Below are 57671 nucleotides of genomic sequence, written 5' to 3'. Positions count from 1 at the left end.
GGAAGCCCCAGTTACTGCTAGCACATCAGGCGGTACTAACTCATCCATTGAAAGGGTGAAGGCGATAATTTGCAAGTCATCCCGCAACCATGAAGGAAACAACGGCCTCATGGGACGGTCTATCAAACGGCTAGTCAGAATTGTTTTTTCTGGCGGACGACCTTCTCTGCGCATGATTCCTCCAGGAATCCTACCTGCGGCATACAGTCTCTCTTCATAATCCACCGTCAGGGGCAGAAAATCAATTCCTTCTCTGCCCTTTGACCGCGTAGCCGTAACTAAAACAGATGTATCCCCTGATTCTATTAAAACCGACCCACCAGCCTGGGGAGCTAGTAAGCCTACTTTCAGTCGAATATCCCTACCGTCGAAGGATATTGACTTATCAACTTCTGCCATTCAGTTTTTTTTCCTTGTCTTTCGCTTTTCGCTTTCTGTGGCAATCCTAACATTTATGCTTTCAGACTGACTTCTGGTACACACAATGATAAATAAGTTCTTACATCCAAAGCCCGATAGAAAATTAGTACTTCTACTATCTGCCCCTCTGCTAGCTTCAAGGCACACGAAACCAATAAGACCAAATTTCCAGGACTCTCAAAGTGTTACTAAAGGTATATCGCTGTGAAAGACCCAGTTGAACATTACCCCTTCCTCTCTTCTATGCACCTTCCAAAACCCTGAGCGCCTAACCGAGGTTGTACAATAAAACCAGGGTTGCAAATATGGCTCATACCAGGGAAGTTAGGCTTTATATAAAATGCCTCTAGTACCTCTTTTGGCTTATGTATACCATCTTCAGCAGATGTTCTGACCACCAAGGTGCGACAGAGGTTTATTTTGGGGTTAAGTGTTACGAGATTTAGTCATGATCTCACCACCTCCTGTTCTTGAGGTTGCATCTAATTTATTTCCATTAGTAATTTTTTTATAACCTTGATCAAAAGGTAAGTTAAATAACAAATAATATGATATTTTATTTCTTCTTTTTCCAATATCTAAATACTCATCTTTACCCAGATTACAGAACAGTAATTTCGGCTATATCAAAAACCTAAAAATATTTTATTGATTAACTTCAATAATCAGATACTTAGTAAATAAGTTAGTTAAATAATAATTTGAGTAGTTAGCAGATGGCAATTTTACACGGTAATTGGTTACTGAAAAACCACAATAGTTGTTTATTCATTTGGGGTGAAACATGGCGTTCATCACAAGTAAAATTTGAGTATGGTACATCCCCAGATATACCACCGCATCCATTGGCCATGACAGCAGTTGAGTTGAGTGAGTGGCTGAATTCTCAAAATAGCCAAATTGCTAATTTAATGCAGCAAAACCAAGTTGCTGTTACAGCCACTGGGAGAAGTCGTAAAAGTAAAATTGCGACTAAAACCACCTTAGCAACACACTCTCAAATCATTAATTTACCAACTCATCTGTTAGAAAATAATCAGCAAGAAATAGAATTTATTGCGCCGTTACATTCGGCCAAATTAGTATCTGAAAATAACTCACCTAAATATCTCCAACCGTGGCGAGTCGAAGGCTTTTGTCTTAACCCTAGTGAAGCCATTAAATTTCTCTCTAATATTCCCTTAAATGCTACGAGGGAAGAAAATAATTTATTTGCTGGAGACTTACATTTTTGGTCACAGGTTGCCCGTTGGAGTTTAGATTTAATTTCTCGATGTAAATTTTTGCCTACTATCCAACGCAAATCTGATAGTTCTATTGTTGCTAGGTGGCAAGTACTATTAGAAAGTGCTGTGGATGGCACACGATTAGAAAAATTTTCAGCAAAAATGCCTTTGGCTTGTCGTACTTATCAGCAGGGTGTAGGGAGTGCAGAGGAATCTGACCCATCCATAATGTATGTAGATTTTCCCTCTGAACCCCAGGAATTATTATTAAGCTTTCTCAACAGCACCATAGATGCCCAAATACGAGGAATGCTAGCTTCTCAACCGTTATTAGAAACGAGAATGATGGCTACTCTACCATCAGCAGTGCGACAGTGGTTACAAGGTTTAATGACTGCATCTCACACAGTTAATGCAGATGTAATGGAAGTAGAAAGACTGGAAGCGGCGCTGAAATCTTGGACTATGCCGTTGCAATATCAACTGGTAGGAAAACCCTTATTTCGTGCCTGTTTCCAACTAATTCCGCCTGCATCTGGGTCAACAGATTGGATTTTGACATATTTTCTCCAAGGTTTCGATGATCCTGATTTTTTAGTGGATGCAGCAACTATTTGGAATCACCCAGTTGAACAATTAGTTTATCAAAATCGCACCATTGATCAACCCCAGGAAACTTTATTACGGGGATTGGGTTTAGCTTCCCGCTTGTATCCAGCGATTACGCCCAGTTTAGAAACAGAATATCCCCAATCTTGTCACCTCAACCCATTACAAGCTTATGAATTTATTAAGTCTGTGGCTTGGCGATTTGAAGATAGTGGTTTGGGGGTAATTCTACCTCCTAGTTTGGCTAACCGGGAAGGATGGGCGAATCGTTTGGGTTTGAAAATCAGTGCTGAAACCCAAAAACAACAGCAGGGACGGTTGGGTTTACAAAGTTTACTGAATTTTCAATGGAAATTGGCTATTGGTGGACAGACGATTTCTAAAACTGAATTTAATAAATTGGTGGCTTTAAATAGCCCATTGGTAGAAATTAAGGGCGAGTGGGTGGAATTGCGCCCCCAAGATATTAAAACTGCACAGACATTTTTTGCTAGTCGTAAAGACGAAATGGCGCTGTCTTTGGAAGATGCTTTACGTCTGAGTTCTGGAGATACCCAAGCGATTGAAAAGTTACCTGTGGTTAGCTTTGAAGCCTCTGGGAATTTACAAGAATTAATTGGGGCGCTAACGAATAATCAAACTATCACACCTCTCCCAATACCTGCCAATTTTAAAGGAAAGTTGCGACCATATCAAGAAAGAGGTGCGGCTTGGCTGGCTTTCTTACAACGTTGGGGGTTAGGTGCTTGTTTGGCTGATGATATGGGACTGGGGAAAACAATTCAGCTTATTGCTTTTCTCTTACATTTGAAGGAACAGGATGCACTAGAAAATCCTACGTTGCTGGTTTGTCCAACTTCTATTTTAGGTAACTGGGAACGGGAAATTAAAAAATTTGCGCCTATCCTTAAAGTTTTACAGCATCACGGCGATAAACGTTTTAAAGGTAAGGCTTTTCTAGAAGCAGTTGAAAAACGCGATGTCATTATTACTAGTTATTCACTGATTCCCCGTGATATTAAAACTTTGCAGAAAATTGATTGGCAGGTAATTGTATTAGATGAAGCTCAAAATATCAAAAATCCTGAAGCTAAACAATCTCAGGCAGTACGGGATTTGAAAACGACATTTCGTATAGCCCTAACTGGTACGCCGGTAGAAAATAAACTACAGGAGTTATGGTCTATTTTAGATTTTCTTAATCCCGGTTATTTGGGGAATCGTCAATTTTTCCAGAGACGTTTTGCTATGCCAATTCAAAAGTATGGTGACACAGCATCTTTAAATCAGTTGCGGGGTTTAGTGCAACCATTTATTCTGCGTCGTCTGAAAACGGATCGTGATATTATTCAAGATTTACCAGAAAAGCAGGAAATGACGGTTTTTTGTGGACTGACTGCTGAACAGGGTGAACTTTATCAACAAGTTGTGGAAGCATCTTTAGCTGAAATTGATTCTGCTTCAGGTGTGCAACGTCGGGGGATGATTTTAGCTTTACTGATTAAACTTAAACAAATCTGTAATCACCCAGCCCAATATTTGAAATTAGCCACTTTGCAAGAATATAGTTCTGCTAAACTGCAACGACTAGATGAAATGTTAAATGTGGTTTTAGAGTCAGGAGATCGAGCTTTAATTTTTACGCAATTTGCTGAATGGGGAAAGTTATTAAAAGCTCATTTACAGCAAACACTAGGGAAAGAAATATTCTTTTTATATGGTGGTAGCAGTAAAAAGCAACGAGAGGAAATGATTGACCGTTTCCAACATGACCCCCAAGGACCACCGATTATGATTCTTTCTTTAAAAGCCGGTGGGGTAGGATTGAATTTAACTAGGGCTAATCATGTATTTCACTTTGACAGATGGTGGAATCCAGCAGTAGAAAATCAAGCTACAGATAGAGTTTTTCGCATTGGTCAAACCCGAAATGTGCAGGTACACAAATTTGTTTGCACTGGCACATTAGAAGAAAAAATCAATGACATGATTGAAAGTAAAAAACAATTAGCAGAACAAGTGGTTGGTGCTGGTGAGGAGTGGCTAACTGAAATGGATACTGACCAATTGCGTGATTTACTCATACTTGATCGCGGTTCTATAATTGAAGAAGATGAAGTTTAAAGAAAAATAAAATAGTATAAGAATTCCACCCGCCTTTCAGCTAGTAGGGGGTTATGATATAGCTTATATGATTAGGAAAAGCTACATGAACATAGCACCAGCAATTAAAACTTTTTTCTAATTTTCTTTAGTTAAGTAAAAAGATGATAAACAAGATAGACCATGACCGTTTATTCAAAGAACTAATATCAAACTTTTTTATAGAATTTATAGAATTATTCTTTCCCAAAGTTATCGAATATATAGACACCACATCTACTACATTTTTAGACAAGGAAATATTTACAGATGTCACCGCAGGAGACAAATATGAAACAGACCTAATAGTTAAAGTTAAATTTTTAGGTCAACCTTCTTACTTTGTGATTCATATTGAAGCTGAGTCAGGTGCAAGACCGAAATTTAATCAAAGAATGTTTCGTTATTTTGCGAGATTAGATGAAAAACTGGACTTACCAATATATCCGATAGTTATATTTTCTTACGACTCACCGAAAACCGTAGCAGTGAATAACTATCAAATCAACTTTCCTGATTTTGAAGTGCTAAAATTTAATTATCAAGTAGTGCAACTGAATCAACTCAACTGGCGAGATTTTTTAACTCGTTCAAATCCAGTTGCATCGGCTTTGATGTCAAAAATGAATATAGCACCAGAAGATAGGCCAAAAGTAAAGGCGGAATGTTTAAGGTTATTAGTTACCTTAAAATTAAATCCAGCCAAAATGCAATTGATATCAGGGTTCATTGACACCTATTTGAGATTGAATAAAATAGAAGAAGAGAAATTTAAGGTAGAAATAGGCACATTAATCAAAGAAGAGAAGGAGGAAGTTATGCAAATTGTCACTAGTTGGATGGAAGAAGGAATTGAGACAGGCATTGAAAGAGGTATTGAAAGAGAAAAAAAATTAATTCTCCGGCAAATTAATAAAAAAATTGGACAAATTTCTAGAGAATTAGAAACCGAAATTAGGAGTTTAAATATAGAAGTCATCGAGGCTTTAGGAGAGGCAATATTTGATTTAAATACTGTAGAAGATTTGGAAAATTGGTTAAATAATTTAGAACAATTTATGGACTAAAATCATTATTTTTGCATTTAATTATGAATAACGAAACTCTGCAAGCTAGCCGGGAATGGTGGTCACAAAAGTGGCTGGAGTTACTTGATTCTTATCGGTTTAAAAAGCGTTTGGAACGGGCGAGGAATTATTCTCGTCAGGGAAATGTTTTGAATATCGAGTTTAAAGGGGCAAAGGTATTAGCTAAAGTCCAAGGTAGTGAACCTGAACCTTATAAAGTTTCTCTTTCTATTGACCATTTCAGTGGGGAGGAATGGGATTTTGTGATTGAAACTATGTCCCAAAGAGCAATTTTTGCAGCCAAGCTGTTGGCGGGGGAAATGCCTCAAAATATTGAGGAGGTGTTTACAGCTAATGGTTTGTCTTTGTTTCCTTTTACACTGTCTGATGTTCACAGTAAATGCTCTTGTCCTGATAAAGCTAATCCTTGTAAACATATTGGTGCTGTATATTATCAGTTGGGCGATCGCTTTAGTGAAGATCCCTTTGTGTTGTTTCAATTACGGGGACGCACGAAAGAGCAAATTATCAGTGATTTACGTCAACTACGCGGTGCTAAGGTAGATGTTACAGCACCTCCCACAGCTGAGACTCAACAGGCGACTCAGCCATCATTGTCTGTGAATCTGGGTTCTTTCTGGGAATATCAGGAACCTCTAGAGTCTTCTTTGGTAGTAATTACGCCTTCGGGTAGCGAAACGGTCTTAGATGTTTTAGGCGCGATTCCTTTAGGGAAAACGGAAGACAGTGGCGTAAGTGTAACTGCTGGTGATCTGGTGACGAAATATTTAAATACTGTTTATCAACAGGTGAGTCAGCAAGCTATGTTAGCAGCTATGAATATGGAAGGAGGCTGATATTACTGTCTGGGTCTTTTGTGTGAAAACAGCTTTTTCTCTATTTTCTACTGAGTAAAGTTACTTTGGTGAGATTGTTGCAGACTCCAAATTATTTTACACTGGCTAGATAGGTTTTAAATCTCTATAGCCCCTAGTGATGGATAACGATTCTGAATATATCAGGGAAACGGAAGCTACTCGTGTACGTGTACTAAGTGAAGCACTACCTTACATTCAACAGTTTGTGGGTCGCACGGTTGTGGTCAAGTATGGTGGTGCGGCGATGAAAGATAGCACCCTCAAAGATAAGGTAATGCGGGATATTGTCTTTTTATCTTGCGTTGGCTTGCGTCCAATTCTGGTACATGGTGGTGGACCAGAAATTAATAGTTGGTTAAATAAACTGGGTATTGAAGCACAATTTAAGAATGGTCTGCGGGTAACAGATGCACCGACTATGGATGTGGTGGAAATGGTTTTGGTGGGTCGGGTAAATAAGGAAATTGTTTCCCTAATTAACCAGGCTGGGGGTTTGGCTGTGGGACTGTGTGGTAAGGATGGTAATTTAATTACAGCCCGTCCCCAGGATCAAGAGGGTATCGGTTTTGTGGGTGAGGTGAGTACTGTAAATATTAAAATTTTGGAAACTCTCTCTAGTAATGGCTATATTCCGGTAGTTTCTAGCGTGGCTACAGATGAGAAGGGACAAGCTTATAATATTAACGCAGATACGGTGGCGGGGGAAATTGCGGCGGCTTTGGGTGCAGAAAAGTTAATTTTACTGACTGATACGCCGGGTATTCTCAAGGATTATCATGAACCATCGACTTTGATTCCGAAGGTAGATATTCGCCAAGCCCGCGAGTTAATCGCTGATGGTACAGTGAGTGGTGGAATGATTCCCAAGGTGAATTGTTGTGTGCGATCGCTGGCCCAAGGGGTAAGTGCAGCACATATTATTGATGGTCGGATACCTCATGCCTTACTGTTAGAAATCTTTACTGATGGTGGTATTGGTAGTATGATTATTGGTTCTCAATTTAGCTAATTTTTGGTGTTTCCTAAGTACGGGCTAATAAGGGGGCGGCTGCTAGTAAAGTTTGCGTGTAGGGGTGTTGGGGATCGCTGAAAATCTGTTTTGTTGTTCCTAGTTCGACAATTTTTCCACTGTGCATGACGGCTATGCGATCGCACAAGAACCGCGCTAACCACAAATCATGGGTAATGAATAAATAAGTTAACTTAAACTCGGCTTTTAGTTCTAACATTAAATCCAGAACTTGTGTCTGTACACTAGCATCCAACATACTTACAGGTTCATCACAGATTAACAGTTGAGGACGAGTAATTAAAGCCCTGGCGATCGCCACTCGTTGTTGTTGTCCCCCAGATAAATCAGATGGATAACGTTGATAATAAAGTTCTGGGGGTGTTAATCCTACTTTTTCTAACATCCATAAAACTTCTGATTTGGCTTTTTTTGCATCAGCTAACTTATGGATAAATAAAGGATCAGCTATGTTTTGTCCCACGGTCATTACCGGATTCAGACAAGCATGAGGATCTTGAAAAATCATTTGTATTTGTCGCCGAGAAGCCCGAATTTCCTGGCGCGATAAAGTTGTGAAATCCTGTCCCAAAAATTCTACTTTGCCCCCAGTAGGACGAATCAGTTGTAATATTGTCCTGGAAAGGGTACTCTTACCACAACCTGACTCTCCCACTAATCCTAAAATCTCTCCGTCATAAATTTCTAAGTTAATTCCATCGACGGCTTTAATTGTTTCCCCTGATTTTTTCCAGATTTTTTCAATGAAATTTGGTTCTATTTTGTAGTGCTGCTGTAGTTCTGTAATCCGTAATATTGGTGATGGGGAAATTTGTTCCTTGGTGCTGTCATCTACTGCTTGAATATGTAAAGCTGCTGCTAATAGCGATCGCGTGTATTCATGTTGGGGTTGTTTAAATACGGTTTCAGTAGCACCCATTTCTACCATTTTGCCTTGATACATCACACCGATGCGATCGCAATACTCGCCCACCATCGCTAAATCATGAGAAATTAACAGCAACGCCATATTTTCCTCACGACATAGGCGGGTTAATTCTTGTAAAATCTCCGCCGAAACTGTGACATCTAAACTAGTGGTGGGTTCATCAGCCACAATTAACTTAGGGTTGAGAAGTAAAGCCAACGCAATGGCTACCCGTTGACGCATTCCACCGCTAAACTCATGGGGATATTGACCCCAACGACTGGCGGGAATCTTGACTTTTTCTAAAGTGGCGATCGCTATTTCCTTCGCTTCCTTAGTGGATAACTGTGGTGAATGGGCTTGCAGAGTTTCAATACAATGCTTCCCAATGGTCATTAAAGGATCAAGGCGTGTCATGGGATCTTGAAAAATTAGTGCGATCGCCTCCCCCCGAAATTTCCGCAACTCATCAGGTATTAAATCAAACACTAATTTTTTCTGGAACCACACCCGCCCCTCAACGCGACTATCAAGGGGTAACAAGCGCATTACAGCCCTTCCCAGAGTCGATTTACCACAACCAGACTCACCCACCAAACCCATTGTTTCCCCAGCTTGCAAAGTCAAAGATACATCATCCACAGCCCAGGTCTCTGATTCTTCCTGACTCTGAGGATAAGCTACACGGAGATTCTCAATGGACAATAAAGCTTCACTCATATATTAATTTTTAGCCTTGAAAAGATAATAAGTTTAAATTCCCGCCAGTCTATCAGATTAGCTGAAGAATGGGGATTTTATTAAACAGAACTCACGCAAAAACTTTGATTAATTTGTGTATTTTGCGTAAGTCCGGAATTTTAAGAATTGTCTCCCAAAGCCTTTCTGATTGTTTCAGTATCTAATTCTAATAATTCTGCTATCTCCTGAATGCTAAGTCCTCGTTGTACAAGCTTGGGCAAAATATTTAATTTGGCTTTTAGTTCGCCTTTTAATTCGCCTTCTTCTTTTGCTTCTTGATAAACTCTAGTTTCTTTCAGCAAATTTAAATTCAGCATCGTTTCTATTTCCTCGCGGCTTAAACCCGCCCTTACTCACTCCCCATTTTGCAACTTGTTACTAAAATAACTGTCAATTGCCAGAAAAACATGAGATGATGTCAGAAACAGAGCAAAACGCCCAGAATGGTTATGTTTCCTCCTCCGATGGTGGTTGCAGAATAGCTGTGCAGTATTGAATAAGAGTAGTTAGGCGATCGCTGATCGTTTTCAGCCTCTCCTCAGCAGTAGATACTTGCCGCGATCCTTGGAAAAACATGACATCAATTTCTAACAAACGCAGCTGCTTACTGATTTCAGTCCGATAAGATAATACCCGTGAATCCCCATCCGGTAAAGGGATAATCTCCTGGCGAAACAGTTGCTGCAAAGAAGTTACACCCTTTCGCAGTTCAGGTGCATTGACTGGAGTAGCTGTAGTATAAAAGCGTACTTGTTCTAGCAAATTTGCTAGTGTCTGATATTTCTCAAGATTTAGAGACATTCAGTGCTAGTTAAGATAGTATTAGTGTCAAGAAAATTCTCTTATAGGATAAACTTTTTTAACTTATTATTAAAAACTATTAACCTCAAATACGCTTTGAGGCCTTATTTGCCATAAATCTATTTTCTCACATAAGATTTGTGAATCGCTGTATGGATAATTACCCAAGTTAACTCGAAAATCATACTCATTTTGGCAACTAGCATTTTTTCTCAACGGTGCTATCCATTGCCTTTAAACGTTTCCGACCTATCTACCCACCACCATTAAACCTAATTATTATGAGCAGCATACTTGTAAATTCCACAACCGAACTTGCCCTTCCGGAATGGCTTCATAAATGTTTATGGGAGTCTTCAACATTTAAGGGCGAAGGTGAAGAAGAGCGAAGGTATAGTGATGCAGTCTTAATTGGTAAAGCATTTGAATTTGCTTATCAACTGCATGAAGGACAGTACCGCAAATCGGGAGAACTGTATATCAGTCATCCGGTTGCTGTCGCTGGATTGCTCCGAGATTTAGGGGGCAGTCCTGCTATGATAGCAGCTGGATTTCTTCATGATGTAGTTGAAGATACAGATGTCACCAGCGACGACATAGAAACCCACTTTGGCGCAGAAGTCCGCCAGTTGGTGGAAGGTGTCACCAAGCTTTCTAAAATAAATTTCACTAGTAAAACCGAAAGCCAAGCAGAAAACTTTCGGCGGATGTTTTTGGCTATGGCGCAGGATATCCGGGTAATTGTGGTGAAACTGGCAGATCGTTTGCATAATATGCGAACTTTACAGTATATGTCAGAGTCCAGCCGCCGCCGCAGCGCTCAAGAAACCAGAGATATTTTTGCCCCCTTAGCAAATCGCCTGGGAATGTGGCGCATCAAATGGGAACTGGAAGATTTGTCTTTTAAATACCTGGAACCAGAAGCTTTCCGGCAAATGCAGGAGTATGTTTCTGAAAAACGGACAGCGCGGGAAGAAAAACTGGCCAAAACTACAGATATGTTGCGGGAGCGTTTGCAGCAAGCTGGTATTCACTGTCATGATATCAGTGGTCGTCCCAAGCACCTTTATAGCATTTATCAAAAAATGCAAAGGCAGCAAAAAGAATTCCATGAAATTTACGATTTGGCAGCTTTGCGGATTATCGTCGAGACTAATGAGGAATGTTATCGGGCTTTGGCAGTAGTTCATGATGCTTTTCGCCCCATTCCCTCTAGATTTAAAGATTATATTGGATTGCCAAAGCCTAACCGTTACCAGTCGTTGCATACTGGAGTGATTGGGCTGACTGGCCGTCCGTTGGAGATCCAAATTCGCACCGTAGAAATGCATCATGTCGCCGAATATGGGATTGCAGCCCATTGGAAGTATAAAGAAACTGGTGGTTCTACTAGCCAATTGACCAATGCAGACGAAAAGTTTACTTGGTTAAGGCATCTGCTGGAATGGCAAAGTGATCTCAAGGATGCTCAAGAGTATCTTGATAGTGTCAAAGACAATTTATTTGAAGATGATGTCTATGTCTTCACCCCAAAGGGGGATGTTGTACCTTTAAGTCCCGGTGCTACCTGTATAGATTTTGCTTATCATATTCATACAGAAGTAGGAAACCACTGTGCAGGGGCGCGAGTGAATGGTCGGATGGTTCCTTTATCCACTGGGTTACAAAACGGCGCAATTGTGGAAATTATTACCCAAAAGAACAGCCATCCCAGTTTAGATTGGTTGAACTTTGCCAGTAGTTCTGCTGCTAAGTATCGTATTAAACAATGGTACAAGCGATCGCGCCGGGATGAAAATGTGGCTCGTGGGCGGGAGTTATTAGAAAAAGAACTGGGTAAAACCGGTTTTGATAGTTTACTCAAATCAGACGCAATGCAAACTGTAGCGGAAAAGTGTAACTATCACAGTGCAGAAGATTTACTCGCGGGCTTAGGTTATGGTGAAGTTACTCTCAACCTAGTGCTAAATCGCTGGCGAGAAGTAGCTAAAGGACAACAACCTGGGAATGTGATTCCTTTATTCCCCGGAAAAGAATTACCAACTACATCAAAAACTGTCCGCGATTTCCCTCCTCCCAGCACACGTCCTTGTGATTCACCCATTATTGGGGTAGAAGGATTGGTATATCACATAGCTGGCTGTTGTACCGCCATACCAGGGGAACCAATTATTGGTGTAGTCACACGGGGTAGGGGAATTTCTATCCATCGTCAAGGGTGCAATAATCTGGAAATTGTGGAGTATGAACGCTTAGTACCGGTGAGTTGGAACTTAGCTACCGAACACATCAGCCGTCCCCAAACTTACCCTGTGAATGTGCAAATCGAAGCCCTTGACCGTGTGGGAGTCTTGAAGGATATCTTATCCCGGTTGAGTGACCAGGGAATTAATGTGCGTCATGCACAGGTAAAAACTTCTCTTGGTCAACCAGCGTTGATTGATTTAGGAATAGATATACGCGATCGCCTGCAACTAGAGCAAGTATTTATTCAAATTAAAAAAATGACCGACATTTTAAACATCCGTCGTCTCGGTCAAATAGACGAATAATAGGGAGTAGGGAGTGGGGAGTGGGGAATGGGGAATAGGGAGTAGGGAGTAGGGAGTAGGGAATGGGGAGTAGGGACGGGTTTTTATTATCCGTTTATGTCCTAATCTCCTTGGCTGCTGTATATCTTTAACCAGGATTACCAACATTAATAGACTGCAACATTTTTTCCCGCTTCTTACGAGCAATTTCTTGTAAATCAACAGTTCTATCAGTTTCATCCACAATTTCACCAGTAATTACTTCCAACACATCTTCCAAAGTCACAACACCAGCTACACCACCATATTCATCCACCACCACAGCCAAATGTTCCCGCGCCGCAATAAAATTTTTCATCAATTTATCAGCTCGAATTAACTCAGGAACAAAGTGGACTTTCCTCGCTAAAGTAGCAATCTTTTCCTGATTATTACCTTCCACCATTGCTGTGAGTAAATTCTGCTTTAAAGCAAATCCAATTATTTCATCAATAGATTCATCAATTACAATAATCCGGGTATGTTGTGAGCCAATAATATCTTTTTTAGCTTCCTCAAGGGTAAGATTACCCCGTAAATGTGTCAAAATAATTCGCGGTGTCATTAAATCTGCGGCTGTCACATCATTTAATCTAAACACGCGTTGAATCATTTCTGCTTCATCACTTTGAATAATCCCTTCCTGTTGACCAATATTCGCTAGTAACTTAATTTCAGCTTCATTAGTTGTAGGACGTTTTTTGGTTTTAAAAAAGCGTGCAGTCAGATTTTCAATAATCCAAACCAACGGTGTAAAAACTATAGAAAGACCAGTTACAGGTAAGGCTGTGAGCAGGGAAATTTGCTCAGAATAACGCTCTCCAATTGTCTTTGGAATAATTTCTGCAAAGATGATAATCAAAAAAGTAAACATTCCGGAAAATATCCCCAACAAAGTATCTCCTAATACTTGACTAGCAATACTACCTGTGAGGATACTCCCAACAATATTAAAAATATTATTCAGAATTACAATGGTTGCAATCGGTCGATTCATATTTTCCCGAATCGCCAAAAGTGCAACAGCTGAACGTTTATTGGATTGTGCTAATTGTCTGACTCTGAGGCGAGAAACAGAAAACAGTGCTGTTTCTGTACCAGAACAAATTGCTGAACCTAAAATAACAACAAATACAATGATTACAAGCTGCAACATATAGTGTCCCAAGTATGGGAATAAAATTCGGAGGCTAGTGTTACCAAGGGGAACTCATAGATGAGAAAATAATTCTATTATCGGCTATTTTGTGCTGACTTATGGTGGTTTTTGGTCGCCGATTTGCTGCATTTGTAAATTAGTGATAGCTGACTATATGATTGCCTTATTCTAGCAATATCCGGTACAGACGCGCCCAAGCTATGCTTGAAGAGTACATTTATATGATCTCTGCCAATTCTTATGCAACAAATATTCCCTGGAGAAGTATTCGCTAATACTGCGGATTTTGACAATGGTATTCGCCAACTGTTACCCCGATATGATGAAATGTTGGAGGTAATTACCCAGTGTCTCCCGGTCACAAGTCGCCGCATTTTAGAACTGGGTTGCGGTACAGGGGAACTGACTGTAAAAATCTGCCAACGCTGTCCTGATGCGGAAATCATTGCCCTAGATTACTCACCGCGAATGTTAGAATTTGCTGGTGCTAAAATCGCAGATGCTGGATATAAACAACGTTGGACTGGGATAGAAGCTGACTTTGGCGAATGGGCAGAAAATCCTCATCAGTTCGATATTGGTGGTGAATTTGATGCTTGTGTGTCGTCTTTGGCAATTCACCATCTTGATGATCAAATGAAGCTGAAGTTATTCCAGCGTGTTGCGGCGAGTCTGATTCCAGGGGGTTATTTTGGTAATGCCGACCCCATATTAGCAGAATCACCCACATTAGCAGCAGTTTATCAAGCAGCACGAGAACAATGGTTGGCTGAACAGGGAAATGATTTAACTGAGGTACGGGCTAAACGAGGTAGTAGTACTCAACAAGGATATTCTCACCAAGACCAATTGGCTACTTTAGATACTCAATTGCAAATGCTGAAGACATCTGGATTTAAGACTGTCGCCGTACCTTGGAAATATTACGGTTTAGCTGTGTTTGCTAGTTGGAAGTAAAGGCTGGGTTTTGGGGGAAGCGTGATTACTGGGCGGATAAACTATCCCATGCGGTTCCTTTATAGCCATAATCAAAAATTTCTGGATGCAAAATTTCTGCTAGGATTTCTAGAGAGTCTGCCAGTCTTGGCCCTGGGCGATTGAAGTAAGCATTACCATCGGTAATATAAACTCTACCGCTCTGGGTGGCGTGAAGTTTTTGCCAATCTGGGCGCTGAGTTAAAAGTTGTGCTTCTTGACGAGTGCGATCGAGGTCAAAGCCACAGGGCATAAAAATAATAATATCTGGATTGCTGTTTAATAGTGTTTCCCAGGAGATGGTGGTGGAAGGCTGACCCGTGAAGCTAAACTGTGATTCACCTCTGGCTAGGTTAACTAGTTCGGGTATCCAATTAGCCGCAGTCATTAACGGATCTATCCACTCAATACAGGCTACGGTGGGTATTTCTGTTAAGGATAATCCTTGGAGTTTTCGCTGACAAATTTTGACGCGAGCTTCTAAATTTTCTAGGATATGAACTGAGTCTACGGCGAAGATATTACCGATTCGCTGAATATCTTGCCACACATCTTTGAGGGTATTAGGTTTTAAGGAAATAATTTTCGGTGAGCTGTGAAGGAGAGTCGCAACGGCTTTTTCTACGTCTTTGAGACTGACTGCACAGACATCACATTGGTCTTGAGTAATTATATGGGTGGGTTGTAATTTTTCTAAAATATCGGTTTTGATTTCATAGATACTTAAAGCAGATTGCAACAATTTGTTGACATCATCATGAATTTTGCTGCTGGGTTGGTTGGAGTTTATGCGTGGTTGGGTACAAATGGGGAGATTTTGGATTTCTGGGGGGTAGTCACATTCATGCGATCGCCCGACAATGGCATTAGTCAACCCTAGTGCGGCTACAATCTCGGTTCCACTGGGAATTAAAGAAACAATCCTCACGTTGTTATTTGTCATTTAACTACTCCATAACATCTGCTATGCTTTCAATTCTGACAAATTTTAGGCGTTAGGGTATCTTTCTCTAGGTTAATACTGGGTGGCGGTGCTTGTGATTAATAAATCAATGCTCTATGGAATCATTTTGATATGACTCTAATACGCCGCTACGAATCATCATTTTTGGCCAAATTACGAGAAAAAATCCCATCCATGTCAACACAGGAATAGCAACAATCACCGTGAGCCAAATAGTTTTAAATATCACCCAACTACTAGTAATTAGTGTGATCCCTGTGAGGAGTATAGACCAGGGTTGACACCACCAAGGTTTGTAGTTCCAAGGGCTGAGAGGTTTTTGGTCGGACATGGGTAGTTAAGCTAATTTTTACAGGGATGGCGATCGCCTAAAATTCATATTTATCTTTCTGGCGACATTTCCACGATCTCACGGACTACAGCCGCTAATTTTTCGGCACTATCAGGAACTGCGATCGCCTTGGCATTTTCAGCCATTTTCGCTAATTCTGTGGGTGATTTTAATAAATTCAACACCTGAGTTTTTAATATTTCTGTGGTTAACTCAGATTGCTTAAAAGTTAAGGCTGCACCAGCTTGAGTAAATATATCCGCATTATAGGTTTGATGATCTTCGGCTGCAAAGGGATAAGGAATCAAAATAGCTGGTGTTCCGCATATCCCTAATTCTGTCAAACTACCCGCACCCGCACGACTAATGGCTAAGTTGGCGCGTCTTAACAAAGCTGCCATATTGTCGTAAAACGGTAATGATATATATTGTGAATGGTGGAGGCTGTCTGCTTCTGGATCACGATCGCCCGTTAAATGTACCACATAAGCACCGGCATCAAACCAAGCAGGAGCTGACTGGCGAACTAACTTATTTACCGCTACCGCACCCTGACTTCCACCAAAAACTACAATTAAAGGCACACCATCAGGAATAGGTAAATCCAATGATGTATTCAGTCCTTGATCGAGGAATTGAGTCCGTACCGGAGTACCCACATAGGTATTTTTCCCACGTGGTAAATACTTACTAGCTTCAGCAAATCCTAACGCCACTACACTGCACCAAGGGCCAAAAAACCGGGTGACTTTACCTGGTAAAGCGTTAGATTCATGAAAAATTATAGGTAAACCCAGGGAACGCGCCGCTATCACACTCGGTCCAGCAATATAACCGCCAGTGGTGACTAAACCTTGAAAATCTCCTGCTTTGAGAATGCGTCTAACTTCCACAATCCCCGCCATCAGCCGCAGTAAAATCCGGACTGTGGATAATCCCAATCCTTGCTGAAACCCTTCAACTGCAATAGTATTCAAAGGATACTGTGTAGGAACAAGTTGAGTTTCTAAACGATTCGGGACACCCAACCATTGAATTTCATAATCTGGCAATTTTTCCGCCAGGGCGATCGCCGGAAACAAGTGTCCACCAGTCCCACTAGCAGCTATTAATAATTTTATCGGTGTGTTTGCCATCAAAACTCTACCGTTTAGCGGTTAGCCTATCTAAGATAAAACAATTTCCTGAAGTTCTCTAATTAAATCAGTAAACTCTTCCCAAATGAAAAACATTACTCCTTTGTTATTGAAACACCAACAGAAATTACCTCATGGTCTGTGGTTAATTTTATCTCTACTGATCTTGGGTGTAACTAATAATTGGCAAACCGCCCAAGCCCAGATACCAGAATCAGCACAACCAGTTCCTGCTGCTATTCAAAACCCGCCGATACCCTCAATACGCAATGAAATAGCTCAGACTATACCCAAGCAGGTAGTTATCCCTAGCAACTCATCCAGTTCCTTAAAAAATCTTTTAACACAAATGGATGCAGCAGCTAGTCAAGGCAATATCAAAGCAGTGATGCAATTATACAGCCCTAACTTCACCAGTGGGGATGGATTAAATTTCCAATCTCTAGAAAAATCCTTGCTAGCACTGTGGAAACAATATCCACAATTGCGATATAGTACACAGTTGCAAAGTTGGAAAACTCAAGGCAACAGCATGATTGCCGAAACGGTGACTAATATTACTGGCTTACCTTCTGCTAACAGTAACGATTTGGCTCTCAATGCCACAATTACATCCCGCCAAACAATTACAGGGGGAAAAATCGTCAGTCAAGAAATTCTAGCAGAAAATACCCGCCTCACCTCTGGTAATCAGCCACCCCAAGTTGAGATTAATTTACCGCAACAAGTCAAAGTAGGACAAATGTATTATTTTGATGCCATTGTCCAGGAACCAGTGGGGGATGATTTTCTGCTGGGGAGTGCATTAGAAGAACCAGTTCAAGCTAGTAAATATCTTAAACCTACCTCTGTAGATTTAGAATTGCTCACAACTGGCGGACTTTTTAAAGTGGGACGCGCCCCCTCTACCCCTGGGAACCATTGGGTTTCTGCTGTAATTCTTCGCGGTAATGGAGTAACTATGGTGACTCAGCGTCTGCGGGTTGTGAAGTAGGGATTGCACTTTGACACTCACTGTCTGGGGATGGGGGAGTGTGTCAAAGTGTTATTGACGATTCATTCGGAACTGACCATGATTTCTCTGAAAAATAAAATTATTCTGATTACTGGTGCGAGTAGTGGTATTGGTACTGCTTGTGCCAAAATCTTTGCTGGTGTGGGTGCAAAGTTAATTTTAGCGGCGCGACGGGGGGAACGCTTGCAGGAACTAGGGGATACACTGAATCAGGAGTTTGGGGTAGAGACTTATTTATTACAGTTAGATGTGCGCGATCGCCAAGCAGTTGCATCTGCTATTTCTAACTTACCCCCTGCATGGTGTGATATTGACATTCTGATTAATAATGCTGGTTTGAGTCGCGGTTTAGATAAACTTCATGAAGGTGACTTTCAAAACTGGGAGGAAATGATTGATACCAATATCAAGGGATTGCTTTATCTCACCCGTTATGTGGTTCCGGGTATGGTGAAACGCGATCGCGGCCATATTGTCAATTTAGGTTCCATCGCCGGACATCAAACCTATCCCGGTGGTAACGTCTACTGTGCCACTAAAGCTGCTGTCAAAGCAATTTCTGAAGGTTTGAAACAAGACTTATTAGGAACTCCGATCAGAGTGACATCAGTTGATCCGGGGCTGGTAGAAACCGAATTTAGTAACGTCCGCTTCCACGGTGATCATACCCGCGCTGACAAAGTATATCAAGGACTTACCCCACTGACAGCCGATGATGTTGCCGATGTGATATTTTTCTGCGTCACGCGATCGCCCCACGTCAATATTAACGAAATCATCTTAATGCCAGTTGATCAAGCCAGCGCCACCCTAGTCCATCGACAAACTACAAATAATTAAATCAATGGAAAAATGTGTGTGCTGATACAATATTTTTCCTACAACCATTATAGGCTAATTAAACCCTTTACTTATACCCTTATGGCGGATATATCCGCTCAATAAGCACCAGAGCGATAGGGAATCGTTTCAGCAAGTTTAATCAACTTGTGAGAATGTATAACTAATTTCCTCCGCCCTGGTGATTTACTTAATTTTAACTACTTAAAATCACCCTCAAAATCAAACAGATTAATAATTACTGCTTATAGCTTTTCATCTTTATTACTACTATTAGAATTTTCGGAAAATCCTCTGATAGTGTCTTCCAATTCCGATGATAAACCTAGCGGTAAATTTCCAGAACGCACGTGTAAATCCATCTGAGGAAAAGGGATTTGGATATCATATTTCCGAAACAACTCTTCCAGACGGAAGTACAAATTACTTTTAATTAAATATTGTTTACTAGGCGTAGAAGTCCAAACCAGCAAGACAAAATCTAGGGAACTATCCCCAAAACCGACAAAAAATATAGTCGGTGCTGGAAGTGATAAAATTCCCGGCTGGTCTTCAGGAGCTTCTAACAGTGCTTTCTTAACTAGATTAATATCAGAACCATAAGCAACACCAACCGGGATTCGTAACCGTGAAACTGGGTTTTTATAACTCCAATTAATCACCTTATCTTCTAAAAAGCGCGAATTGGGGACAATAATAGAAATCTCGTCTAGAGTGCGTAATAAAGTACTACGACCACCAATCCGCTCCACCGTCCCTTCTATCTCACCAACTTGAATAAAATCGCCGATTTGAATTGGACGCTCAAACAACAAAATTACACCACTACCAAAGTTTTTAGCGATATCTTGAAAACCAAAACCAATCCCCACCCCCAAAGCACTCGCTAAAATTGTCAGAGAACTTAAATCTAGTCCCCACACCTGTAATAATACAATCGTCCCCAAAATAATAATTGTATATTTCGTGATAATTGCAATAGCCTCTTGAGCGCTTCTATCTATTCCTGTAAATTGTAAAATGCGCGTTCTCAAAAGGTTAGTTGCTGCACCTGCTACAATCATTAATCCTAATAGTAAGGCTACTAAAATTAGTAAATGAATGATTGAATATTTACCTTGACCTAAAGTTAATATGGGAGATGTCAAAGTTTGAATTAATTGATTAGCCAGACGGTAGCTCCAAATCCGACTAACAGGTAATAAGTTAGTAATATAGAGAGTAACGCTCACCCAAAGCCATATCCGCGCCGCCAGCAGACTAAAATTAAATAATAAATTCAAAGCTGTAGAAGAACTAGAATCCACTCCCACCTCTTCAGGAGATGGCGGTAAACGTTGAATCACTTCCTGGCGAGAACGTTTCCATAGCCAGCCTAAAAATTTGTGACAGAAAAATGCAATTATCAAAATACCAATACCCAAAAGCAGAGCATTGCGGATAAACTCAGCACTGCGTTCTCTCTGAGCTTGCTGTAATACGTCATCCAGTTGCATCATCCAAGCTGCGGCTTGTTCTTCCACAGTGTTATCATCGACCACATCTGCTTGGGTAACAGTTAGCAAATATTGTTGATTTACTATAATTGTTGGCGACTTATTGCGTTCCTCAATTGCTACTTGTACTGGTTTCTGGGATAAAACAATTTTACGTAACCGCAAGTTAATCCATTCTGCTCGTTCTTCAGCTGTGAATTGTTCCGTTTTACCAACTTCAAAAACTAAACGACCATCAATACTCACAGGTGCTGGCTCTGTAGCTAAAGCAGGTATAACTATCAAAAATAGGGTGAGAATAGCAGGAATGAGAATTTTGATAATCCATGAATGAATAAGATTCGATGGATTTCTAATAGCTTTTCGAGTCATAGAATTTATTAGCTAATTACGGAGGCTTGAGTTACTAGCCTAAGTGATGAAAAGTCTGAACTCACAAAAATTGATTAAGGATTTTACGGCAATCCCAAACTAGGCATTAATATGACCATTCTTGAATATTTATAGCATTTCTGGAGAAATTACCCTGATTGCCCCAGGAAACATCCTATACGGTCTAGAAATACCGAAGCCAGTCTAGTCTTAGGTAGGTGAAGAAGTTATAGCACTTTGCAACTACATAAATTACACATCTTAACATTATAAATCTTATTGGCTAGGCAGTATATAGTTACAGTAGCCAAGTATTGAAGACACCTTTTAGGGTCAACAGCCTTCACATCTGATATCATTTACCCTGATTATGAGAGTCCTGTAGTAAATAAAAGCATAAAATTAAATGTTTAATCGTTGGAAAATTGGTATTAAAATTGCGGTATGTTTTGCTGTAAGCTTAGTAATTTTAGCCACCATTGGTTTTATCTGCTATCACAGCACTAATGAACTGATTGCAACTTCGCTGAAAGAAAAGCATACCTATCAGGTATTAAGTCAATTGGAAGAACTTGACTCGCAAATGATCTATGCGGAAAATGGACAACGGGGTTATGTAATTACTGGAGAACAGCGCTATCTTCACCCTTATACTAATGCTGTGGAGGTATTAAATCACACTTTTCAAAAACTGGATATATTAACAACAGATAATATTGAGCAACAGCGCCGACTTGATCGATTGCGTCCACTCATCAATCAGAAGATGACTGTAATGCAAAATGTCATGAATATCCGAGATGATCAAGGCTTGGAATCGGCTAAAAAGGTGATTCTCACAGATGAGGGTAAGGATTTAATGGATGAAATCCAAATCATTCTGGATGAGATAAAAAATGCAGAAAGTTTACTATTACAACAGCGTTCTCATAAAGCAGAACTAGCGTCTCAAAGAACTATTAATAGTATTACTTATAGTATTCCTCTAGTTTCTATGATTTTAGCGGTAATTGGATTTTTCTTGACTAGAAATATCTCATTACCATTAACACAACTTTCAGAGACGGCGGAAAATATTGCAGAGGGTAATTTATCTGTCAGTTTACCAAATAGCGATCGCCTAGATGAAATTGGTATTCTGACGCGGACTTTTAATCAAATGATTACCAATTTGCAAAACATCACTCAAAAAAATAATGAGCAGAATTGGTTCAATTCTAATTTAGCTAATTTTACCCAAATGCTCCAAGGTCAGAGCAGTCTATCTACTGTATCTCGGATGATTCTATCGAATCTAACACCATTAATGAATGCACAACAAAGCGTTTTTTATTTAATGGCTGAATCTGAGGATAAACCTATATTAAAGCTATTAAGTAGTTATGCTTATCAAGAACGTAAACACTTAGCTAATGAATTTCATTTGGGTCAAGGTTTAGTAGGTCAATGCGCCTTAGAAAAACAACGCATTCTGTTAACTGAGGTTCCTAATGACTACATCCGCATTCATTCGGGACTAGGTGCAGCTTTACCATTAAATATTATCGTATTACCGGTTTTATTTGAATCAGATGTGATTGCTGTTATTGAACTAGCTTCTTTGCAGCGATTTAGTAATCTGCATTTAAAATTTTTAGAGCAATTAACTGAAATTATTGGTGTATTCATCAATAATATTGCTGCTAATACCCAAACTCAACATTTACTCCAGGAGTCCCAAACTTTAACACAGGAATTACAACTTCAACAAGACAAACTTAAAGAAACTAATCACAGTTTAGAACAGCAAACAAAAGAATTAGAAAAATCACAATCACTGTTGAAGCAGCAACAGGAAGAATTGAAGCAGTCTAATGAAGAATTACAGCAACTAAATGAGGAATTAGAAGAAAAGGCAGAATTATTAGAGATTCAAAATAAAGCAGTCGCGCGGAAAAATCAGGAAGTTGAAAGAGCGAGAAAGTCTGTGGAAGAAAAAGCCGAACAGTTAGCTTTATCTTCTCAATATAAGTCAGAATTTCTGGCTAATATGTCTCATGAATTACGCACACCCTTAAATAGTTTGCTGATTTTAGCTAAATTATTGTCAGATAATTCGGAAGGTCATTTAACAGAAAAGCAAGTAGAGTATAGCCAGACAATCTACTCTGCGGGAACAGATTTACTGGAATTAATTAATGATATTTTAGATTTAGCTAAAATCGAATCAGGAAACTTTTCTCTAAATATCGAGGAAATTAGCTTCGAAGATTTGCAGACATCTATTAATCGCAGTTTTATTCAACTTGCTCAGGATAAAGGTATCACTTTCGCTGTAGAATTGGCTGATAATTTGCCAAATATAATTTATAACGATCCTAAACGCCTACAACAAATTCTAAAAAATCTGTTGGCTAATGCTTTGAAGTTTACGGAAACAGGGGGTGTGAAGTTACAAATCGGGATGAGTAATAAAACTGAAATTCCGATGATTACTTTTACTGTTAGTGATACAGGTATTGGTATTCCGATAGAGAAACAGAAAATTATTTTTGAAGCTTTTCAGCAAGCAGATGGTACAACTAGCCGTAAGTATGGGGGAACTGGTTTAGGTTTATCAATTAGTCGTGAACTGGCGCAATTATTGGGAGGAAAAATTGAATTATATAGTCAAATAGGAGAGGGAAGCACTTTCATTCTCTATTTACCTCTAAGTTACGCAGGTAATCCAGAAAGAGTCGCCACTGAATCACAGATTAAGGAGGAAGTTTTAACTCCATCAGCAAAACTGATGACTATTAAACCTGATGAAATTATAGATGACCGTAACAATATTCAACCAGGCGATCGCATTTTGTTGATTGTGGAAGATGATCATAAATTTGCGCGGATATTCTTGGAAATAGCACGTCAACAAGGTTTTAAGGTGATTGTAGCTGTAGAGAGTAAGGTCGGTTTGGCTTTAGCGCAGCAATTTAAACCCGATGCGATTTCTCTAGATATCCAAATGCCAGATATGGATGGTTGGACAATGTTAGACTGTCTGAAGCGCAATCCGGAAACTAGACATATTCCTGTACACATTCTGTCTGCGGATGAGAGAAAGCAACGTGGTTTACAGCTAGGCGCAATTACTTATCTGCAAAAACCCATATCTCCAGAAGATTTAAATCAAGCATTAACGGAGATTAAAGGTTTTATTGACCGGACAGTGAGAAATCTTTTAATTATAGAAGATGACCCAGTACAAGCTCAAAGTATTATAGAATTAATTGGTAATGGTGACGTTCATAGTACAGCAGTGAGTACGGGAGCGGAAGCTCTGAATATTTTACAATCACAGCGATTTGATTGTATGGTTCTGGATTTAGGTCTACCAGACATGAGTGGTTTAGAATTGATTGCTAAAATTAAGGAAAAATCGAGTCTTTTAAAACTGCCAATTATTGTATATACAGGTAAAGAATTAACTCGAAAAGAGGATACTCAATTACGAAGATTAGCAGAAACAATTATCATTAAAAATGTGCGATCGCCTGAACGGTTACTAGATGAAACCGCTTTATTTTTGCATCGAGTCCAGGCAAATTTACCGCAACAAAAACGTCAGATGTTAGAGCAATTACGGCAAACAGATCCGGTATTAGCTCATCGCAAAATTCTGATTATAGATGATGACTTACGGAATATATTTGCAATTACCAGCTTTTTAGAAAGCTATCAAATGGAAGTCTTTTTTGCTGAAAATGGTAGAGATGGGATAGAAATTCTCCAAGATAATCCTGATATTAATGCAACTTTAATTGATATTATGATGCCAGAAATGGATGGCTATGAAACCACTATAGCCATTCGCCAACAACAGCAATTTCGTTCACTACCAATCATTGCTTTAACAGCTAAAGCTATGCCTGGCGATCGCCAAAAGTGTATTGAAGCAGGAGCTTCCGACTATATCACCAAACCTGTGGATACAGAGCAACTACTTTCCTTACTGCGAGTTTGGTTATATCAGTAATCTCACATGAATTTACCTAAATCTAGTTTAGAAGACATCGAAATTAAATTGCTCTTAGAAGGAATATATCAATACTACGGTTACGACTACCGTAATTATGCTCTATCTTCTCTAAAGCGGCGCATTCATCACTTTATGCGTTCTGAGGGTTTAAATAATATTTCCGCATTACAAGAAAAATTATTTCATGAAAGCACTTGTATAGGCAGATTTGTGTTAAGTGTAACTGTCAACGTGACATCAATGTTTCGTGATCCTAGCTTTTATCTAGCTTTTAGAACTCAGGTAATTCCATTATTACGAACCTATCCTTTTATTCGCATTTGGCACGCTGGATGTTCTACAGGAGAAGAAGTTTACTCAATGGCAATTTTGTTACAAGAAGAAGAACTTTATCACCGTTGCCGAATATATGCCACTGATACTAATGAAAATGTCCTGAATACAGCTAAAAATGGGATTTATCCCTTAAAAAAAATGCAGGAGTATACCCAACTTTACCTGCAAACAGGGGGTAAACGTTGTTTTTCAGAATATTACACCGCAGCTTATGACAGTGCTATATTTCGCGCCTCGCTAAGAGATAATGTGATTTTTGCCCAGCATAATTTGGCTACTGACAGTTCTTTTAATGAATTTAATGTTATCCTCTGCCGTAATGTTTTAATATACTTTAATAAAATTCTCCAAAAGCAAGTAAATAAACTACTTTATAATAGTCTTTGTACATTTGGGATTTTGGGTTTAGGTCGCCAAGAATCTCTCAAGTTCACTTCCTATGAAGAATACTATCAAGAGCTAACCAGAGGAGAAAAACTTTACCGGAGGCTTAACTAGTGTCTGTTGAATTTATAGTTATTGGAACTTCATTAGGAGGATTATCTGCGCTGCAAATACTTTTAGGTAATTTACCTGCTAATTTTAACTTACCAATTGCAATTGTTCAGCACCGACATAAAAACTCTGGCAGTATATTACCGACATTATTACAAGCACAGTCAGTATTACCAATTCAAGAGGTTGAAGACAAAGATGAAATACTGCCCGGAAAAGTTTATTTAGCCCCAGCAGATTATCATTTATTGATTGAACCGGGTTATTTTGCTCTGTCCACAGATGAACCTGTTTCTTATGCTAGACCATCTATTGATGTGCTGTTTGAATCGGCGGCTGATATCTATGCTGAAGGACTAATTGGTGTTATATTAACAGGGGCAAATCAAGATGGTACAGCAGGTCTTAAAAAAGTGAAAGCACAAGGAGGAATGACAATTGTTCAGGAACCAAACACCGCCGAAAGTGCAATTATGCCAGCTTCAGCAATTTCTGCTGTCAAGGTAGATAGCATTTTGCCCCTGGCGGAAATTCCTAACTTATTAGTTAAACTGTCTCAAGGAAAAGTTGTGCAGTAAAACTCTGATTTTCTTTTGTGGTAATTAGTTCACAAGTCTGCTTGTTAAGAGGATTTAAACCAAGCATTTAACTATATCAAATCATGCAGCTAGATTCTCAAGTAAATATTCTTTTGGTGGATGATAAAGTAGAAAATTTAGTGGCGTTAGAGGCTATTTTGGGAGAATTAGGACAAAACCTAGTTAAAGCTAGTTCTGGAGAAGAAGCCTTAAGATGTCTGCTAAATCAAGATTTTGCGGTGATTTTACTGGATGTCCAAATGCCAGGGATGGATGGCTTTGAAACTGCTACTCTAATTCGCTCTCGCGGGCGATCGCGTCATAGTCCTATTATCTTTTTAACAGCTTTTAATAGCAGCGATCAAATGTTGTTTAAAGGTTATGCAACTGGTGCTGTGGATTATCTACTGAAACCCATAGATACAGATGTATTGCTTTCTAAAGTTAGAGTATTTGTAGAACTTTTTCAAAAAACACAAGCTATTGAGCAACAAGCGGCACAACTCACAGCTATTAATGCGGAATTAAGTCAAAGTGAAGAAAGGTTTCGTTCTCTGAGTACTTGCTCCCCTATTGGTATTTTTGAAATTGATTCTCAAGGAGTCTATAAATATACCAATCCTTGCTATCAAGAAATTTGTGGTTATGATTTAGCAGAGAGTTTAGAGAAAACATGGTTAGAATGTGTGCATCCAGAAAAACGAGAACAGGCGATCGCCAGTTGGTCAGAATATATAAATGAAGGTGAGGAATATTCCGCAGAATTTCAGTTTCATAAATCTAATGGTAGTAAACCTTGGGTTAAAGTTCGCTCTTCACCGATGTTTTCTGGTCAAGGCAAATTGTTAGGTTATGTTGGAACTTTAGAAGATATTACCGAACAGAAGCAAGCCGAAGCCGTCCGCGCACAAATCATTCGAGAACAAACAGCTAGACAGGAAGCAGAAACTACAAATCGCATGAAAGATGAGTTTCTGGCTGTGCTTTCCCATGAACTCCGCACACCTTTAACTTCTATGTTGGGTTGGTCAAAGATTCTTCGTACTAAGAAACTAGACGAGAAAGCCACAGATCGCGCCTTAGATGCCATTGAACGTAATGCTACTTCTCAAATGAATTTGATTGAAGATATATTAGATGTATCACGGATTATACGCGGTGAGTTACGTTTGCATTTAACTGTGGTGAATTTAATTTCTGTGATTGAGGTGGCTTTAGAGTCGGTACAACCTTTAGCTGAAAGTAAAAATATTCAATTAAATTCTCTTCTCGATACTTCTATCAACTCAATTTGCGGAGATCCAGCTAGGTTGCAGCAAATCGTCTGGAATTTACTCACCAACGCTATTAAATTTACTCCTGAAGGCGGTCAGGTAGAAATCCGCGCTCATACTATTAAATCAGAGTTAGAGGATGAGTTGTTTACTCGTGGAGAAGTCAAACTTTCCTCTAGTTCTGCTCCTCTGCGGTTCTCGAAATCTTCTTATGCTCAAATTCAAGTCATTGATACCGGTATTGGTATTGAAGCAGAATTTTTGCCAGAAGTCTTTGAACGTTTTCGGCAAGCTGATAGCACTACAACGCGATCGCATGGTGGATTAGGATTAGGATTAGCCATTGTCCGTCATCTGGTAGAACTACACGGCGGCATAATTTCCGTAGCCAGTTTGGGGATAGGACAGGGAACAACTTTTACTGTCAAAATACCTTTGATGCAAGACCACTCCAATATTAAAAATAATTCATAAATATGTCTATAAAATATCCCTACCTAATAAGTATTCACCATTGATAGGTATGGTATCACTTCTTTTTTATATAATAATTTCATCATTGCATTATTTGTTGAAATGCCATATATTTTGTTTATTCGATCTGCTCGAATAAGTGAATTAAATCAGGAGGCAATTATGTCATCTGTTACAAACGTCACAGAGGCTACATTTAAAAAAGAAGTCTTAGAAAGTGAAATTCCCGTATTAGTTGATTTTTGGGCCCCCTGGTGTGGTCCTTGCCGCATGGTAACTCCAGTTGTAGATGCAGTCGCCGGTGAATATGCAGGACAGCTAAAAGTAGTAAAATTAAACACAGATCAAAACCCCACTGTCGCCAGCCATTATGGAATCCGCAGCATTCCCACACTGATGATTTTTAAAGGTGGCAGACAAGTTGATATAGTTGTAGGTGCAGTATTAAAAAGTACCTTGTCTGAGACTTTAGGACAGCATATTCCATAATTATAAATAAGGGTTGCTGACTGATACCAAATGAAAATGAAGCTGCATAGGATAATTTAACGCAGATAAACGGAGATGAAAACGAATATTAATGGATTTCATGATTCTGTGCAGCCTTACATGAAATTGGTATCACTTACTAATATATTGAGAACTGAAACGAAACATCAAGTTTAGTAAATCTAGAGTTGTATATTTCCAAGTTAGTGATACATTAAATGTCAGGACGCGAGATAAAAAAATAACCCCAATGGGTAAATGACTGCGTTTCCCCTGTCATCAACCCAAGCAATTATCAGCATATCAATAATTAAGTGGCAAGAAACCTGATTTTCTGGTCTAAGCCAAATCCTGACGCGGAAATAGTGGGATTGCTGATGTTGTAAGATGCTCTGTAAACCCTAGTTTAAGTTTAACAATTGCAAAACTGTGAATTTAGAGAAACCTGGTCAACCCGTACCAGGTTTTTCATTGTTTAATTCAGGTTTTAAGTAATTGACAACACCCAATCGCGGAAAAGCTGATTTATCTGTTCTGGTACTTCATCATGAGGACAATGACCAGCAACTAGAAAATATTCGGTGAGTTCGGGATAATATTGACGAAACTTCTGAGAACGTTCTCTAGCATTCATCCAAGGATCAGCTTCTCCCCATAGCAGCAATAGAGAACAAGTTAACTGCTTTAATAAAATATCAACTTTTTCTCCTTGGGGAGTGCTAAAAACTGAAATAAATACATCTAAAGCGCCATGATCATCAGCAGGACGAGCAATTTCGTCTATTAATTGCTCTGTGATGGCAGTTTTATCAAGATAAACTTTTTCTAGGGTTTGACGAATTACCCACCGTTGACGGATATATTGAAATAAGAAAAATTGTGCGAATGGTTGTTGCAAAATCCACTTCACCGAGTCACCTAAGAGTTTTTGTAAGGTCGAGGGTTTTTTAGGGGTTTGAATTTGTGCTTCTGAGGTTGATTGGTTTTGGCTAAAGGGTCCAGCACTGTTGAGTAAAACTAAACCAGCCGCAGCATCAGGAATTTGTGCAGCTACACATAAACAAGCATAACCACCGAGGGAGTTACCTGCTAAAACGGTTTTTTGACCAATAACTTCACTGATAAAATCAGCTAGTTGGTCACGCCACAAATCACCGCTATACTCCAATTTGGGTTTTGCTGAACGACCAAATCCTAAAAGATCGATGGCAAATACTTCAAAATCTTGGGACAATCCTGTGATATTCTTGCGCCAGTGGTCTGTGGATGCACCAAACCCATGCACTAATAGCAGGGGTGGACGTTGCGGTTGTTTTTCACCTGCATGGACATAATATATGTTGTTACCTCGCCACTGCCAATATTGTCCCGGAATTGGAGTTGTGCTGATTTGCATAATATAAAGAAATGTTAAGTGACTTCTAATAATTATTACTCATAACTAAGGGAGGTGTGGGAAGTGTGGGGAGTGTGGGGAGTGTGGGGAGTGTGGGGAGTGTGGGGAGTGTGGGGAGTGTGGGGAGTGTGGGGAGTGTGGGAAGTAGTAATTTTCAAATGACTAATGACTAATGACTAATAACTAATGACTAAATTATTAATTACAGGTAAAACTCAACTTTTGGGCGTAATCGGTCATCCGGTGGAACATTCCTTATCTCCGGTGATGCACAATGCGGCGTTGGCTGAATTAGGATTAGATTATATTTATCTACCTTTTCCGATTCAACCACAGAATTTAGAGGTGGCGATCGCAGGTTTGGCGGCGATGGGAGTTGTGGGTTTTAGCGTCACGATTCCTCACAAACAAGCAATTATGCCGTTGTTATCAGATATTATCCCCACTGCTAGGGCTATAGGTGCTGTTAACACCGTGAGTTGGCAAAATCATCAATGGGTAGGAACAAACACGGATATAGAAGGTTTTATTGCTCCCTTGCAGACAACATATCAGCAAGACTGGAATCAGAAGGTAGCGGTGATTTTAGGTAATGGTGGCGCAGCTAGGGCGGTTGTGGCGGGTTGTGATCAATTGGGGTTTGCTAAAATTCATGTTGTGGGGCGCAATATCCAAAAGTTAGAGGAGTTCCGCCAGAGTTGGGGAAATTCACCCTTAGCTGAAAAGTTGCAAGTGCAGACATGGGATGATGTCGCACAACTGATTCCCCAAGCTGATTTGTTAGTCAATACTACCCCTGTGGGTATGTATCCCCTGGTGGATAATTCGCCAGTGAAGTTAGCAGATATGCAGAAAATCTCCCCAGGTGCGATCGCCTACGATTTAATATATACTCCTAACCCTACCCAATTTCTCCAACAAGCTAAACAAGAAGGCGCTATTGCTATTGATGGCTTAGAAATGTTAGTTCAACAAGGAGTAGCAGCATTAAAAATCTGGCTACAGTTGGAAGCTATCCCTGTAGATGTGATGCGTCAAGCATTGCGAAATCATTTGGGATTATAGCTGACGGGGGGACAACTTTCAACCTGATTTAAGGCTTGATTTGCGGTTCTAATTTTAACGGTAACTGCACGGTGAAAGTAGTTAATCCTTCCGTGCTAGTAACTATAATTTTACCTTCGAGATACTGCACTATCTTTTTCACAAGTGCTAAACCCAATCCAGTACCTTCATTCTCCCAGTGATCGCCTTGAGTAATTCGGTAAAATGGATCAAAAATCAAAGCTTGTTCTTCTGTAGGGATGTTTACTCCAGAATTGCTGACGATAATTTCAAACAAGGGAATTTCAGAATCTGTATCAGTCACCAGTTGAGCATTGACTATTATCTTTTCTGCGTCAGGTGTATATTGACAAGCATTCCTCAATAACTCGGAAACAACTCTAGTAAGCAGAGATATATCTGAAAGTACTGCTGGCAAATTTGGGGAAACATCAACTTTCAAACTTTGTTTTTTAGTTTGAACCAGTTCTTGAAAAACTTCGCTAACTTCAGGTAGCCAATCTTGAATTTTAATAGTAATTAATTCTAAGGGATAAAAATCTGCATCAATTATCCGCATATATAGCAAATCATCTACTAACTCTAGCTCTTGTTCACACTGTTCTCGCAGAATATTTAAATAGCGATTAAGTGACCAAGATGTAGCAGGTGCTGCTGACTCCAAAATTCTATTTTCATTGAGAGTATGTTCTAACATACAAATGGTCATTTTAATGTTAGATAATGGGGTTCGCATCTCATGAGATGTAGTTGTCAAAAAATCTTCTTTTAATTGGTTAAATTTTTGCATTTCTACCAATTGAATTTTGAGTTGTCGCGCACGTTCATCAGCAAGATTACGTTCTTCAATCAGCCGCCGTTGGGTATCATCTCGAAATACTAAAACAGCGCCTGTAATCAAGCCATTATTGTCTCGTAAAGGAGTAGCACTATCCGCTATGGGAATAGTTTTCCCGTTGTTAGCAATCAACAGGACACTATTTTTGGAATATATGGTTTTTTCTGATCGCAGGGCGGAGATCATGGGATTTTCTGAGGGAAGTTGTGTTTCTTCGTCAATGAGTTCCATAACCTCAGTAACTATCTGATCTTTGGCTTGATGCGATCGCCATCCTGTGAGGGACTCAGCGACTTGATTCATGTACTTAATTTCTAATTGAGGATCAACCACAATTACCCCATCTCCCATTTCCCGGAGAACAGAACTCAAAAATTGCTCGTGTTCATAGCGGTTGAGTGCTGTCTGAATCGCAACGTAAAGTTCTTGCTCTTTAATAGGTTTAAGAATATATCCAAAGGGGGATGTTAACGTTGCCCGTTCTACAGTACTTTTATCTGAATGTCCAGTAACATAAATTACGGGAATTTCTAAATCATGCCAAATTTGCTCGGCGGCGTAGATACCATCTTTTTCTCCCCGCAGGCGAATATCCATTAAAATCAAGTTTGGCCGCAGTTCATTGGCTTGAGTAATTGCGTCTTCTGCGGAATCTGCAATATTTACAACAGTGTATCCTAGTGTCTCTAAACTTTCTTGTAAGTTCATAGCCAGGATATATTCATCTTCGACAACCAGAACTCTGACTGTTTTAATCGCTTGTTCATTATTTGTAGTACTAATCATATTGATGTTTGGTTATTTGTAAAAGTAATTTTGAACTCTGTTCCCTGGTCAAAGTTAATCTTGAGATTACCCCTGAGTTGTTTGACTAACCCATGAACTAAAGTCAGCCCCAGAGTTTTTGTCTTGTGGTGATCAAATTCGGCAGGTAGTCCGATACCATTATCTCTAATAATGAGTGTTAATTTGCCTGGAGATTCTTGATAAAAGTTCACCTGAATTTCTCCGAAATTATCATCAGGAAAAGCATATTTCAATGCATTAGAAACTAATTCATTAATAATTAAACCACAGGGAATTGCTGTTTCAATATCTAAGCTAGCATGATCAACTTGAATATTTAGTTGAATGCGGTTGGAACTGACATTATAGGAATCAAATAAATGCGTTGTTAAATCGGGAATATATTCCGCGAAATCAATATCAGCTAGTTCTTCGGAACGGTACATTTTTTCATGAACTAGGGCTATGGAAGCAATGCGGTTTTGACTGTCTTTTAAAATTGCTTTGGCTTGAGTATCTTCTATGCGTCTGCACTGCATTTGCAGTAAACCACTAACAATTCCTAAGTTATTTTTGACCCGATGGTGAATTTCTTGCAGTAATACCTCTTTTTCTTTTAAGGATGTTTTAATTTTTTCATCTGCTTGTTTTTGTTCGGTGATATCTTGTTGAATAGATACCAGCACTTTTCCATACTCAGAATGCTGAAAAGTCGAGGTAGTGGCACGACACCAGAAAGGGGTGCCATCTTTTTTGACATTATGAATTTGATATGTAAATTCCCCATATTGACGAATAGTGGCGGTGATTGCCTGATAAACAGATTCGGATGTAAGTAATTCGGTGTCATAGTTAACAATGGATACGTGCTGATTAATTAATTCCCCAGATTCATAGCCAAACATCTGCTCAAACTTGGGGTTTGTATAAACAATGATGCCATCTGTGTCTCTAATTAAACAAATGCCTTCTGCCATGTTGCTGGTAATTACTGCTTGCAGTTCTAGCATCTGTGCTGCACGTTTGCGATCGCTGATATCCATGACAATCCCCAACATTCGGATGGGATCACCTGCTTGGTTATAAATTCCTCGTCCTCGCCCACTTAACCAGTGAACTGTACCATCAGCATGAATTACGCGATACTCCGCAGGTTCATAGTTAATATTTTGTTGGAGTGCATTTAATACAGCCTTTTCAACTATATTTACATCTTCTGGATGAATAGCATTCCGCCATACCTCATAGCCCGGTATGGTGGTTTCTGGATCTAAATCGAATAACTCATAGTGTTTATTGTTCCAAATCACTTCACCAGTGAGAATATTCCAGTCCCAGATCCCGATTTCGGTAAATTCTAAGGTGAGTCGGAATTGTTCTTCACTTTTAGCTAAGGCTGCTTCTGCTATTTGGCGATCGCGTAGTGCTAGGTACTGTTCGGTAATATCTTGTGCTGTTCCATAAAGACGGATTACTTCTCCTTGGGGATTAAATCCAGCATTTCCAATTGCTTCAAAATAGCGATGGGAACCGTCTGATTCTGGTACGCGCAGAGTTAGTTTGTAGGATTCACCAGTGGCGATCGCCCGTTCTACAGCTTCATTGAGTTTAACCGCATCCTCTGGGTGATATAGTTGCAATTGTTCGGAGTATATCGGCGCTATTTCTGCTAAATCTCGGCGGAAAAGCTGAAACAGCCCTTTTGACCAGCTAATTTTACCCGTCAGCAAATTATAGTCCCAATTACCAAGGCGAGCGACTTGCTGTGATTCTTCTAGGCGAACTTGATTCTGTTTGAGGTCGGTAACATCTACCGCCAATCCATCCCAAATCACACGACCATCATCCATCCGGCGAGGAGTGGAACGAAAATGTAACCATTTCATCTGACCACTGGGACAGTGAATTTGCAGATGCATATCAAATAGGGTTAGGTCATGGTAAGACTGACTCATGGCTGTTTGCAAGTCGAGAAAGTCCTGTTCTCGCAACTGGTTATACAGCAAATCGGGATCTTTAATCATCTCTTCGGCTGTAACTTCTATGAGTCTTTCTACCCCAGCACTAATATAAGAAAAGCGATCGCTACCACCCAAGTCACGGATCACCTGATAAAACATTCCATTATGCAGGTTATCTCCAATTCCCCGTAACATTGCTTCCCGTTCTTGTAATGCTAGTTCTGCTTGTTTACGTTCACTGATATCTGTAACTCTGATTAAATTTATAATCTCACCACTAACTTTGATTTCTTTAATCGCTAAGTTTCCCCAAAATAAATTTCCTTGGTTGGTCAAATATTCAATTTCTCGACTCCAAAATCCTTTGCTATTAATTTCTGCACAAATGATTGCTAAATCTTCAAGGGTGAATTTTTGTTTGTGCAGGGTTTGTCCATCTAACCCAATCAGTTGATCTTTATTGGTGAATTCAAATAGTTCTACAGCCCGATCATTACAGTCTGCAATCAGGGAAGTTTCTGTATCCACTAGAAACAAAGCATCACTCGATTGGTTAAAAATAGCTTCTTTGAAGTCTCGGTTATGAATCAGTTCTAATTCTGCAAATTGGCGATCGCGCAATGCGGCTTGGTATTCGCTAATATCCCGCCCTTCGGGAAGCAAAAACATAACTGCACCTGTGTCATCTTTAATGGGTTTGAGGGAAAAATCAATAGTGGCGATGTTATCTCCAGCCCCCAAGACATCCACTTGATAACGAATAAATTCACCCGCAGCAGCTTGAGCGATCGCAGTTTTTAACTCTTCCTGAGTATCTGGAGAAATTGTCCACCATCGAGCTTCCCAAAATGGTCGATTCACAACATCTGAATATTCCAGTCCACCAAAAGTCAGTGCAGTCTGATTAGCCTCTAATAGCGTACCGTCTGGTGTTAGTAGCCCAATAAATTGAAAAGTGAGATCAAAAATCGAACGATAGAGTTTTTTTCTCTCTCGCAGTAATGCTTCTGTCTGTTTGCGATCGGTAATATCGAAATTAGTTCCCGTGACTATCCAATATTCTCCATCTTCCACATACTGGGATTGATAGGTGACTGATATCCAACGCAGGGAACCATCTTGATGGTAAAACCGATATTCCACACTGACGGTACGCCCAGCAAAGACATCTTCATATACTGGCATAATTACTTGTTCCCGATCTTCGGGATGTACTCCTGACATCCACAAACTGGGATTAGCCATAATTTCCTCAGCAGTATAGCCAAAGATTGCTTCACTACCGGGAGACTGATAATCACATACCCAATCATAGTTAGGAAAGACGCGAAAACTCACAATGGCGCTAGCAACAGCATTATTCAGAATTGCTGCAAATTTAGCTTCGGATTTTCTAGATTCCTCTGCTCTTTTTTCCAGTTCTATGGCTTGGGCGTTCAGTGCTTCTGGGGTAATAACACCTAATATTTCTCCCTGATGATTAATTACAGGTAGGTGACGAATGTGATTTTGGCTAAATCGTTGCCAAATTGTCGTGATATCTTCAGCATCTACTTCACTCAAGGTAATCACGGGTTGAGTCATTAGTTCCCCAACTGTGATATCTGCCAAAATAATTTTATTAGGGGAATGATCAGACTCTACAGATGGTTGGTTTAGCCCTTGGGCGATCGCCCTGACTACATCTCGTTCTGTAAAAATGCCGATAATTTTTTTCTCTTCTACAACCAGCGCACAACTTGTTTCCGCTTGATGCATTGCTTGAATAACATCAGCCACTGGTGTATCTTGCCAAACCTCAACCAATGGGGTGTGACAGTGATTATCCCAGAAAAACAATTGTGCAATCCCCATTTAACTAATTCTTCCTGAAATAGAAAACACTGACATTTACAGCCAGCGCTCAAAATTATTCTCGATAAAAATGATACTTTAATTGTCTGGTTTTTATTTGAAAATTAACTAAAAATACAGATAAAATTAAACTTTCTGCCCAATATCTGGATTACATCTGAGGCCAGCGCCAATTGTAGCGATTCCATTGGTAAATACCGGGAATTTCGTATTCTGCACCGTTCTGGAGGCGAACAACAGAGTTATGGGTGAAACTATCACCATCAGCAATTTCCTCAATTTTCAGGACAGTAGCAGGAAACCATTGACGCTGACAGGGGCCATCTTCTTGCACCCATTCCCATAGTCCATTAGAAATTTCAATGCGATCGCCCACTCTCAGGTTCAGTGCATCCTCAAGGTCAGCATACTTATGAAAATGATATGATTCCACACGATTCAACCACCCCAAACCGTAGCGTTGGCGAATAAATTGCACATTTCCCGAATCATTTTCATGTAGCCAATCATTCAGTAATTGCACTTTCCAAGTCTGGTTTTCTTGCTCCTGACTCTTGACAAATTTTAAAAATGCTGCTAGTTCCTCAGCAGACAGTTCGTCTAAAGGATTGGGTATATCTGATATCTGCGAGTGAGAATTTCCCCGAATTTGCTCCATTACTCCCAGTAATATCTGCTTCTGCATATCAGTGAGAGGACAGCTAGCTACATCACAACTATTAAAAGCTGCTCGTAAGGCTGTTTCAATCTCATCTGGAGTCATATGATCGCAACTGAGAGGTTTCTTTACCTAATTATTACAATATAGTAATTCGCAACCAATTTAAATTTGTCTTTCCTAGTTGTTACAAATCAGGATTTACGCAACAATTGCCAAAAGTCTTGATTTATCCAACCGCCTTCGCGTAGCGTATGCCCCCAGGGCTTTAGCCGCCAAGAACGCCAAGAAAACGTAGATTATGCGTAAGTCCTACAAATATGATGCTGGAATTTTGAGACACTGAGAGTAGTTTTTTTTCTGCAAAATTAATTTATGGCGATCGCCAAGGAGGTGAAGAAACAAACAGATAGTTAAACCCTTACAATTAAAGAGTTTTCAGCCCTACGACTACGCTCAGGGCAGGCTTGTTCTCTACTATATTTTACAAAATCGCCAACTTTAGTTATGCAAAAATATTCCCCCACTTTCACTCAGTACCTTAAACTCATCAGTGTAGTTTTTATTTCCTGCTGTCTCACAGTTCTCTCCTGGGTGTATACTCCCGAAGTCATGGCGCTGACACAAATAAAACTATTTGATCTTTCCTATCAGGGCTGTCCACCAGAACTAGCAGAAGGATCTGTGATTAGTAGTGGTAGTGCGCCAGCTAATTGTTTTATTGTCACAGGTAAGGCACAAAATGAAAGTTATAAAACCGTTTATGATGCAGATATCTTTGGACGCATTTATGATGCTAATAATAACCCCGTCATGCAAAACCGCACCCGTCTAGGTTCCATTCCCGAAGTTCCGCCAGGGGTGAGCGATTTCGACTTAAGAATTTCTGTAGCTGAAAATCAGCCAGAACCTTTAAAGCTGAAGCAATTTAAAGCCACAGGTTTTAGCGGTAAAGTTCGCAGATAAAACGCACCTGCGTGGGTTTGAAAACGTTGATTTTTCCTTAGTCCGCGTAGGTGGACTTTGTTTGTGTAGTAGCGAATTATATTCGCCGAAGACTTTTCTACATAACCCACTCCCCACTCCCCCGGTTACTGAGCGGAGTCGAAGTAACTCCCTACTCCCCAGCCATAACCCACAAAAGCAATGTAGAGACGATCTTACTGATAACGTCTCTACAAAAATTGCTATTTAGTTCACAGTTAGACCTAAAAAGCCTGAGCAAAAGAAAGAGCAGTGAGGCTGCTGAGTAAGCCACCCACTAAATTCAGTGCTAAGAAGGCTAAAATAGGAGAGAAATCCATACCACCCAATGGCGGAATAATTGAACGGAATAGATTCAAATAAGGATCGGTAATCTGTCCCAAAGCCGCAAAGGGCTGATTAGACCAGTCGATTTGAGGGAACCAAGTTAACAAAACTCGCGCAATTAGCAAGTAGCTATAGAAGGTAACAAAGGTAGACAAAGTAGTAAACAGTAAAGTCATAAATCAGTTAGTTTCCTGTTAAGTGTCAAAAACGGTCTTATTATTGATTTTAATTGAGTCCATGACATGACGTGTGGGGTTTGCCACATGGGTTACTCTTAGCACCCTCAAGAATCTTGGCTGAGAGAACGCTCATTCACCGACTGGCTAGAATTACCATTGACATTTCCCAACTGTTGTCTCACTTCATCAATTGTGTCATTAAGTTGGGCAATTTTATCTTCAAGCGATCGCCTAGCAGTTTCCATTTCCATCCCATCATCATCTGAGGCGAACATCTGGCGGCGTTTCGCAGATACTTTTTTCGTCCCGACTTGACCATTCATCAGTTCTACTTCTTCTTCTGTCAGTTCCTGATTTTGTCGAGACACAATCACCGCCCCAACAATACCACCAACAATGCCCCCAAAGATTGTCCCTGCTAAAAAACCACTAGCAAAACCATCACGTTGACTCATACATTACCGCCTTCAAAAACCTTGCAACCTTTATATCTAGTTCAGCTATTTTCCTTCCCTAGCTGCATACTAGCTCATGTTCCAAAAATGCGATCGCCAGCATCTCCCAAACCCGGTACAATATACCCCTGATCATTGACTACCTCATCAATAATCGCCGTGTAAACATTTAACCCCGGATATGCAGCACTTAATTTTTGTAAAGCTGGCGGTGCAGCCACCACAGAAACAATCCGCGTTAAAGCCGGGTCAACACCCCGTTTTGTTAATTCTGCCATAGCGAACATCATAGACCCCCCCGTTGCCAACATCGGGTCAGTAATTAAAACTCGCGTTTGGGGGTCAAACTTTTCCGGTAACTTATTCAAATAACAAGACGGTTCCAAAGTTTCCTCATTGCGGACTAAACCCAAATGGTAAACAGAAGCCAAAGGTAACAACGATTGCGCCCCTTCTAGTAAACCTAGCCCCGCCCGCAGAATAGGGACAACCGCCACAGGTACTTGCGGATTAATCAAAGTCGCAGGACAAGTATCTAAAGGAGTCCGCACCTCTGTTTCCAGGGTCGGTAACCACTCCCTCGCCGCTTCATAAGTCAGCCACCGTCCCAATTCAGTGATAGCACTCCGAAATAATACTGAAGGTGTACCAGCATCACGAGCCACTGCCAGCCAGTGCTTGATTAAAGGATGGGGTGGAACATAAACACGCAGTTGTGGTGTCATAGCCGGAAATAGGCAACTTTATACGATAAAAATTTAAACCTCCCCATAATACTCCTTCCAGCGTACCGCCGACAGCTAAAATCATCATTCTGCCAATTATTGCAAAATAATCTCATTACTAGTTGACATATATTCTCAATCACAGTTATATTAATATTTAGTGTTCTCCTCTCTTTAAGGATCGGCAGACGGGATTAGCCAGCGATCGCAGGCTTGTCCCTCTTTTTATTTGCTAACTGCGAAAAGCTAACTGTGACAACCATCTCAGATGCTCAACAACAACCAATCTTAGATATACTCATACCTCCAGCAAAACCCAAAAATTACGTATATATATCTTGAATACAAAGTCATATAAAATACTAAATATTAGTTAATTTTATTGATCATCTGCCCCCATGTCTCCATCCCGAAATCCCGCATTTGATGTCATTGTCATTGGCTCCGGAATTGGCGGTTTAGTGACAGCAACCCAGTTAGCAGCCAAAGGCGCTCAAGTCCTTGTACTAGAACGTTATTTAATTCCAGGGGGTAGTGCCGGCTACTTTCAACGCCAGGGTTATCAATTTGACGTTGGAGCATCCATGATTTTTGGATTTGGTGACAAAGGTACTACCAACCTACTCACCCGCGCCCTAGAAGCAGTCAACCTCAAACAAGAAACAATCACCGACCCTGTACAGATTCACTATCACCTACCCCACAACTTAGACCTCAAAGTTGAGCGGATTTATAATAAGTTTTTGCAAAATCTTATTGCTTATTTCCCTCATGAAGCCACAGGTATTCGTCGCTTTTATGACGAGTGCTGGAAAGTATTTAACTACCTCAACAGCATAGACTTACTTTCCTTAGAAGAACCTCGGTATCTACTGCGGACATTTTTACGCCATCCTTTAGCCTGTCTTGGTTTAGCCAAATACCTCCCTCAAAATGTCGGCGATGTCGCCCGACGTTATATCAAAGACCCAGAACTATTGAAATTCATTGACATAGAGTGTTATTGCTGGTCTGTAGTCACAGCCGAAAAAACCCCCATGATTAATGCCGGCATGGTCTTTTCCGATAGGCACTATGGGGGCGTTAACTATCCCAAAGGCGGAGTTGGACAAATTGCCCAAAAATTAGTAGTAGGTTTAGAAAAATATGGAGGTATAATTGAGTACAAATCCAGAGTCATAAAAATCATCACAGAACAAGGGAAAGCCGTCGGTGTCAAATTAGCCAATGGTAAAATTTATTATGGTAAACGGATAGTCTCTAACGCCACACGTTGGGATACCTTTGAAAAATTACTACCTGTAGATCAAATGCCCAGTAATGAAAAAAAGTGGCAACAAACTTATCAAAAGTCCCCCAGTTTTTTAAGTTTGCATATAGGAGTAGAAGCCGGAGTATTGCCTGATAGTACAGAATGCCATCATATAATTCTGGAAGATTGGCAACAAATGACAACACCAGCCGGCACACTTTTCCTTTCCATTCCCACATTACTTGATCCAGAATTAGCACCACAGGGATATCATATAATTCATGTCTTCACACCTGACTGGATTGATAATTGGCAAGGAATCTCTGCAACTGAATACGAAGCCAAAAAAGAAGCAGCTGCGGCGCAAATTATCCACCGACTAGAAAAAATTTTTCCTGGTTTAGATGCGGGCTTAGATTATCTAGAAATCGGGACACCTCGTACCCATCAACGTTTTTTAGGGCGTGTGGATGGTACTTATGGCCCAATCCCTCGCCGCAAATTATGGGGATTATTGAATATGCCATTTAATCGTACAGCCATTCCCGGACTCTATTGTGTGGGAGACAGTACCTTTCCCGGTCAAGGGTTAAACGCCGTCGCCTTTTCCGGCTTTGCTTGCGCCCATCGCATAGCAGTAGATTTGGGTTTCAAATAATTTCAGGACTTACGCAACAATTGCCAAAAATCTTGATTTATCCTTCGCGTAGCGTATGCCCCCACGCAAGGGCTGTAGAACACCAAGAAAACGTAGATTATGCGTAAGTCCTAAATTTCTTATATATGAATAAAGGAAACTATAAGCAGAAATCTATTGCTTACATGATACGAAAAAGTTTACATAACTTTAACGCGGTGGGTTTAATTAACTTATTTACTGCCATTAAATTGACATATTTGTTGATGGAAATATCCAGACTTTACAAAGCACGCGATACAGAAACCACCAAACATAATACTATTCAATACTGGGCAGAATTATTGAAAATTAAACCACCAAAATATCCCTACCTTGGTTGATATTGATTATTGCCTAATGGTAATTGAAGCAATCCCTGCATGGTCATGGTACTTTTGGGTTTTATTGAATTCACTTGTAGTATCAGGATAAACACCAGCAAAATCCGTAATTGTCCATTGATTCGATCTGATTGATACCTTAGAATCTGCACCTAGTCCCCGTGCAAAGTTAATATACTCTCGTCCTTCACTATTCAAGTTGTAGGATAAAGTTGCATCCCCGTAGGCTTTGATAGCTTGTTTGATTGGAGTACCTGGGCCGACCCCATCCTTTGTTCTGTAATTGAGGTTTTCCACTGTAATCATGGTAATTTGAGCATCATTAGATTTGTTACCATCAGCGAAACCCAGCACGTACTGCACATTACCATCTTGAATAACTTTAATTCCTTCACCTGCGTCAACACCAAGAGGAGTGGGTACAAATGTTGCACCCTCGCCTAAAGTCTCCTTCAGTTTCCCTAAAGTCATACCAAGTTTAGCTACACCGACATTCTTATCAGTAATTAGCTGAGTTTCTGAAGGTGTTAGCGCTCCCACATCTTGACAACCATCAGAAATTTTGTCCACCAGCTGAGAACTAATTAACCTCAATTCGCCACCATTCCAATAGTGTTGAGTTTCTTGAATACAAGTACCTGCACCAGTAAATTTATACCCATTGGAAAGGATTTTTGTCTTGGGGTCAAATTTCGGATTTCCCGCTATTTCTATTTCCAGAGGGGTAATTTTCATTTCCGGTTGAGAAGTATCTACTGCTAAAAAAGTGAATGCACCTTGATAAGCAGCCGGAAAACAAAGCAGCTGTACTAAATGCTGACCATTTTCCCCAGTATAGACTCGTGACGATTCCCGTGCTGCCTCTGAATCAAACTCAAAATTGCAAACCTGTAAACTTTTCTGGCGGCTAATGACTTCATTCAGGATAGTTTCTGTAGGTTCGTTTGTATTAGAAACATTATCTGGTTCCAACTCTGACTGCGGTTGTTGTGGAGAAGTTTCCGCAGTGTTAGTCGCATCTGGTGTTTGTAAAGACTGGGATGAGTTTGACTCGGTGGGGGATGCACAGGAAATGAGACTGGAGGCAATAATGGCGCTTAATGGCAGGATAAATTTAGTTGTATACATGGGATAGAATCGTAATTTTTGATAGCTAGACTTGAGACTGAGTTCAAGCCATTGAATAAATTAATTGATCTTGGTGGAGAGGAAATGGCTGGAAAATTCCGCGTCCAAGTTCCACCATCAATCCTGATTTGGACAGATATTTTCTTAATACAGGTCAAAATAGGATTTTCCAGAACAAAAACAGACTCAGTAAATCTAAAGCAAAGGACACAATCACCTTGATGCGTCTGTTGTCACTAATTGGTTGACGATGAAACAATAAACAAAGCAACAGCCAAAGGGAGTAAATCTGAATGGGTAAAAAAATAAATAATAGGCTGATAACAGCCGTAATAAAGGCTCTGTCTGCGGTTTTATCTGCCCATGAAAGGCTGGGAATATCATCATCCTCTTCCATTTCTGAATCAGAAACAGATTGATAATCTAATTCCGAAACCAGAATAGACTTAGCCAAATCAATATTTTCTTGAGCAACTTGTAATTGAATCCAGCCCACAGCTACGCTTAAATGCCAAGCCGCATTCACAGTAGACTCATTCTGTAATAAACACTTTACCCCTTCAGACTCCAGACGCTGCTTCGCTAAATTAGCCTCCGGAGAGTTTGTAAAAGTAGCTACTGTCACAAAATTTTTAACCATACATTCAAACCCTCCGCGCCCCTTGGCGATTGACTCTGCGTTAAAAAATTAAATCATTTGCACCTGATTAGCTGCCGTTTTAGCTTTCTCCCGCGCTTCCAAAATATTATTACCCTGAGCTAAAGCTACCCCCATACGCCGATAAGGGTGGGCGCTAGGTTTGCCAAATAGTTTAATATCGACATTGGGAACAGATAAAGCCTCAGCTACACCTGTAAAAGCCACTGCATCAGATTTTTTAGCAGCTAAAATTACGGCACTAGCAGCCGCACCCAACTGTTCTATATGGGGAATTGGTAAGCCTAAAATAGCGCGTAAATGTAATTCAAATTCATTCAAATTTTGCGAGATTAATGTTACCATTCCCGTATCATGTGGTCGGGGAGAAAGTTCGGAAAAAATGACTTCATCCTGGGTAATAAAAAATTCCACACCAAATATACCTGCTCCACCTAAAGCATCGGTGACTTTTTTTGCTATTGCTTGGGCTGCTAATATTTTATCTTCGGTAATACCTGCGGGTTGCCAAGATTCTTGATAATCGCCTCTTTCTTGACGATGACCAATGGGAGAACAGAAAATTGTCGGTGCATTCCACTGTTTAATGGTGAGCAAAGTTATCTCTATTTCAAAGTTAATAAATTCCTCAACTATGACTTTTTGACTATCACCTCGAGAATTGGCGATCGCATAATTCCAAGCCTGTTCAACTTCCTGTTGATTCTCTACAACAGATTGACCTTTACCAGAGGACGACATTACAGGTTTAACAACATTGGGAAAACCAATCTCTTCAGAAATAGTAATAAATTCTTCTAGACTAGAAGCATAAGCATATTTAGCAGTTCTCACACCTAGCTTTTGATGTGCTAATTCTCTGATTCTATCCCGATTCATTGTATAGTTAGTAGCCGCAGCAGTAGGAATTACAGTTATCCCTCTTTGTTCAAATTCCAGTAGCTTTTCCGTTCTAATGGCTTCAATTTCTGGTACAATAAAATTAGGATTATGCTTTTGGACAATTGCTTCTAATTCATCGGCATTGAGCATAGAAATTACTTCATAACAGTCAGCCACTTGCATTGCTGGAGCATTGGAGTAGCGGTCAACAGCAATTACATAATTACCCAAACGTTGAGCAGCAATCACAAATTCTTTGCCGAGTTCTCCCGAACCCAAAAGCATAATTTTCTGAGGGAGTTTAATTGAGTTGCTCATTAATGTATTCCCATTATTTTTATAAATTTATGTTGAGGAAAAACTTGTATATATCCTCAACTTTTATGCAGTGGAGTTGATAAACCATCAATACTAATGATATTTTTCTGCTGTTGATATTCTACAATTCCCTGTTCACCTTTTTTCTTCGCCCAGTTAACTAAAGTTTCCCTCTGACCTTGATATTCATAAAGTGGGACACCGAAACCACAGGAAGTTTGCACCCGTTCAATATCAGCTACAATAATTTGCCGAGTTCCCGGTATTTCTGGAAATAAAGAATACAAATCATTCCAGTCTGGCGAACTAGGTAACACTGTATATCCCTGACCGTAAAGACGGAGAATAGAAGGGGGTTCCTGGAAAGCGCAAAACATAAAAGTGATACGCCCATTTTCTTGCAAGTGTGCGGAGGTTTCGTTACCACTACCTGTAAGATCCAGATAAGCTACTTGATGAGGAGAAAGGATGCGAAAAGTTTCCAAACCCTTGGGAGACAAGTTAATATGACCTGTAGCGCTCAAAGGTGCAGAACCAACAAAATAAATACGTTGGTTAGCAATAAAATCTTGCAGTTTTTCAGTAATACAGTCAAATACTTTAGCCATAGACTGTCTCAATTATTTCTCAAATATCCTACAGCAGTTTCCCCGTCATTAGATTAAATTTGCATCTCAACTTTATCCTTCACTCTCCGCGCCTCTGCGCCTCTGCGTGATTTTACCCATGTCCTCACCCTTCCTTGCGCCTTTTACCCACCATATAGAAAACGAGATTACCCGCCGGGCTAGTGTAAAATTATCCGTGCTGCGCCTCGATTCTATGCACCCATTCGTTAACGGGAACAAATGGTATAAATTAAAATACAACCTCTGGGAAGCCCAGGAGAAAAATTATACAACTCTGCTTACCTTTGGTGGTGCTTATTCTAACCATATCTTTGCTACAGCCGCCGCCGCTAAACTCTTCAACTTTCGTAGCATTGGCGTAATTCGTGGAGAGGAAAGATTACCACTCAACTCAACACTGAGTTTTGCTAAAGAGCAAGGTATGCAGATAGTTTACCTCAATCGTGATAGTTACCGAAAAAAGCAGACAAGAGAATTACAGGAAGACTTGAAACAACGTTTCGGTGACCCGTTTATTATTCCTGAAGGTGGTAGCAACTTAAATGGTGTGCGCGGTTGTACGGAAATAGTAGCTGATGCTGAAGAGTTTGATACTATCTGCTTGGCTTGTGGTACTGGTACAACACTGGCGGGAATTGCGCTTTCTCTCAGTCACCGACAAAAAGTGATTGGTTTTCCTGTGTTGAAAAAAGGGGAATTTCTTGTTCCGGAAATCGAGAATTTGCTGAGTAGTTATTTAATATCTGGTTTACCTAAAGTCCATGACTCACCAGGAATGTGGGAGTTAATCTGTGATTATCATTTCGGTGGTTATGCAAAGGTTAATGAGGAGTTAATTATGTTTAGCAAGGAATTTCAGCAAGCACACAGCATAATTCTTGATTATGTATATACGGCGAAAATGTTTTATGGTGTGATGGATTTATTGCAGATGGGATTTTTTCCTGAAGGCGATCGCATATTATTATTACACACAGGAGGGTTGCAGGGTAATATTGGTATGGAGCAGAGACTTTAGGAAATTTTCTCTGAATGAAATTATTCTATATGAATAAATCATCATAAAATACTGGCAAATTCCGTAAATTGGATTAGTATTGCAATTTTCAACTAGTTTATTATATAGCCGTAGCCATAAGTGACACAAATCATAACTCATGAGCAACTGCAAGCGCTCAAAATTGCTAGTGAATATAATGATTGGTATCATCATTTTGCAGATATAACAGTTGTATTACCCATTCCTCTTATTAGGATATGCATAATTCTAGTATCAAGTAAAAAACAGCGTTTTACAAGGCGGCTGAGATATGCAAAAGGTGTATATCCTTTACGTAGTCTTATAAATATTTTATTCTTAGTCGGACTGTTTATTATATTTTTAATATCTAGTTTCTCTATATTTACTGTTGTTGTGTCCTCAATTTATTCTCTCCCTCCAACCCCCTACCCGACATCAATTCCTTGGATTAATAACAAATTTGACTGCGAACGCACCTACCGAACTTGGAAGAATGGTAAGTGTTGGGATTCAGAACACAGTCCTTTGTTTTGAGAAGATGTCTGAAAACTGAAATTTTACAGGGTTTGTAAAACTCGTCTGATAATTTCAGATGGTACTGCATCGGTAACTGTCACCGCACCGATTTGCGTTGGTAAAACAAACCTAACTTTACCATCTTTAACTTTTTTATCCAGTTGCAAAGCATCAATAATCGCTTCTATATCTAAACCTTCTGGGAGTTGAGTTGGTAAACCGGCTTTTTGAATTAGCGTATTTTGACGGTCTGTATCTTGCTGTTGCCACATTCCTAGTTCTACAGCAATCTGTCCAGCTGCTACCATGCCAATAGCTACAGCTTCACCATGTTTGAGTAAACGATAACCTGTTAAGCTTTCCACTGCATGACCAATGGTATGTCCGTAGTTGAGAATCGCCCGCAGTCCTCCTTCTTTTTCATCCTTGCTGACCACATCTGCTTTAGCTTGGCAAGAACGGGATAAGATGTATTCGATAAATTCTGGTTTGATATAGCGGAGTTGATTTAGGTGTTTACTTCCTTCCATTTCGGTAAATAATTCGGAATCCCAAATTACACCGTATTTAATCACCTCTGCCATTCCCGCCCGAAATTCCCGCGTCGGCAACGTTTTCAGGGTTTCTGGGCTAATTAAGACCAAGCGTGGTTGATGAAAAGCCCCAATCAAATTTTTGCCGTGGGGATGATTTACGCCTGTTTTCCCACCAATTGCGGAATCTACCATTGCTAATAAACTGGTAGGTACTTGGACGACATTAATCCCTCGTAACCAGGTAGCAGCTGCAAAACCAGTCATATCACCAATGACACCTCCTCCCAAGGCGACCATAGTGGAGGAACGTTCTAGGCGGTTTTCTAAAGCAATATCGTAGAGTTTTTGGATGGAGTTGAGGGTTTTGTAGCGTTCTCCTGGTGGGAGGTTGTAGCTAGCTACTTCAAAACCAGCCGATGTGAGAGATTTGATTACTGTTTCGCCGTAATGCTTAAAAATGCTGGGATTAGAAACAACTAAAACTTTTTTGCCTAGTTTCAGACTAGCCATTTTTTCACCTAGTTGCTCTAAGCTGGAAGGTGCGATTGTGCTTCCCACAGTGCCAGAGGCGATCGCAATCTCATAAGACTGCTGTGGTAAATTGACATTAATTACAGAACTCATTGTCTCACCCTAAATAAGCGCTTGTGGGCTGTATTCTATCGCAATGTGGTTATGTGAGGGAGCCTGGGGGGACGATGGTAACTTTGCAATCACTCATACCCATTCCCCAATCCCTATTCCCCGTGATTCAATAGATTTAGTGAAGTATCGTGGAGCAAGATCAATGTTTGGGATTATCGCTTATATTGGCTTTTTGGCATTATTCATGGGTGTAGCTGTAGGACTGTTATTTGGTTTGCGTGCTGTCAAACTAATTTAAGTTCCTCCCAGTCTTCCCTCTTCTGAGTCAAGGAGAGGGGCTGGATATTGAGCTAATGTATTTAATTAAATCGACTTTTTTCTATTGGGACTTACGCACAAATTACGGAATAATCAACCACAGAGACGCAGAGGACACAGAGGAATCCGGGTTTGAGAGATTTCTTGCGTGAGTCATATCTATCAAGGGATTTCAGGTTTTATGCCTTTTATACCAGAGAAATCACAGTTAATTTATATAGTGTGTCTAATTTAACAAAATTTACTTAACAAAGAAGTATATTTAAATATAAAAATAATTACGGGTTTCAATTGTAAATAAATCAACTTGAATAAAGGTCTAAAATTTAGGTATAGCTTCCGCAATTAATCTGTGTAACACTAGGAAGCTACCTCAACCTATTTTTAAACGGGAGGTCAGGTAATGGCTATCGCCACCATTAATCCCGCCACTGGGGAGACAATCAAAGTCTTTGAACCACTCAAGGATAGAGAGATTGCCTGTAAACTAGATTTGGCTGGTCAGACTTTTACAGACTATCGCCAGACGAGTTTTTCTGAGCGATCGCAATGGCTACAAAATGCTGCGACAATTTTACAGCAAGAAAAAGCCGATTTTGCTAAAATAATGACCCTGGAAATGGGTAAAACCTATAAAGCTGCGATCGCAGAAGTGGAAAAATGCGCTCTGGTTTGTAACTATTACGCCGAACACGCACCGAGTTTTTTGGCTGATGTCCCCGTCAAAACAGATGCTAGCCATAGTTTTATCCGCTATGACCCAATGGGCGTAATTTTGGCTGTCATGCCGTGGAATTTCCCTTTCTGGCAAGTTTTTCGTTTTGCCGCCCCTACCCTGATGGCGGGCAATGTCGGTTTACTAAAACACGCCTCGAATGTGCCGCAGTGCGCCTTAGCAATTGCAGACATTATTCACCGGGCTGGTTTTCCTGAAGGTGCTTTTCAAACATTGTTAATCGGTGCTGCCCAAGTTGCCGATATTATGGCTGATCACCGGGTAAAAGCTGCTACCTTAACTGGCAGTGAACCTGCTGGTGCATCCCTCGCCGCCGCCGCCGGTCAAGAAATTAAAAAAACAGTTTTAGAATTGGGAGGTAGTGATCCCTTTATTGTTTTAGAAAGTGCTGATTTAGAAACCGCAGTTGCTACCGCTACCACAGCCCGGATGTTGAATAATGGGCAATCTTGTATTGCGGCGAAACGGTTTATTATTGCCGATGCGATCGCCCCTGAATTTGAAAAGTTACTTTTAGATAAATTTCTGGCGCTGAAAATCGGCGATCCCATGCTACCAGATACTGATATTGGTCCACTAGCCACTCCTGGTATTCTCCAAGATTTACACCAACAAGTCCAAACAGCCGTTAAAAGTGGTGGAAAAGTCGTGACTGGGGGAAATCCTTTAGCAGATCGTCCCGGTAACTTTTACCCCCCGACGATAATTACAGATATTCCCTTAGATAGTGCGATCGCACAGGAAGAATTTTTTGGACCCGTAGCATTATTATTCCGTGTGCCGGATATTGATGCTGCTATTCAACTAGCTAATGCTACACCTTTTGGCTTAGGTGCAAGTGCTTGGACAAATAATCCCCAAGAATGCGATCGCCTGATCTCCGAAATCGAAGCCGGCGCTGTATTCATCAACAGCATGGTTAAATCTGATCCCCGCTTACCCTTTGGTGGGATTAAGCGTTCTGGATACGGTAGAGAGTTGAGTATTCAAGGCATACATGAGTTCGTAAATCTTAAGACCGTGTGGGTGAAGTGATTAGTCATTAGTCATTAGTCATTGGCATTTATTTTTCTCTGGTACAGCACGGACTAAATCAGGACTTACCCAATAACCCTCTGAAAACCTCTTTCCTTCGTGTCCTTCGTACCTTCGTGGTTCATTTCTCCATTCTTTGTGCAAAGAAAGCAACCATTCCCAGTCAATTTTTTGACCTTTGACCTTTGACTTCCACCCTGCGACTAATCTCCAGTCTTAATTTATCACCACTGAGGAAATAAAATGAATACAGCTGAATTGTTGGTGCAATGTCTTGAGAATGAAGGAGTGCAATATGTTTTTGGTCTTCCTGGCGAAGAAAACCTGCACGTCTTAGAAGCATTGAAACATTCCTCCATTAAATTTATTACTACACGTCATGAACAGGGTGCAGCATTCATGGCAGATGTCTATGGACGCTTAACTGGAAAAGCTGGAGTTTGCCTTTCTACTCTCGGACCAGGGGCAACAAACCTAATGACAGGAGTAGCAGATGCTAACCTAGATGGTGCGCCCTTAGTAGCAATTACAGGTCAAGTGGGAACCGATAGAATGCACATCGAATCCCATCAATATTTGGATTTGGTGGCGATGTTTGCCCCAGTTACCAAGTGGAATAAACAAATTGTCCGCCCCAGTATTACACCAGAAGTAGTCCGTAAAGCCTTCAAGCGATCGCAAACCGAAAAACCCGGTGCAGTCCACATCGACTTACCAGAAAATATTGCAGCTATGCCGGCAGAAGGTAAGCCATTGCGTAAGGATAATATCGAAAAAAGCTATGCTTCCTTTGCTTGTATTCGCGCAGCTGCGGCAGCCATTTCTCAAGCAGTTAACCCCATCATCCTAGTAGGTAATGGTGCAATTCGCGCTCATGCCAGTGATGCAGTTACCCAATTTGCCACCCAAATGAATATACCGGCGGCGAATACATTCATGGGTAAAGGTGTCATTCCTTATACTCACCCCTTAGCTTTGTGGTCAGTGGGATTACAGCAAAGAGACTTTATCACCTGTGGCTTTGATCATACAGATTTGGTAATTGCCATTGGCTATGACCTCATCGAATTTTCCCCTAAAAAATGGAATCCTGAAGGTAACATTCCCATTATTCATATAGCAGCAACTTCGGCAGAAATTGATAGCAGTTATATTCCTAATGTTGAAGTTATCGGAGATATTTCCGATTCCCTCAATGAAATTTTAAAACTAGCAGATAGACAAAGTAAACCCAATCCTTACGCCATCAGCTTAAGGGCAAATATTCGCGCCGATTATGAAGAATATGCCCATGATGATGGTTTTCCCATCAAACCGCAAAAATTAATTTATGACTTACGCCAAGTCATGGGACCAGATGATATTGTAATCTCTGATGTTGGCGCACATAAAATGTGGATTGCCAGACATTATCACAGCCATAGTCCCAATACTTGCTTAATTTCTAATGGTTTTGCCGCTATGGGTATCGCTATTCCTGGTGCTTTAGCAGCAAAATTAGTTTCTCCTGACCGCAAAGTGATTGCAGTGACTGGCGACGGCGGTTTTATGATGAACTGTCAGGAATTAGAAACAGCCTTACGTGTCGGTACTCCCTTTGTCACCTTAATATTTAATGATGGTGGCTATGGATTAATTGAGTGGAAGCAAGAAAATCAATTTGGTAAAGGTAACTCATCCTTTGTCCATTTTGGTAATCCTGATTTTGTGAAATTAGCCGAAAGCATGGGTTTAAAAGGTTACAGAGTTGAATCTGCAACTGACTTAATTCCCGTACTGAAAGAAGCCCTCGCCCAAGATGTTCCTGCTGTGATTGATTGTCCCGTAGACTACCGCGAAAATCACCGCTTTAGCCAAAAAGCTGACGAGTTAAACTGCGAAATTTAAACTGATTCTTGGCGTGATCAGACTCACCTAGTGCATCAACAAAAATCATTTATTGACACTTAGGGACTTCTAAATAAAAAAATACTCAATCACCTAACGCAAAAAACCTTTCAAACTCTCATAACTCTGTGTTCTCTGCGTCTCTGTGGTTCGTTTATTTGGATAATTTATTTCTTGGAAGTCCCTCAGTACTATCTAAATCAATGCACTATTTCAACTCGATCACGCCACCACAGTAGTTAAACTGTCTCTTAACTTTTGACTTCCGCGTAGCGGCGCTAGTCCTCATCCAGTGCTGGAAAAGCCTCCTCAAACTTCCATAAATCATCTTTATTATTCAGGAACCAAACTCTAGTTTCAGGAGTTAATTGGCTCCAAATCACATCACCCGGAATGTGGGGAGAAGCATATTGATAATGCAAACCCAAGTCTTTGAGATTTTGCTCTACATCTTTAGGAATGCCAAAATCTTGCCAGTTTACTTCTAGATGTCTAATTGTCAATCCCGCCGCAGGGTCAAAAATTAATTGCGCTGCTCTAATTAAATCAGCAAAATGTTTGGGTTTCAAACTGGCTATCTGATCAATATTGATAGATTCGTTATGCTCTTGAGACATTGTTAGTGAAATGGGTAAAATTGCTCGTTTCTTGAAACTATTAGCAGAGATTCTTACCCCAATTAATCTATTTTAGCGCAGAGCCTTTAACCTTGATATTTTGGTTTAAGATTAATTATTTATCTTCAATTGGTTACAAAGGTTACTGCAAAGTAGATAAAATATTCAGCAATACAGTGAAAAGTAAAATATTTTCTGGAGGTAACTGTGGCGCGTCAACGCTTAATTATTGAGATGGGTATGGGAATAGATCAGCACGGACAGGAACCCACCGTAGCAGCAGCCAGAGCGGTGCGTAATGCGATCGCACATAACGCCTTACCTGGTGTTTGGGAAGTCGCAGGTTTGAGCGATCCTAATGACATGATTGTAGAAGTACAGATCGCCGTTCCTTATCCAGAACAAGTCAAACAAGAGGAAGTCTTAGCTGTACTACCATTTGGGCGGAAAACCTTAACCGTCGAATCTGGGGGAATGGTAGTACAAGGGAGAGCGATCGCCTCACTCAACGACAAAAATGATGAAATGTTGATCGCCGTCGCATCTGTAACTGTTTTAATTGAAACTTAACCTTTTTCCTCACTCATCTCTGTGAGGATAGTTGATTCAGCTTCAGTGTTTAATTCCTCTGGCAATAACTGATCCAGCTTACACTCAATAGCCATGAGTTTCTTCAAAATAGTCGGGCGATCGCCATCCAAAGAAACCAACAAATTAGCGATCGACTCCTGTATATTAGTCAACCGCGCCACAGCATTTTGCAGTTGTACCATACCTTCCCGGAGTTCCTGTCGTTCCTGACGAGCATCAGCAATTTCATCTAACATAGCCTGAGCCGTCTTCGCATTGCTCTCCATTAACTGTTTAATTTCTTTATCAGTCATAGCGATCGCACATTCAGATTAGTATTACTACTTATCATAAAACCAAGTGTCACCAGCATTGAGACACAGATAAAAATCCTCCGCGTACCTCTGCGTTACCTTTGCGCCCCTTTGCGTTAAAATCTTCTCCTCCTACATCCTCTCCAACACCCGAATCCCCAGCAAATCCAAACCCAACCGCAAAGTTCTAGCAGTCAAATCACACAAAACCAAACGAGAAGTCCGTAAAGGTTCCTCCGCTTCCAGCACCCTTACCCCCTGATTACGGTCATAAAACTGATTAAACTTCTTACTCAACTCATACAAATATTCACATAAACGATGAGGTAACAATTCCTGCTCAACACTACCAATCACCCCATCCAATTGCAGTAAATACTTAGCCAAAGCCAACTCCGTCTCATGCTGTAAAAGCAGCTTCACATTTTCGCCCAACTCAGCAAAATTAATTCCACCCTTGCGGCTAATTCCCTGAATCCGTGCATAAGCATACAACATATAGGGCGCAGTATTACCCTTCAAATCCAGCATCTTATCGTAACTGAAAATATAATCACTAGTACGGTTTTGGCTTAAATCAGCATATTTAACCGCACTGATACCAACTACCTCAGCAACTTCACTAATAAATTCTTCACTCTCTTCCCGTTCTTCTGTCTTCAATCTACCTTCTAAATCTGCACGGGCGCGAATCACAGCCTCATCTAATAAATCCCGCAACCTGACAGTATCACCAGAACGAGTTTTAAATTTTTTCCCATCTTCCCCTAACACCAAACCAAAGGGAACGTGAACCAGTTCCACATCATCAGGAACCCATCCCGCCTTGCGTGCGACTTGGAAAAATTGAGCAAAATGGTTACTTTGTCCAGAATCAGTTACATAAATTATCCGTTTAGCTTCATCTTGCTGAATCCGATAACGCAAAGCTGCTAAATCTGTAGTGGCGTAGTTATAACCACCATCCGATTTCTGCACAATCAAAGGCATAGGTTCGCCTTCCCGGTTAGTAAAACCTTCCAGGAAAACCACCTGTGCGCCTTGATTCTCCACCAGTAAACCAGATTTTGCCAAATCTTCCACTACTGAGGGAAGTTGGGGATTATAGAAAGATTCTCCCCGTTCCATTACTTCCACATCCAGCAAGTCATAAATTACCTGAAACTCTTTCCGTGACTGTTCGCATAAAAGTTTCCAAGCATGAAGAGTATCTTCAGCACCTGCTTGTAATCTCACAACTTCCTGTCGCGCTTTCTCTTGAAAAACCTCATCTTCATCAAAACGCTGTTTAGCTTTGCGGTAGAAACTGACTAAATCGCCAATATTTAAAGCATTAGCAGTAGTTAGGGCTTCTGGGTAAACTTCCCGCAAGTAGGTAATTAACATCCCAAACTGCGTACCCCAATCACCGACGTGATTTAACCGCAGCACATCATGTCCCTGAAATTCCAAAATCCGGGCGATGGAATCACCAATAATTGTAGAACGCAAATGTCCCACGTGCATTTCCTTAGCAATATTCGGACTAGAGAAATCCACAATTTCCCGTTTTGGCGTTTCCGTCTTGGGAACTCCTAACCTAGAATCTGCCTGAATAGCGTTGAGTTGTGCTTCTAAATATGAAATTTTGAGTTTAAGATTGATAAAACCAGGCCCAGCTATCTCCGGTGTTTCGCAAAAATCAGATACATCGAGTTTCTCAACAATAGCAGAGGCGATCGCCCTTGGTTGCTGACCCAACCTTTTACTCAGAGACAAAGCCACATTCGCCTGATAATCACCAAATTTAGGATTACTCGCAGAAACCAAAATCGGATTTACTCCAGCGTACTCATCGCCAAAAGCAGACACCAAAGCCTGTTCAAGTTTTAGTTTTAGTTTTTCTTGTGTAGCGTTCATATATAGATATTATCTGTTTGTCCGAGGCTATAAGCCTGCCTAATAGTGAGATATTCTCAAAGGCTCAATTATTTTAACCTTAAAATATAGTTGTCTAGTCCAAGGGAGGACTGTCAGGATACAGTAAAATACCCTCGACTGTCTTCCATTCTCGGCAGAACTTCCCAACTCTGAGTGAGATTTAGTGACTTGGTACTATAGGATTACTATTTGATTATTGAACAAACACGTAGGGTGTGTTAGCGGTAGCGTAACGCACCAAAGCCTTAATGACGGTGCGTTAGGATGAAATCCGTAACGCACCCTACGATACTTAATTTTTTCATCAATCAAACCGGATTCCTATATCAATTACTAAATACTCCCATCTTTCCCACCAAGAATTTGGTTGTATAGATAATTTTCCAATTCCAAATCAACCTCTAATGCAAAACGTAATTCTCTATCTTTAATATGTGGAAACCATGACTTGCCAAAACGTTTGAGTAAACTACCTCCGACCTGTGCGGCTCTCTCAATATCGTATTGTAGATACAAAGCAGTTACAAACGCAGCTACCTTGATCTGACTCACTCTATCCTTTCTCAGGCAAGTATTGATTGCTATCTCCACAGCAGTTTCTGGTGAATGAATATTGACATTGCCTGTTGCAACTTGGATAAAATCAAGGACACCGACTCCAGCCTGATAAAGCTGCTGTTTAACATAAGTGTCACTAACTAGTTTCCAAAACAGAGAAGCGGCTATTTGCTGAATGGAAGGAGGCACCATAAACTCAATTTATTTAAAATTTCTACACATAACTAATTTAGTTCAGAATTATACTAAGACTACAAAGTAATTGACGGCATTCAACCTGGTCTTTCTTGCCAATCATTACTTTGTCAAAGTTGGATAATTATTTAATCCTCATACTCAAATCCAACCACTTCGACTGAGTAATCGGCGCACTACTAGATATATAGTCAACCCCAGTCTCAGCCACAGCGCGAATCGTCTCCAACGTTATATTTCCCGAAGCCTCAATCTTCACCCTACCATCCTGCTGACGAATCAACTCCACAGCCCGACGCATCATATCCACAGGCATATTATCCAGCATAATAATATCCGCTTGATACTCTAATGCTACTTTCACCTGCTCCAAACCTTCCGTCTCCACCTCAATAGTCATAGGAAAAGGAATCCGAGAACGAATCCGGGTAATAGCTTCTGCAATACCCCCAGCCGCCGCAATATGATTATCCTTAATCATCACCGCATCATCCAAACCCATCCGGTGATTCATCGCCCCACCTACAGCCGTCGCGTACTTTTCCAACAGTCTCAGCCCAGGTGTAGTCTTGCGCGTATCCACCAACTGAGCAGGTAAATCCGCAATTTTCTCTACATATATATGTGTGAGCGTAGAAATTCCACTCAAACCCATAGCCAAATTCAGCGCCACCCGTTCCCCCATCAGCAGCGCATCCAGGGAACCATGAATTTCTGCTATTACCTGTCCTGGCTGACACTTTACACCTTCAGCCACAACAGCCTCAAAACGCACTTGTTCATTTAAAAGCTCAAATACCCTAGCTGCAATCGGTAAACCAGCAATTATCCCTGGTGCTTTAGCCACCCATTTAGCCGTTCCTGCCGTGACATCCTCAGATAATAGACTATTTGTAGTGCGATCGCCCCGACCAATATCCTCCAGCAACCAGCCACGTAATAAAGGATCTAGAACTACCCTGGGCGGCAAAACACCAAATTTACTCACAATTTAATTACTATCTTTTTAATTTCCAAGAATACTATATCTTAAAATCCCTACTCCATAAGGCTTTCAGAGACGAGAAAAAAGAAATCGAAAATAAATGGAGAAAAGAGTTGACAAACTTATAGACGCTCGCTATATTAGATAAGTGCCTGAAAGACGAGCGCCACCGAGCGGCGTTTAAAGGAACACCGAACCATGAAAATATTATAGTTTGAAAGCAATAAAACAGCAAATATTGCACGTCAAGTCAATAAAATAACTAGACTGAAGTTAAAAAAGAGCAGTCAAAAGAGCTTAAACAAACAAACCAAAACGGAGAGTTTGATCCTGGCTCAGGATGAACGCTGGCGGTATGCTTAACACATGCAAGTCGAACGGTCTCTTCGGAGATAGTGGCGGACGGGTGAGTAACGCGTGAGAATCTAGCTTCAGGTC

General features: G+C 40.4%; 47 protein-coding genes, 1 rRNA gene and 1 pseudogene (1 of these 49 running past the window's edge). 23 read left to right on the top strand and 26 right to left on the bottom strand.

All coding sequences use genetic code 11. The features are described 5' to 3' along the window. Window positions 1–399, bottom strand: partial view of a polyribonucleotide nucleotidyltransferase gene (locus tag VB620_RS14685; protein WP_323196897.1) — the 5' end (the start) only. It extends 1758 nt beyond the left edge of the window; 399 of the gene's 2157 nt are visible here — the first part of the coding sequence; it begins with the start codon at window positions 397–399; its stop codon lies off the left edge, out of view. A 737-nt stretch (window positions 400–1136) separates the two neighbouring features. Here VB620_RS14685 and VB620_RS14680 point away from each other — a divergent pair. The 4 genes from VB620_RS14680 to argB all read left to right on the top strand — a co-directional run bounded on the left by VB620_RS14680 (window position 1137) and on the right by argB (window position 7351). Beyond that, the gene (locus tag VB620_RS14680) at window positions 1137–4379 is read left to right on the top strand and encodes a DEAD/DEAH box helicase (protein ID WP_323196896.1); all 3243 of its coding nucleotides are present in this window, start codon (window positions 1137–1139) and stop codon (window positions 4377–4379) included. Window positions 4380–4522: 143 nt separating this feature from the next. Continuing rightward, window positions 4523–5464, top strand: coding sequence for a DUF4351 domain-containing protein (locus tag VB620_RS14675; protein WP_323196895.1), 942 nt, complete (start codon window positions 4523–4525; stop codon window positions 5462–5464). A gap of 23 nt (window positions 5465–5487) precedes the next feature. Beyond that, window positions 5488–6321, top strand: a complete 834-nt coding sequence (locus VB620_RS14670) for an SWIM zinc finger family protein (RefSeq protein WP_323196894.1) — start codon at window positions 5488–5490, stop codon at window positions 6319–6321. A gap of 136 nt (window positions 6322–6457) precedes the next feature. Beyond that, the gene (gene argB / locus VB620_RS14665; protein WP_323196893.1) at window positions 6458–7351 is read left to right on the top strand and encodes an acetylglutamate kinase; all 894 of its coding nucleotides are present in this window, start codon (window positions 6458–6460) and stop codon (window positions 7349–7351) included. Window positions 7352–7364: 13 nt separating this feature from the next. Here the strand turns inward: argB and VB620_RS14660 are convergent, their stop codons facing one another. The 3 genes from VB620_RS14660 to patD form a co-directional block, all read right to left on the bottom strand. Then, complete coding sequence (locus VB620_RS14660; protein ID WP_323196892.1) at window positions 7365–8999, bottom strand: ABC transporter ATP-binding protein; 1635 nt, start codon at window positions 8997–8999, stop codon at window positions 7365–7367. A 140-nt stretch (window positions 9000–9139) separates the two neighbouring features. Then, window positions 9140–9337, bottom strand: coding sequence for a hypothetical protein (locus VB620_RS14655; RefSeq protein ID WP_323196891.1), 198 nt, complete (start codon window positions 9335–9337; stop codon window positions 9140–9142). 130 nt (window positions 9338–9467) lie between these two features. Continuing rightward, window positions 9468–9821 (bottom strand): heterocyst frequency control protein PatD, encoded by a 354-nt coding sequence (gene patD / locus VB620_RS14650; protein ID WP_323196890.1) that lies wholly within the window; start codon window positions 9819–9821, stop codon window positions 9468–9470. Window positions 9822–10102: 281 nt separating this feature from the next. Here patD and VB620_RS14645 point away from each other — a divergent pair, with 281 nt between their 5' ends. Further along, on the top strand, window positions 10103–12373 hold the full coding sequence (locus VB620_RS14645) for a RelA/SpoT family protein (protein WP_323196889.1): 2271 nt from the start codon (window positions 10103–10105) through the stop codon (window positions 12371–12373). 127 nt (window positions 12374–12500) lie between these two features. Here VB620_RS14645 and VB620_RS14640 read toward each other — a convergent pair whose 3' ends face one another. Beyond that, a complete protein-coding gene (locus VB620_RS14640; RefSeq protein ID WP_323196888.1) occupies window positions 12501–13547 on the bottom strand; it encodes a hemolysin family protein in 1047 nt (348 codons plus the stop codon). A 243-nt stretch (window positions 13548–13790) separates the two neighbouring features. Between VB620_RS14640 and VB620_RS14635 the strand changes: the two genes are divergently transcribed. Next, window positions 13791–14507, top strand: a complete 717-nt coding sequence (locus tag VB620_RS14635) for a class I SAM-dependent methyltransferase (RefSeq protein WP_323196887.1) — start codon at window positions 13791–13793, stop codon at window positions 14505–14507. A gap of 25 nt (window positions 14508–14532) precedes the next feature. On the opposite strand, the gene VB620_RS14630 is transcribed toward VB620_RS14635, so the two are convergent. From VB620_RS14630 to murG, 3 genes are all read right to left on the bottom strand, one after another. Then, window positions 14533–15468 carry a cobalamin-binding protein gene (locus VB620_RS14630; protein WP_323196886.1) on the bottom strand — a complete coding sequence of 312 codons (936 nt, stop codon included), beginning with the start codon at window positions 15466–15468 and terminating at the stop codon, window positions 14533–14535. 106 nt (window positions 15469–15574) lie between these two features. After that, window positions 15575–15820 (bottom strand): DUF6737 family protein, encoded by a 246-nt coding sequence (locus tag VB620_RS14625; RefSeq protein WP_323196885.1) that lies wholly within the window; start codon window positions 15818–15820, stop codon window positions 15575–15577. A 50-nt stretch (window positions 15821–15870) separates the two neighbouring features. After that, complete coding sequence (gene murG, locus VB620_RS14620; RefSeq protein WP_323196884.1) at window positions 15871–16956, bottom strand: undecaprenyldiphospho-muramoylpentapeptide beta-N-acetylglucosaminyltransferase; 1086 nt, start codon at window positions 16954–16956, stop codon at window positions 15871–15873. An 85-nt stretch (window positions 16957–17041) separates the two neighbouring features. Between murG and VB620_RS14615 the strand changes: the two genes are divergently transcribed. Beyond that, complete coding sequence (locus tag VB620_RS14615) at window positions 17042–17950, top strand: nuclear transport factor 2 family protein (RefSeq protein ID WP_323196883.1); 909 nt, start codon at window positions 17042–17044, stop codon at window positions 17948–17950. Between the two features lie 78 nt (window positions 17951–18028). Further along, window positions 18029–18811: an SDR family oxidoreductase gene (locus VB620_RS14610; RefSeq protein ID WP_323196882.1), complete on the top strand. Its 783-nt coding sequence runs from the start codon at window positions 18029–18031 to the stop codon at window positions 18809–18811. 245 nt (window positions 18812–19056) lie between these two features. On the opposite strand, the gene VB620_RS14605 is transcribed toward VB620_RS14610, so the two are convergent. Continuing rightward, window positions 19057–20679, bottom strand: coding sequence for a mechanosensitive ion channel family protein (locus VB620_RS14605; RefSeq protein WP_323196881.1), 1623 nt, complete (start codon window positions 20677–20679; stop codon window positions 19057–19059). Between the two features lie 406 nt (window positions 20680–21085). On the opposite strand from VB620_RS14605, the gene VB620_RS14600 reads away from it, so the two are divergent. The 5 genes and pseudogenes from VB620_RS14600 to trxA all read left to right on the top strand — a co-directional run bounded on the left by VB620_RS14600 (window position 21086) and on the right by trxA (window position 28325). Next, window positions 21086–24676: a response regulator gene (locus VB620_RS14600; RefSeq protein ID WP_323196880.1), complete on the top strand. Its 3591-nt coding sequence runs from the start codon at window positions 21086–21088 to the stop codon at window positions 24674–24676. Window positions 24677–24682: 6 nt separating this feature from the next. Further along, window positions 24683–25513 carry a CheR family methyltransferase gene (locus VB620_RS14595; protein WP_323196879.1) on the top strand — a complete coding sequence of 277 codons (831 nt, stop codon included), beginning with the start codon at window positions 24683–24685 and terminating at the stop codon, window positions 25511–25513. Next, entirely contained in the window at window positions 25513–26088 is a 576-nt protein-coding gene (locus VB620_RS14590; RefSeq protein ID WP_323196878.1) for a chemotaxis protein CheB, read from the top strand. The genes VB620_RS14595 and VB620_RS14590 overlap by 1 nt, the downstream gene beginning before the upstream one ends. Before the next feature lie 83 nt (window positions 26089–26171). Further along, a pseudogene (locus tag VB620_RS14585) lies at window positions 26172–27812 on the top strand (hybrid sensor histidine kinase/response regulator); the annotation flags it as partial. A gap of 186 nt (window positions 27813–27998) precedes the next feature. Continuing rightward, a complete protein-coding gene (gene trxA / locus VB620_RS14580; RefSeq protein ID WP_323196876.1) occupies window positions 27999–28325 on the top strand; it encodes a thioredoxin in 327 nt (108 codons plus the stop codon). 487 nt (window positions 28326–28812) lie between these two features. On the opposite strand, the gene VB620_RS14575 is transcribed toward trxA, so the two are convergent. After that, on the bottom strand, window positions 28813–29721 hold the full coding sequence (locus tag VB620_RS14575) for an alpha/beta fold hydrolase (protein WP_323196875.1): 909 nt from the start codon (window positions 29719–29721) through the stop codon (window positions 28813–28815). 186 nt (window positions 29722–29907) lie between these two features. On the opposite strand from VB620_RS14575, the gene VB620_RS14570 reads away from it, so the two are divergent. Beyond that, window positions 29908–30786 (top strand): shikimate dehydrogenase, encoded by an 879-nt coding sequence (locus VB620_RS14570; RefSeq protein WP_323196874.1) that lies wholly within the window; start codon window positions 29908–29910, stop codon window positions 30784–30786. 28 nt (window positions 30787–30814) lie between these two features. On the opposite strand, the gene VB620_RS14565 is transcribed toward VB620_RS14570, so the two are convergent. The 3 genes from VB620_RS14565 to VB620_RS14555 form a co-directional block, all read right to left on the bottom strand. Continuing rightward, window positions 30815–32410, bottom strand: coding sequence for a hybrid sensor histidine kinase/response regulator (locus tag VB620_RS14565; RefSeq protein WP_323196873.1), 1596 nt, complete (start codon window positions 32408–32410; stop codon window positions 30815–30817). Then, window positions 32407–36225 (bottom strand): PAS domain S-box protein, encoded by a 3819-nt coding sequence (locus VB620_RS14560; RefSeq protein WP_323196872.1) that lies wholly within the window; start codon window positions 36223–36225, stop codon window positions 32407–32409. The genes VB620_RS14565 and VB620_RS14560 overlap by 4 nt, the downstream gene beginning before the upstream one ends. 151 nt (window positions 36226–36376) lie before the next feature. After that, complete coding sequence (locus VB620_RS14555) at window positions 36377–36988, bottom strand: hypothetical protein (RefSeq protein WP_323196871.1); 612 nt, start codon at window positions 36986–36988, stop codon at window positions 36377–36379. Between the two features lie 402 nt (window positions 36989–37390). Here VB620_RS14555 and VB620_RS14550 point away from each other — a divergent pair, with 402 nt between their 5' ends. Continuing rightward, window positions 37391–37849, top strand: coding sequence for a biotin carboxylase (locus VB620_RS14550; protein WP_323196870.1), 459 nt, complete (start codon window positions 37391–37393; stop codon window positions 37847–37849). A gap of 242 nt (window positions 37850–38091) precedes the next feature. Here the strand turns inward: VB620_RS14550 and VB620_RS14545 are convergent, their stop codons facing one another. The 3 genes from VB620_RS14545 to upp all read right to left on the bottom strand — a co-directional run bounded on the left by VB620_RS14545 (window position 38092) and on the right by upp (window position 39553). Then, complete coding sequence (locus tag VB620_RS14545) at window positions 38092–38370, bottom strand: YggT family protein (RefSeq protein WP_323196869.1); 279 nt, start codon at window positions 38368–38370, stop codon at window positions 38092–38094. Window positions 38371–38477: 107 nt separating this feature from the next. Next, complete coding sequence (locus VB620_RS14540) at window positions 38478–38828, bottom strand: hypothetical protein (RefSeq protein ID WP_323196868.1); 351 nt, start codon at window positions 38826–38828, stop codon at window positions 38478–38480. A 74-nt stretch (window positions 38829–38902) separates the two neighbouring features. After that, window positions 38903–39553 carry a uracil phosphoribosyltransferase gene (gene upp / locus VB620_RS14535; RefSeq protein WP_323196867.1) on the bottom strand — a complete coding sequence of 217 codons (651 nt, stop codon included), beginning with the start codon at window positions 39551–39553 and terminating at the stop codon, window positions 38903–38905. A 398-nt stretch (window positions 39554–39951) separates the two neighbouring features. Between upp and crtH the strand changes: the two genes are divergently transcribed. Then, window positions 39952–41463 carry a carotenoid isomerase gene (crtH, locus tag VB620_RS14530; protein ID WP_323196866.1) on the top strand — a complete coding sequence of 504 codons (1512 nt, stop codon included), beginning with the start codon at window positions 39952–39954 and terminating at the stop codon, window positions 41461–41463. A gap of 125 nt (window positions 41464–41588) precedes the next feature. Next, window positions 41589–41825 carry a hypothetical protein gene (locus VB620_RS14525; RefSeq protein ID WP_323196865.1) on the top strand — a complete coding sequence of 79 codons (237 nt, stop codon included), beginning with the start codon at window positions 41589–41591 and terminating at the stop codon, window positions 41823–41825. A 6-nt stretch (window positions 41826–41831) separates the two neighbouring features. Here VB620_RS14525 and VB620_RS14520 read toward each other — a convergent pair whose 3' ends face one another. From VB620_RS14520 to VB620_RS14505, 4 genes are all read right to left on the bottom strand, one after another. After that, the gene (locus VB620_RS14520; RefSeq protein ID WP_323196864.1) at window positions 41832–42953 is read right to left on the bottom strand and encodes a DUF1176 domain-containing protein; all 1122 of its coding nucleotides are present in this window, start codon (window positions 42951–42953) and stop codon (window positions 41832–41834) included. 154 nt (window positions 42954–43107) lie between these two features. Further along, window positions 43108–43593 (bottom strand): putative signal transducing protein, encoded by a 486-nt coding sequence (locus VB620_RS14515; RefSeq protein ID WP_323196863.1) that lies wholly within the window; start codon window positions 43591–43593, stop codon window positions 43108–43110. Between the two features lie 48 nt (window positions 43594–43641). Next, window positions 43642–44811, bottom strand: coding sequence for a formate-dependent phosphoribosylglycinamide formyltransferase (gene purT, locus VB620_RS14510; protein ID WP_323196862.1), 1170 nt, complete (start codon window positions 44809–44811; stop codon window positions 43642–43644). Window positions 44812–44867: 56 nt separating this feature from the next. After that, window positions 44868–45419 carry a pyridoxamine 5'-phosphate oxidase family protein gene (locus tag VB620_RS14505; RefSeq protein ID WP_323196861.1) on the bottom strand — a complete coding sequence of 184 codons (552 nt, stop codon included), beginning with the start codon at window positions 45417–45419 and terminating at the stop codon, window positions 44868–44870. 118 nt (window positions 45420–45537) lie between these two features. On the opposite strand from VB620_RS14505, the gene VB620_RS14500 reads away from it, so the two are divergent. Beyond that, window positions 45538–46458, top strand: a complete 921-nt coding sequence (locus VB620_RS14500) for a 1-aminocyclopropane-1-carboxylate deaminase/D-cysteine desulfhydrase (protein WP_323196860.1) — start codon at window positions 45538–45540, stop codon at window positions 46456–46458. A gap of 560 nt (window positions 46459–47018) precedes the next feature. Here VB620_RS14500 and aroB read toward each other — a convergent pair. Then, window positions 47019–48137: a 3-dehydroquinate synthase gene (gene aroB, locus VB620_RS14495; protein WP_323196859.1), complete on the bottom strand. Its 1119-nt coding sequence runs from the start codon at window positions 48135–48137 to the stop codon at window positions 47019–47021. 163 nt (window positions 48138–48300) lie between these two features. Here aroB and petL point away from each other — a divergent pair, with 163 nt between their 5' ends. The 3 genes from petL (at window position 48301) to VB620_RS14480 (ending at window position 52074) form a co-directional block, all read left to right on the top strand. Then, window positions 48301–48396 (top strand): cytochrome b6-f complex subunit PetL, encoded by a 96-nt coding sequence (petL, locus tag VB620_RS14490; protein ID WP_323196858.1) that lies wholly within the window; start codon window positions 48301–48303, stop codon window positions 48394–48396. Window positions 48397–48819: 423 nt separating this feature from the next. Continuing rightward, on the top strand, window positions 48820–50187 hold the full coding sequence (locus VB620_RS14485) for an NAD-dependent succinate-semialdehyde dehydrogenase (RefSeq protein WP_323196857.1): 1368 nt from the start codon (window positions 48820–48822) through the stop codon (window positions 50185–50187). Between the two features lie 243 nt (window positions 50188–50430). Then, on the top strand, window positions 50431–52074 hold the full coding sequence (locus tag VB620_RS14480) for an acetolactate synthase large subunit (protein WP_323196856.1): 1644 nt from the start codon (window positions 50431–50433) through the stop codon (window positions 52072–52074). 278 nt (window positions 52075–52352) lie between these two features. Here VB620_RS14480 and VB620_RS14475 read toward each other — a convergent pair whose 3' ends face one another. After that, on the bottom strand, window positions 52353–52691 hold the full coding sequence (locus tag VB620_RS14475; protein ID WP_323196855.1) for a hypothetical protein: 339 nt from the start codon (window positions 52689–52691) through the stop codon (window positions 52353–52355). 207 nt (window positions 52692–52898) lie between these two features. On the opposite strand from VB620_RS14475, the gene VB620_RS14470 reads away from it, so the two are divergent. Then, window positions 52899–53261, top strand: a complete 363-nt coding sequence (locus VB620_RS14470) for a Lin0512 family protein (protein WP_323196854.1) — start codon at window positions 52899–52901, stop codon at window positions 53259–53261. Here VB620_RS14470 and VB620_RS14465 read toward each other — a convergent pair. The 4 genes from VB620_RS14465 to nadC form a co-directional block, all read right to left on the bottom strand. After that, the gene (locus VB620_RS14465) at window positions 53258–53575 is read right to left on the bottom strand and encodes a hypothetical protein (protein ID WP_323196853.1); all 318 of its coding nucleotides are present in this window, start codon (window positions 53573–53575) and stop codon (window positions 53258–53260) included. The two genes, VB620_RS14470 and VB620_RS14465, sit on opposite strands and share 4 nt — an antisense overlap. Before the next feature lie 132 nt (window positions 53576–53707). Further along, window positions 53708–55474: an arginine--tRNA ligase gene (gene argS, locus VB620_RS14460; protein ID WP_323196852.1), complete on the bottom strand. Its 1767-nt coding sequence runs from the start codon at window positions 55472–55474 to the stop codon at window positions 53708–53710. Window positions 55475–55828: 354 nt separating this feature from the next. After that, a complete protein-coding gene (locus VB620_RS14455; RefSeq protein WP_323196851.1) occupies window positions 55829–56245 on the bottom strand; it encodes a hypothetical protein in 417 nt (138 codons plus the stop codon). Between the two features lie 127 nt (window positions 56246–56372). After that, window positions 56373–57236 carry a carboxylating nicotinate-nucleotide diphosphorylase gene (gene nadC / locus VB620_RS14450; protein ID WP_323196850.1) on the bottom strand — a complete coding sequence of 288 codons (864 nt, stop codon included), beginning with the start codon at window positions 57234–57236 and terminating at the stop codon, window positions 56373–56375. 309 nt (window positions 57237–57545) lie between these two features. Here nadC and VB620_RS14445 point away from each other — a divergent pair. After that, window positions 57546–57671 (top strand): 16S ribosomal RNA (locus VB620_RS14445); the annotation flags it as partial.

The sequence above is a fragment of the Nodularia harveyana UHCC-0300 genome, from assembly GCF_034931085.1.
Taxonomy (GTDB): domain Bacteria; phylum Cyanobacteriota; class Cyanobacteriia; order Cyanobacteriales; family Nostocaceae; genus Nodularia; species Nodularia harveyana.
This window is presented reverse-complemented; position numbering and strand designations above follow the sequence as displayed.

What these genes read in the sequence shown, in the direction of transcription:
- upp (WP_323196867.1), bottom strand. Translation starts at nt 39,553, where the DNA reads ATGACACCACAACTGCGTGTTTATGTTCCACCCCATCCTTTAATCAAG.
- petL (WP_323196858.1), top strand. Translation starts at nt 48,301, where the DNA reads ATGTTTGGGATTATCGCTTATATTGGCTTTTTGGCATTATTCATGGGT.
- VB620_RS14670 (WP_323196894.1), top strand. Translation starts at nt 5,488, where the DNA reads ATGAATAACGAAACTCTGCAAGCTAGCCGGGAATGGTGGTCACAAAAG.
- VB620_RS14605 (WP_323196881.1), bottom strand. Translation starts at nt 20,679, where the DNA reads ATGACTCGAAAAGCTATTAGAAATCCATCGAATCTTATTCATTCATGG.
- VB620_RS14475 (WP_323196855.1), bottom strand. Translation starts at nt 52,691, where the DNA reads ATGTCTCAAGAGCATAACGAATCTATCAATATTGATCAGATAGCCAGT.
- VB620_RS14540 (WP_323196868.1), bottom strand. Translation starts at nt 38,828, where the DNA reads ATGAGTCAACGTGATGGTTTTGCTAGTGGTTTTTTAGCAGGGACAATC.
- VB620_RS14615 (WP_323196883.1), top strand. Translation starts at nt 17,042, where the DNA reads ATGAAAAACATTACTCCTTTGTTATTGAAACACCAACAGAAATTACCT.
- VB620_RS14635 (WP_323196887.1), top strand. Translation starts at nt 13,791, where the DNA reads ATGCAACAAATATTCCCTGGAGAAGTATTCGCTAATACTGCGGATTTT.
- VB620_RS14560 (WP_323196872.1), bottom strand. Translation starts at nt 36,225, where the DNA reads ATGGGGATTGCACAATTGTTTTTCTGGGATAATCACTGTCACACCCCA.
- VB620_RS14570 (WP_323196874.1), top strand. Translation starts at nt 29,908, where the DNA reads ATGACTAAATTATTAATTACAGGTAAAACTCAACTTTTGGGCGTAATC.
- purT (WP_323196862.1), bottom strand. Translation starts at nt 44,811, where the DNA reads ATGAGCAACTCAATTAAACTCCCTCAGAAAATTATGCTTTTGGGTTCG.
- VB620_RS14455 (WP_323196851.1), bottom strand. Translation starts at nt 56,245, where the DNA reads ATGGTGCCTCCTTCCATTCAGCAAATAGCCGCTTCTCTGTTTTGGAAA.
- VB620_RS14680 (WP_323196896.1), top strand. Translation starts at nt 1,137, where the DNA reads ATGGCAATTTTACACGGTAATTGGTTACTGAAAAACCACAATAGTTGT.
- VB620_RS14575 (WP_323196875.1), bottom strand. Translation starts at nt 29,721, where the DNA reads ATGCAAATCAGCACAACTCCAATTCCGGGACAATATTGGCAGTGGCGA.
- VB620_RS14480 (WP_323196856.1), top strand. Translation starts at nt 50,431, where the DNA reads ATGAATACAGCTGAATTGTTGGTGCAATGTCTTGAGAATGAAGGAGTG.
- VB620_RS14610 (WP_323196882.1), top strand. Translation starts at nt 18,029, where the DNA reads ATGATTTCTCTGAAAAATAAAATTATTCTGATTACTGGTGCGAGTAGT.
- argS (WP_323196852.1), bottom strand. Translation starts at nt 55,474, where the DNA reads ATGAACGCTACACAAGAAAAACTAAAACTAAAACTTGAACAGGCTTTG.
- VB620_RS14515 (WP_323196863.1), bottom strand. Translation starts at nt 43,593, where the DNA reads ATGGTTAAAAATTTTGTGACAGTAGCTACTTTTACAAACTCTCCGGAG.
- VB620_RS14595 (WP_323196879.1), top strand. Translation starts at nt 24,683, where the DNA reads ATGAATTTACCTAAATCTAGTTTAGAAGACATCGAAATTAAATTGCTC.
- VB620_RS14465 (WP_323196853.1), bottom strand. Translation starts at nt 53,575, where the DNA reads ATGACTGATAAAGAAATTAAACAGTTAATGGAGAGCAATGCGAAGACG.
- VB620_RS14660 (WP_323196892.1), bottom strand. Translation starts at nt 8,999, where the DNA reads ATGAGTGAAGCTTTATTGTCCATTGAGAATCTCCGTGTAGCTTATCCT.
- VB620_RS14625 (WP_323196885.1), bottom strand. Translation starts at nt 15,820, where the DNA reads ATGTCCGACCAAAAACCTCTCAGCCCTTGGAACTACAAACCTTGGTGG.
- VB620_RS14545 (WP_323196869.1), bottom strand. Translation starts at nt 38,370, where the DNA reads ATGACTTTACTGTTTACTACTTTGTCTACCTTTGTTACCTTCTATAGC.
- VB620_RS14550 (WP_323196870.1), top strand. Translation starts at nt 37,391, where the DNA reads ATGCAAAAATATTCCCCCACTTTCACTCAGTACCTTAAACTCATCAGT.
- VB620_RS14675 (WP_323196895.1), top strand. Translation starts at nt 4,523, where the DNA reads ATGATAAACAAGATAGACCATGACCGTTTATTCAAAGAACTAATATCA.
- VB620_RS14600 (WP_323196880.1), top strand. Translation starts at nt 21,086, where the DNA reads ATGTTTAATCGTTGGAAAATTGGTATTAAAATTGCGGTATGTTTTGCT.
- VB620_RS14520 (WP_323196864.1), bottom strand. Translation starts at nt 42,953, where the DNA reads ATGTATACAACTAAATTTATCCTGCCATTAAGCGCCATTATTGCCTCC.
- aroB (WP_323196859.1), bottom strand. Translation starts at nt 48,137, where the DNA reads ATGAGTTCTGTAATTAATGTCAATTTACCACAGCAGTCTTATGAGATT.
- VB620_RS14485 (WP_323196857.1), top strand. Translation starts at nt 48,820, where the DNA reads ATGGCTATCGCCACCATTAATCCCGCCACTGGGGAGACAATCAAAGTC.
- VB620_RS14630 (WP_323196886.1), bottom strand. Translation starts at nt 15,468, where the DNA reads ATGACAAATAACAACGTGAGGATTGTTTCTTTAATTCCCAGTGGAACC.
- VB620_RS14505 (WP_323196861.1), bottom strand. Translation starts at nt 45,419, where the DNA reads ATGGCTAAAGTATTTGACTGTATTACTGAAAAACTGCAAGATTTTATT.
- VB620_RS14525 (WP_323196865.1), top strand. Translation starts at nt 41,589, where the DNA reads ATGAATAAAGGAAACTATAAGCAGAAATCTATTGCTTACATGATACGA.
- VB620_RS14645 (WP_323196889.1), top strand. Translation starts at nt 10,103, where the DNA reads ATGAGCAGCATACTTGTAAATTCCACAACCGAACTTGCCCTTCCGGAA.
- crtH (WP_323196866.1), top strand. Translation starts at nt 39,952, where the DNA reads ATGTCTCCATCCCGAAATCCCGCATTTGATGTCATTGTCATTGGCTCC.
- patD (WP_323196890.1), bottom strand. Translation starts at nt 9,821, where the DNA reads ATGTCTCTAAATCTTGAGAAATATCAGACACTAGCAAATTTGCTAGAA.
- VB620_RS14500 (WP_323196860.1), top strand. Translation starts at nt 45,538, where the DNA reads ATGTCCTCACCCTTCCTTGCGCCTTTTACCCACCATATAGAAAACGAG.
- VB620_RS14565 (WP_323196873.1), bottom strand. Translation starts at nt 32,410, where the DNA reads ATGATTAGTACTACAAATAATGAACAAGCGATTAAAACAGTCAGAGTT.
- VB620_RS14655 (WP_323196891.1), bottom strand. Translation starts at nt 9,337, where the DNA reads ATGCTGAATTTAAATTTGCTGAAAGAAACTAGAGTTTATCAAGAAGCA.
- VB620_RS14640 (WP_323196888.1), bottom strand. Translation starts at nt 13,547, where the DNA reads ATGTTGCAGCTTGTAATCATTGTATTTGTTGTTATTTTAGGTTCAGCA.
- murG (WP_323196884.1), bottom strand. Translation starts at nt 16,956, where the DNA reads ATGGCAAACACACCGATAAAATTATTAATAGCTGCTAGTGGGACTGGT.
- trxA (WP_323196876.1), top strand. Translation starts at nt 27,999, where the DNA reads ATGTCATCTGTTACAAACGTCACAGAGGCTACATTTAAAAAAGAAGTC.
- VB620_RS14555 (WP_323196871.1), bottom strand. Translation starts at nt 36,988, where the DNA reads ATGACTCCAGATGAGATTGAAACAGCCTTACGAGCAGCTTTTAATAGT.